The sequence below is a fragment of the Chitinimonas sp. genome (assembly GCF_036568685.1).
Lineage (GTDB): Bacteria > Pseudomonadota > Gammaproteobacteria > Burkholderiales > Chitinimonadaceae > Chitinimonas.
Genome location: NZ_DATCSC010000011.1, coordinates 1 through 46,154, shown reverse-complemented (window position 1 = coordinate 46,154; position 46,154 = coordinate 1). Strand labels below are relative to the sequence as shown.

The following is a 46,154-nucleotide window of genomic DNA, read 5'->3' as shown; positions in this document are numbered from 1 at the left end:
TTGATGAAGCGCCGCGCCATCCGCGCCAAGTACCTGGCGGCGCAGCAGGCAGAGGCCGAAGTCACGCCACCTACCGAGCAAGCCTGAACCCTGCCGATCGTCATGTCGGCTTGCCGGCCAAAACGTTACGTTATAACATTTGATCCATGGCACACACCCATACCCACGCCCACGACTATGCCGGTGACCTCGAGCACGACCTTGCCGCTGCTGCGCAATGGTGCGCCGCCCGCGGTGAAAAGCTGACCGAGCAGCGCCGCGAGGTACTGGCCCTGCTGTTGCAAGCACCGGGGTCGATGAAGGCCTACGACCTGCTGGCCGAGATCCAGAAGCAAAAGCCGACCGCCGCACCGCCCACGGTGTACCGGGCACTGGACTTTCTGGTGGCGGCGGGCCTCGCCCACAAGCTTGATTCCAAGAACGCCTTCGTGGCCTGCCGCGACTTTGAGCACCCGCACCACGGTGTGATGCTGATCTGCGATAGCTGCCACTCGGTCAAGGAGCTCAGCGATGAACGCCTGGAGGCCCGCCTGGCGGAAGATGCTGCCCAGTTCGGCTTCAGCGTGGCTGCGCAGGATATTGAGGTCAAGGGCTTGTGCCAGGACTGCCGCAGCACCGATCAGCAGGGCAAGGCATGAAGCTCGAGCTGCGACTGATCGCCCTCTCCGCCCTGCAGCGCATCCTGCTGGTACTGCCGCTGCTGGCCCTCCTGTGGGCCGCCGTCTGGTGGGCGATGGGAGATGCGGCATGAGCCATGCGCACCATCACGCTCATGATCAACACGGCCACCATGGCCACAGCCACGTCCCAGCCACGGACGCGGCCATACGGCTCGACAATCTGACCCTGACCTACCACCGCCATCCGGTGGTGCACCATGTCAGCGGCCACTTCCTGGCTGGCGAGGCGACCGCCATCGTCGGCCCCAACGGCGCCGGCAAGAGCACGCTGCTCAAGGCCCTGGTCGGACTGCTCAAGCCCAACCATGGTCAGCTCGATCTGGGCGGCCTCAAGCCACGCGATATTGCCTACCTGCCGCAGCAGGCAGCCATCACCCGCGACTTTCCGCTCTCGGTGCAGGACGCCGTGCTGCTGGGTGCCTGGCGCGGTGCGGGCTGGTTCGGCCGCATCAGCCGGGGCCTGCGCCAGCAGGCGCAGGACGCGCTGGCCCGGGTGGGCCTGGCCGGCCTGGGCGAGCGGCCACTGGATGAGCTCTCCGCCGGCCAGTTCCAGCGCGTGCTGTTCGCGCGCCTGCTGCTGCAGGACGCCCGCGTGATCCTCCTGGACGAACCCTTTACCGCGCTGGACGCCAAGACCACCGCCGACCTGCTGGCCGTGGTCGCCGGCTGGCGTGCCGAGGGCCGCACCGTGATCGCGGTGCTGCACGACTACGAACAGGTACGCAGCCACTTCCCGCAGACCTTGCTGCTGGCCAAGGAGTGTATCGCCTGGGGGCCGACCACCGAGGTGCTGACCCCTGCCCGGCTGGCGCGCGCCAACGGCGTGGCAGTGAGCTGGGACGATGACGCCCCGGTCTGCCACCGCGACAGCTTGCCACCACCGGCCGATACGCCGCACGACCACGCCCTGCACGATCACTGATTAGGCTGTATGACTCCCTACGAACTGCTCTGGCAACCCTTTGCCGACTTCGCCTTCATGCGCCACGCCCTGGTGGGCTGCCTGGCGCTGGCGCTCGGTTGCGCGCCTATTGGCCTCTTCCTGGTGCTGCGCCGCATGAGCCTGGTGGGCGACGCCATGAGCCACGCCATCCTGCCCGGCGCCGCCATCGCGTTTATCGTCTATGGCCTCTCGCTCACCGCCATGAGCATAGGCGGGCTGATCGCCGGCCTGGTGGTGGTCCTGGCCGCCGGCCTCGTCACCCGCGCGACCAGGCTCAAGGAAGATGCGAGCTTTGCCGCCTTTTACCTGGTCTCGCTCGCCAGTGGCGTGCTGCTGGTTTCCAAGTGGGGCAGCAACGTCGACCTGATGCACATTCTCTTTGGCACCGTGCTGGCGGTGGACGACACGGCCCTGGCATTCCTGGCCATGGTCGCCAGCGCCACCCTCCTGGTCCTCGCCGGCATCTACCGCGCCCTGGTGGTGGAGAGCTTCGACCCCGAATTCCTGCAGAGCATGGGCGGGCGCGGCGCCTGGGCACACTTCGCCTTTTTGATCCTGGTGGTGCTCAACCTGGTGGCGGGCTTCCAGGCACTGGGTACCTTGATGGCGGTGGGGCTGATGATGCTGCCGGCCGCCAGCGCCCGGCTGTGGGCCAAAGAGCTGCCGGCGCTCCTGGGCATTGCCCTCCTGATCGCCCTGCTGGCCGCCTATGTTGGTCTCTTGCTGTCCTATCACGCCGATCTGCCGTCCGGCCCCTGCATCATCCTGACTGCCGGCATCGCCTATTTCATCTCGCTGGCCGCCGGTACGCGCGGCGGCATGCTGCGCAGCTGGCTGGGCCGCGCCCATCTGGAAGCCTGAGCATGCTGCAGTCGACCTACCCCGCACCGTTCCACCCTCTTACCTTTGGTCGACCCGCATGAAACTCCCGCTCTGGCTCACTGGTTCCCTGGCCTGTTTAGCCCTGGCCGCTCCGGCGGCCGACAAACTGCCCGTGGTCGCTTCCTTCAGCATATTGGGCGACCTGGTCAGCCAGGTGGGTGGCGACAAGGTCGAGGTCCGTACCCTGGTGGGACCGGATGGCGACGCCCATGTCTACCAACCCAGCCCGCGCGATGGCAAGACGCTGGCAGGCGCCCGCCTGCTGGTGACCAATGGCTTGGGCTTCGAGGGCTGGATGGAGCGGCTGATCACCGCCAGCCGCTACCGCGGTGCCCGTGTTGTCGCCAGCGACAAGATCCAGGCCGAGCAGATGGCCGAGGACGAAGGGCATGAGCATGGCCATGGTCACGATCACGGCAAGCTCGACCCGCACGCCTGGCAGGACCCAGCGCGGGTACAGCAGTATGTAGCCAATATCGCCGACGGTCTGGCGGCAGCCGACCCGGCCAATGCCACCTACTACCGCCAGCGGGCAGTGCAGTACCGGCAGACCTTGCAGCAGCTCGACAGCTGGGCGCAACAACAGTTCGCCAGCGTACCTTCAGCAAAGCGGCGGGTGATCACCTCGCACGATGCCTTTGGCTACTTGGGCCGGCACTTCGGCATTACCTTCCTGGCACCGCAGGGGATGAACACCGAGGCGGAAGCTTCGGCCAAGGCGGTCGGCCAGTTGATCCAGCAGGCCAAGCGCGAGGGCATACGCGCCATCTTTGTCGAGAACATCAGCAACCCCAGGCTGCTGGAGCAGATCAGCCGCGAGACCGGCGCCAAGCCTGGCGGCCGGCTTTACTCGGATGCGCTGTCGCGCCCCGACGGCCCGGCCGCGAGCTACGAGGCGATGATGCGTTACAACATAGCCACCCTGGTCGCCGGCATGAAACAGAACTGAGCCAGACTGCATGCCCAGCGCACCAGCCGAATTTCAGCTGCTTTTAAGTTCTGGCTGGCATGTTGGCGCGGCTTCAGACACCTCCATCTTTCTCTGCACCCACCTTGTGAGTCCACAACGTGTTCCAACTCGATAGCGTGCGCCACCGCTACCCCGGCGGCGCTGAACTCGCCTTCCCCGATTGGTCGCTGGCCCAGGGTGGCCGCGCCGTGCTGGTCGGCCCTTCCGGCAGCGGCAAGACCACCCTGCTTTCGTTGTTGGGTGGCCTCTTGCGCCCCAGTGCCGGCAAGGTCAGCCTGGCGGGCCAGGACCTCGGCGCACTGCCGCCCGGCAAGCTCGACGCCTTCCGCGGCCGCCAGGTCGGCTTTGTGCCACAACGCCCGCACCTGATCGCCAGCCTGACCGTCGCCGACAATCTGCGCCTGGCCCAATACCTTGCCCATCTGCCGCAGGACAGCCAGCGCATCGAGGCGGTGCTGCACGAGCTGGGCCTGGCTGGCCTGGGCAACCGCAAACCGCACCAGCTCTCGCAAGGGCAGGCCCAACGCGTGGCCATAGGCCGGGCCGTGGTCAACCGGCCCGCCCTTTTGCTGGCCGATGAACCCACCGCCAGCCTGGATGATGATGCCGCCGAAGCGGTAGTTAGCCTGCTGCAAAAAGTGGCCGACGAAGCCGGCGCCTGCCTGCTGGTGGCCAGCCACGACAGCCGCGTCAAGGACCGTTTCGAGACGCGCTTCGCGCTTGGTGTGAGCAAGGAGCAGGCCGCATGAATATCGTCCGCCTCTCTCTCAAGCAGCTCGCCGCGCGGCCGCTGCATACCGCGCTCAATGCCATCCTGCTGGCCTTGGGCATTGCCACCATTGCCATGCTGATGCTGTTCAACGCCCAGATGCAGGACAAGCTCATGCGCACCGCCGAGGGCATAGACCTGGTGGTCGGCGCCAAAGGCAGCCCGCTACAGCTGATCCTCTCTACCGTCTATCACGCCGACATCCCTCCCGGGAACATCCCCAAGCGCGAGGCCGACAAGCTCGCCAAGCACCCCTTGGTGGAGAGCACCGTACCGCTGGCACTGGGTGACAACCTCCTGGGTTACCGCATCGTCGGCACAACCCCGGCCTATATCGACCTCTATGGCGGCAAGCTCGCCAGTGGCAAGCTCTGGTCGGTGTCGATGGAAGCCGTGCTGGGTGCCAATGTGGCCAAGAAGAGCCAGCTCCAGCTGGGCCAGGAGTTCGCCAGCTCACACGGCCTCGCCGCTGGCGGCCATCTGCACGACGACAACAAGTACCAGGTGGTTGGCATTCTGGCCCCCACCGGCACCATCATTGATGACCTGGTATTGACCGATCTGCAAAGCGTCTGGGACCTGCACGAAGGCCAGGAGAGCACCAACCCGGTCTACCAGCAGGCCAACCCACTGGCACCGGCAAAACCGGCCGATGATGAGGAGGATGGCAAGCCGCGCGAGATCACCGCCCTCCTGATCAAGTACAAGACGCCGCTGGCGGTACTGGCCCTGCCGCGACAGATCAATGCCAACACCAATATGCAGGCTGCTTCGCCGGCATTGGAATCGGCCCGCCTCCTGCACATCGTCGGCTTTGGGCTCGATGCCTTCCGCGCCTTTGCGTTGATCCTGATCGTCTCAGCCGGGCTGTCGCTGTTCGTAGCGCTCTACACCACCCTCAAGGAGCGCCGCTATGACCTGGCGGTCATGCGCCTTCTGGGCAGCACCCGCCTGCGACTCTTCAGCGCGGTCCTGCTGGAAGGGGTGCTGCTGGCCGTGGGCAGCGCGGCGCTGGGCCTCTTGGCCGGCCATCTGGTGACCGAATGGGCAGGCCGCAGCGGGCTGACCCCCGGCCTGACCCTGACCGGCCACTACTGGGTGCCCGAAGAAGGCTGGCTGGCGCTGCTGGCGCTAGGCGTGGGCATTCTCGCGTCGCTCCTGCCGGCCATCCAGGCCTACCGCACCGATATCGGCACGGTGCTGTCTGAACGTTAATCGCCGACCCCCTCTGCTACCCACACTAGGAGTACGAGCATGCGCCTGACCCTGAGCCTGATTGCCCTGAGCCTGACCGGTGCCGTAATGGCCCACGATGAGACCCCCTGTACCGAGGAGCCGACCAGCAAGTGGCAGCCCTTTTCGGCCGCCATCAAGAAGGCCGAGGACGCAGGCCATAGCGTGAAGAACGCCGAGGTCCACCACAAGTGCTACGAGGTACGCGGGGTAGCCAAGGACGGCAAGCGCTTCGAGTGGATCCTCAACCCGATCACGCTCGAGCCGCGCCCCGAGGCCAAGAAGTAAATTCGGGTTACGAACCACCCTGGCCCGTGTCAGTCGAATACAATCTACACATCAACGAATTTGCCGGGAGCTGCGCCATGTTGCTACGTCTTTTCCCCGCCGCCCTGCTGAGCCTGGGCCTCGCCGCCCAGGCAGCCGACCCCATGAGCCTGCCCGCCGGCCCCGCGCCGGTCGGTGGCGCCGCCTTTGGCGTGACGCCAGCTGCCGGCCCCGCCGTGGCAGACCGTGCCGGCTTTATCTCCTGGAAGACGTTGGCGTTGGTGGAGGCCGTGCCACAGGGCCAGAGCTTCACCCCCAAGTTCGACAAGAGCATCGTCTCGCTGGACAAGAAGGTGGTGAAGCTGCAGGGCTTTATGTTGCCGCTGGGCATGGGCGAGGCCCAAAACCACTTTATCCTGACCTCTACCCCGCCCACCTGTGCCTTCTGCCTGCCTGGCGGGCCGGACCAGGTGATCGAGGTGAAGACCAGCAAGCCAATCAAGTTCGGCTATGAGGCGGTGGCGCTGACCGGCAAGTTCGAGCTGCTGAAGAACGACCCCATGGGCCTCTACTACCGTGTCAGCGATGCCAAGCAGCTCGACTGAGCGTGGCCGGTAGCAGGTATGAGAAAGGCGACCCGCGGGTCGCCTTTTTCTTTACGTCCTTTACGGCTCAGTCCGCCAGCCAGATCAGCGTGGCCATGCGACCGGTGGTACGGTCGCGCCGGTAGGAATAGAAGCGCTCGGCATCGGAGGCAGTGCAGAGACCGCCACCGTAGACCTGCAGCACACCGGCCGCCGCCAAGCGCTGGCGCGCCAGCAGATAGAGGTCCCCCCACCACTTCCCCTCCGCCTTGCCGGGCCGGAAAGCTGCCTCGGCCGCTGCGTCGTGTGCCATAAAGGCAGCGCGGACCTCGTCACCTACCTCGAAAGCCCCTGGACCAATAGCTGGCCCCAGCCAGGCCAGCAGTCGACCGGGCTCCCCCAGCTGCGCAATGGTTGCTTCCAACACACCATCGTTGAGACCGCGCCAGCCGGCGTGGGCGGCACCCACTGCGCTACCGTCGTCACGGGCGAACAGTACCGGCAGGCAGTCCGCCGTCATCACGGTACACACGACCCCTGCCTGGCGGCTGACGGCCGCATCGGCGCGCTGCACGGAAGGCCCCGCCGGGCCGACCTCGGCCACGTCTATGCCATGTACCTGCTCCAGCCAGGCCGGCTCGGCCGGCAGCGCTGCCCGCAGCAAGCCGCGGTTGGCGGCCACCGTCTCTGGCGCGTCGCCCACGTGCTGGCCCAGGTTCAGGCCCGCATAGGGGCCGTTACTGAGCCCGCCCAGCCGGGTGGTCGCCAGGGCGCGCACCCGCCCAGGGACCGGCCAATCTGGGCGTATGGCCTGTGCCAGCCAGTCACTCATGGTTTTTCCTCTCGCAGTTGTTGCAGCAAGGTCGCCATATCGGCCGGCAGCGGGCTGGTCCACTCCATGGTCTGGCCGCTTTCGGGGTGGACCAGGGCCAGCCGGGCGGCGTGCAGGGCCTGCCGGTTGAAACGGGTCAGGGCCTCGGCCAGGGCGGCCGAGATGGCATATTGCTTGCCGCGATAGACTGGGTCAGCCGCCAGGGCGTGCCCCAAATGGTCCATATGGACGCGGATCTGGTGGGTACGGCCGGTTTCCAGCCGGCACTCGACCAGGGTATGGCGGGCAAAGCGTTCCAATACCGAGTAATGGGTGATGGCCGGCTTGCCACCTGGCACCACCGCCATCTTCAGGCGGTTGCGCGGGTCGCGTCCTATGGGGGCATCCACGGTACCGTCGCCGGCCAGCACGCCCTGGGCGATGGCCAGGTAGTGGCGTTTTACGCTGCGGGCCTGCAGCTGGCGCACCAGCTCGGTTTGCGCCTTGAGGGTACGGGCGACCACCATCAGACCGCTGGTGTCCTTGTCCAGTCGGTGTACGATGCCGGCGCGCGGTACGCCGGCCAAGGCCGGATAGCGGTGCAACAGACCATTGAGCAGGGTGCCCGACCAATTACCGGCGGCTGGGTGAACTACCAGGCCGGCCGGCTTGTCGATGACGACGATGGATTCATCCTCGTACACCACGGGGAATTCCACCGGTTCGGGTTGGAAGGCGCTTTCCTGCGGGTCTGGTGCCACCTCGACGGTCACGGCCTCACCGCCCCAGAGCTTGGTCTTGGGGGTGGCGGTCTTGCCCTCGAGCAGCACCGCACCGTCGTCTATCCAGCGGGCCAGCCGGCTGCGGGAATAATCAGGCAGCAGTTTTGCCAATACCGCATCAAGGCGGCCACCGGCCAACTCTTTCGGCACAGTTATGCGTAGCGTTTCGGCCGAATCGTTATAATCGTCGGCTTCGATATCGGAGTGTTCCATGAAGCGCATTCTACCTTTCCTCGCCGCAGCCTTACTGCTCGGTGCCTGCAGTTCCCTGGGCCAGAAACCCGACGAGGATGCCAAGGCCACTGCCGAACAGATGTATACCGAGGCCAAGCAGGAACTCGACAGCGGCAACTACACCCGCTCGGTCAAGCTCTTTGAGGCACTGCAAAGCCGTTATCCCTATGGCCGCTATGCTCAGCAGGCCGACCTTGAGATCGCCTACGCCAACTTCAAGGACCAGGAGCCGGCGCTGGCGCTGGCAGCGATCGACCGCTTCCTGAAGCAGCACCCGACCCACCAGAACGTGGACTACGCGCTCTATCTGCGCGGGCTGGTGAACTTCATTGAAGACCGTACCCTGTTCTCGGCCATTGCAAAGCAGAATATGGCCGAGCGCGACCCCAAGGCCGCCAAGGAATCGTTCGAAGCCTTCCGCGACTTGGTGACCCGCTTCCCCGACAGCCGCTATGCCCCGGATGCGCGTGACCGCATGGCCTTCCTGGTGGTGGCGCTGGCCGACCATGACCTCCTGGTGGCCAGCTACTACTACAAGCGCGGTGCCTACCTTGCGGCGGCAAACCGCGCCAAGACCGTACTGGAGAGTTATGGTCATACTGACCGGGTTGAAACCGCGCTGGTGATCCTTGCGGCCTCTTACGACAAGCTGGGCCAGACCGAGCTGCGTGACGATGCCAAGCGCGTGCTGACCAAGACCTATCCGGACAGCAAACTGACCGAGGCCGACGTTTTCCCCGAGGCCCCGTGGTGGAAACTCTGGTAATTGCATAAAAGGGGGTTTACAAGCGGAAAGAACCTCCTTAATATGCGCGTCTCTTCGCCGCAGCAACATCGCAGCGAGAGGCCAAGTGGGGGTATAGCTCAGCTGGGAGAGCGCTTGCATGGCATGCAAGAGGTCATCGGTTCGATCCCGTTTACCTCCACCACAGAATTAAGATTGATCGGTCCTCTACCGATTGATCGGCAGTTGAAGTCCCCATCGTCTAGAGGCCTAGGACACCACCCTTTCACGGTGACTACCGGGGTTCGAATCCCCGTGGGGACGCCAGTATCACCTGGATGATCAACCAGATTCATCCGGGCGATGGCAGAAAATGCCGTCATTGCAGTTTTTGGGGGTATAGCTCAGCTGGGAGAGCGCTTGCATGGCATGCAAGAGGTCATCGGTTCGATCCCGTTTACCTCCACCAAAAGACGATTGATCGGTCCTCTACCGGTTGATCAGCAGTTGAAGTCCCCATCGTCTAGAGGCCTAGGACACCACCCTTTCACGGTGACTACCGGGGTTCGAATCCCCGTGGGGACGCCAGTAAGAAACAAAAAAGGACACAGCAATGTGTCCTTTTTTGTTTTCCCGCCCCGGCCCGCGGCCAGCATTGCGCTATCCCCATCCGGACAGACCCGGGGCACCCCAAGCGCACACCGAAGAAATCGCCCCGCCCTGTCTGATCCGGTCGCTGCGTGGCCCATCACGCCTCCTGCAACGCGGCCCGTCATTCACCCGCGACGTCACCTTGCAACTGTGCCCATAGGCGCTGCGCGACCGGGCCATGCGCCACGTTCCGGCGACGGATGGCGTAGTGCGGCAAGCTGGTGCCGCGAAGCTGCGGACTTTCCAGCGATTCCAGGCGGCCTGCCGCCAGGTCGTCCGCAATCAAGTGCCTTGGCATATGGCCCCAGGCGAGACCCTGAACAATCAACTCCCGCTTCATGAGCTGGTCCGGCACGCTGCAGCTGCGTGCTCCTTCGATCAGGTAGTAGTTGCCGCCGCCGCGCTCGTGGCTGGTATCCCGGATAACGCATTGCATGTAGGGGCGCATGTCTTCCGGCGCCAACGGACGCGCAGGGCGATTGCTCACGAAGCCAGGCGCGGCGACCGGAACCAACTCCACCGGTAAGCGGGCGATCGTCTCAAACTCCGGCGAGGGGCGGTCCAAGTGGTGGAAGATCAAGTCGCATTCGCCCTTGCGTAGGCGCTCCCAAGGCCCGCCGATCGCCTCGAACAACAGGATGAGCCGGGTCGTGCCACAGGTCGCGAAAAATCGTCGCAGTGCGCCCAGCGTTTCGGGCAACGGACACAGGTCGCCAATGACCACACGCAGCTCGGGCTCGTCGCCGGCAGCAAGCTGCGCGGCGCTGCGCCGCAGATCGTCATATTGCCGCAGGAACTGAACGGCTCGCTCCCGAAAGGCGGCGCCGGCCGGCGTCAGCGCTACACGGTAGCCAGCACGGTCCAACAGCGCCATGCCTACCTGATCTTCCAGCGCGCTGACGGCTGCATGCACGGCCGGATGGGTACGGTTGAGGCGGGCCGCGGCAGCCGCGAAACTGCCCGCGTCGACCAGGGCCTCGAAACATTGCAGCTGCAGCAAGGTAGGTTCATTCATTGTTTATAAATACATCAATCTTTGTAGAAACTAAGTAATTTAAACTTACTTTCCACATAGATAGCATGGAATCTCCAACCCTGGGAGATTCGCATGAAAGCAGTCGTACGCAAGCAATATGGCGGTCCGGAGCAATTGTCGGTGATGGAGGTGCCCACACCCCGCGCTGGGCCGGGTACCGTGCTGATACAAGTAAGGGCCTTCGGCTTGAACCGTGCCGAGCTGTATATGCGGCGCGGAGATTGGGGCGACGTCGCCGTCATCAGCGGCATAGAGTGCGTAGGGACGGTCGTGGAGGACGGTTCGGGGCGTTTGTGCAGCGGGCAGACCGTCGTCGCCATGATGGGTGGAATGGGCCGTAGCTTCGCCGGCAGCTATGCCGAGTACACCGCAGTGCCGGCCAGCAATGTGCTGCCGATCGAGACCTCACTCGACTGGGACAGGTTGGCTGCATTGCCCGAAGCCTATGCGGTGGCCTGGACTTGCCTGCATCGCAATCTCGCGATTGAGCCGGGCCAACGCCTGGTGGTACGTGGCGGCTCTGCCAGTTTGGGCCAGGCTGCGATCGACATCGCGGCACAGCTAGGGGCCGAGGTGATCGCAACTACGCGCCGGCCTGATCGCGCAGACAGCCTGCGCCAGCTTGGCGCCCACCAGGTGTTGCCCGCCATCGGCGAGCTGGCTGGCGCAGAGGGCTGGCCAGGCAAGGCCGATGCTGTCCTGGACCTGATCGGCAACACCACCCTGCTCGATTCGATGCGCGCCACCCGTCGCGGTGGCCGCGTATGCCTCGCCGGCTTTCTGGGCGGCCTGGCACCCTTGGCCGACTTCGACCCGCTCAGCCAGATGCCCAGCGGCGTGCAACTGAGTTTCTTTGGCAGCTTTATGTTCGGCCAGCCGGGCTTCGAATTGGCGGATGTGCCTATGCAGCAGATCGTCGACCTCGCCACCACAGGGCAGTACCAGGGACGGCCAGCGCGGGTGTTCGGATTGTCGGACCTTCCCGAGGCCCATCGATTGATGGAGGCCAACGAGGCGGGCGGAAAGCTGGTCGTCGTCGTGTAACCGTATCACCACCACCTTTCGGTGGCGCCCTAGTTGCCGAGGCAGGGCCGGGACGGCAGTGGTGAAGGCGCCGAGGCCTGGCTTCCCAGGCGGCATAGGATGGTGCAGGATGGACGCAAACGGCTGCCGGACGGACCGCGGAACTGCAACTGGAGTAAGCGGCGAGATTGGCGAACGCCGTGACCTTGCTGCAGTCTTAGCGACTGTCGCTGCCCGACCGAGTTTGCCATGCCCCGCACCAAGCGCTTTTCCCTGCTGTTCGCCTGCCTTGCCAATCTGGCGCTGGCTGCGCCGGTCAGCGCCCCACCCAAGCTTGAGCTGGCGCTGCCGGAGTTGCGCAGCCAGCAGGCCTTCCGTCTTAGCGCCGAGCCGGCCAAACCGACCGTGGTCAACTTCTGGACCAATGGCTGCGCGCCTTGCCTGGGTGAGCTGCGCTATTTCTCGCAACTGGCGCTGGCCCACCCAGAGGTCCGCTTCCTGGGCGTGGCCCTGGACTCCCGCGACGCCGCCCTCAAGCTACTGGACGACAACGCCCTGTCCTTCACCAACCTGCTGGCGCCGGAAGACCCGCGCCCCTTGCTGCGTAGCTTTGGCAACGGCATCGTGGCCATGCCCTTCACCATCATCCTCAACCCTGATCGCAGCCGCTGCTGGGCCAATTTGGGCGAGCTGGACCGGGCCCGCTTCAACCAAGCCTTTGATTATTGCGCACTGGGGCACCGACAGGCGGTGACGCCAGCGCGCGCCCGTAGCTAGAGAAGCGCTCCCCTAGCGCGCCGGCTTGACGAAGCGCAAGGTGAAACGATCGCTCTCACCGATGGCCAGGTACTTGTCCTTGTCCTGATCACCCATGGCCAGGGTGGGGGGCAGGGTCCAGACACCCTTGGGGTGATTCTTGGTGTCCTTGGGGTTGGCATTCACCTCGCTTGTGGCAGCCAGCTGAAAGCCAGCCTCGTTGGCGAGCTGGATCACATAGCTATCGGGCAGGTAGCCGGTCGACTTCTCCAGCGGCGTGCCGCTGATCGCACGGTGATCGACGATGCCAAGCACGCCGCCGGGCTTGAGCACCTCGAAGAAGGCCTTGAAGTAGGCCTTCTCGTTACCGGCGTCTACCCAGTTGTGGACATTGCGAAAGCTCAGCACCACGTCGGCCGAGCCGGCGGCGCCAAAGCTGGGCTTGGCGACGTCGAACTCCACCACCCTGGCTTTGCCATAGTGCTCACTGTCGCCGGCCAGCTTGGCCGCGAGGCCGCTGCGCGCTTTTTCATAGTATTCGCGGTTCTGCCCCTCCAGCCGCTCCGGGCTGACGATGGCAGCGGTATAGCTGCCACTCGTTTTCAGGAGCGGCGCCAGGATCTCGGTATACCAACCGCCACCCGGGGTGATCTCGATCAGGTGTTGGCCGGGCTGAACGCCAAAGAAGGCCAGGGTCTCGGCCGGGTGGCGGTAGACGTCGCGCGCGCGGTTCTTCTCGGAGCGCCAATTGCCGGCCAGGATGGGCGACAGCGACTGGGTCAGCGTGCTCGACGTCGTATCGGCAGCCTGTACCGGCAAGGCCGGTAGTGCCATTGTCACCGTCAGCAACGCAACCGTCATGCCGTGCGCCACCTTGGACCTTGCTGCTTGTCTTGCATACCGCATCTGCCCCTCCTCGCCGGCCTGCGCCAGCCTGTTGGTGTTGGATTGGATAAGCTTGCCCGGCATGGACCGCAGCGGTGACAGGTGGTTCAGCGCGAATCCACCAGTGGCGAAGGCAGCCGGATATTGACCTGAGCACCGCCGCCGGCGGCACGATCCAGGGTCAGCTGACCACCGTGGGCCGCCACGATGTCGGCGACTACGGCAAGGCCGATCCCGTGGCCCGGCACCCGCTCATCCAGCCGAACCCCACGCTGCAGGGCAGCGTCCGGGTTGCTGAAGCCGGGGCCGTCGTCCTCGATACGGACATAGAGCACCCACCCCTCCACCCTGGCACTGATCTGTACCGTACCACGCGCCCATTTTGCGGCGTTATCCAAGAGGTTGCCGAAGACCTCGAAGGCGTCGCCCTCGTCGATACGCCAGGCCAGCGCAGCTCCGCAGTCGATGGGGTAGCTCAGCGCCTTGTCGGCATAGACCTTGGCCAGCGAATCGACGATGCGTCGGAAGATGGGCGCCAAGAGCAGCGGGGGGGCAAAGCGTACCGAGCCGCTGGCCGCGGCGCGACCCAACTGGTGTTGCACGATGCCATCCATGCGGGCCACTTGCTGGGCCACCACGGCCGGTAGCTCGGCTGGCTCGGCGAGCGCACCGCGCAACACGGCCAAGGGGGTCTTGAGGCTATGCGCCAGATCGCCCAGCGCATCCTTGTAGCGGGTCTGGCGGGACTGCTGCTGCTCGATCAGGGTATTGATATTGCCGGTGAGCCCGGCGATTTCGGAAGGGTAGACGCCTTCGATGCGCGGCTGCTCGCCGCGCTCGATGCCCTGGATCTCGCGCGCGACCCGCCTGAGCGGCGCCAGGCCCCAGCCCAGGAGCAGGGTCTGGGTGACCAGCAGCAGGAAGCCCGCGCCACCCAGCCAGCTCCAGAGCGTGCGGCGAAAGCTCGCCAGCTCGGTGAAGAACTCGGTCTCGTCCTCAACCACGGCAAAGGTCAGCGGCATGGCGCGCGGGCCTTCTGCCCACTTCACGCCATAGGCGGCGGCCAGATAACCCTTGCCACCGCTGCGTAGCTCATGAAAGCGCCACTCGCCCGCGCTCAAACGGCGCGGGAAAGGAGGTTGCAGCCCCAAGGTGGAGGGCGATTGCCACTCCTCGCGGCTGCTGGGGTTGGAGATATTGGCGTAAAGGCCGGAGTTGGGCAGCGAGAGGCGCGGCTCCTCCAGCGAGAGCGGCATGATCAGACCACCGCTGGCGTCGAGCTCCGCGCGCGCCAGCAGCAGGTAGACCGTGCTTTGCAGCCGCTCGTAGCGGGCGTCACGCACGCTGTCGGCATAGGCCCGCTGCAGGGCAAGACCGGCACCGGCCAGGAAGGCCAGCAAGACGACGGCCGCACCCAGCATCAGCCGGGTGCGGATAGACCAGCCGGCCAAGCGGATCATGCCCGCTCACCCAGCCATGGCAGTGATTTTGGCTGCCGGCGTGCGCTCATTCCAGTACAAAGCGATAACCGCGGCCACGCAGCGTCTCGATCGGACTGAGGCTGCCGTCCGGGTCCAACTTGCGACGCAGGCGGCCGATCAATACCTCCAGCACATTGCTGTCGCGGTCCTCATCGTGCGGGTAGAGGTAGTCGGACAATTCCTGCTTGCTGACCACCCGGGCACGTTCACGGACCAGATACTCCAGCATGCGGTATTCGAACGTGGTCAGCTCAATCGGCTCATCATGCAGGCGCGCCTGCTGGGCAGAGAAGTCGATGGCCAGGGGACCGACGCTCAGCACGTCGGACGTGGCCTTGAGCGCTCGCCTGAGCAGCGCCTTGATGCGCGCGGCCAGCTCGGGGTATTCGAAGGGCTTGACCAGATAATCGTCTGCACCGGCTTCCAAGCCCTTGACCTTGTCCTGCCAGCTGCCGCGGGCGGTCAGGATCAAGATGGGCAGGGTCCGGCCCTCGGCACGCAGCCGCTCGACCACCTGCAGGCCGCTCAGCTTGGGCAGGCCCAGGTCGACGATGGCCAGGTCAACCGGGTATTCGCTGGCCTGGAACAGGCCATCCTCACCATCGGCCGCCTCATCCACCCGGTAGCCATCGGCCTCCAGTTGCTTCTTCAAGCTCTGGCGCAGGGCGGTCTCATCTTCAATCAGCAGCAGTCGCATGATGTACGGTCGTTTCTCAAGTTCGGTTCAAAGCGGGCGGCCGCTGGCGACGTCGATAAAGATGACCCGGACTTCGCCCTGCGCGGTCACGACCTTGACCCGCCATACCGGCCGGCCTTCGCGCTCCGCCTTCTCGACCGACAGCACCCGCCCATTGCTCGCGCGCTGGGCGATGGCTGCCGCGTCATCGCGGCTGACGTCGGCCCAGGCCGGCATCGCAACGACGATCAGCAGACTGGCCAGCAGAGCGGAGAATTTCAGCATGGTGGGTCCTGTGCGAACGATAGGTTGGGAATAGTACTACGGTACCAGCGGATCGACCGACACCCGTACCGGCATGGTCCTGCCCGGGTTGTCGCGGGTGGTGGTGGTGTACTGCTGGCCACGGTATTCGTAGGTCACACGGTAACCGGTCACGCGGCTCTGCCAGTCCTCGACGGTACGGCAACGCTGCACTTCACGTGGGACGTCTTCGTACTCGACCCGGTTGTCGCGGTTGTCGATACGGTCACCGGTCAAGGCACCGACCACGGCACCCAGGGCGGTCGCCGCTTCACGGCCGTGGCCCTTGCCAACCTGGTTGCCGACGATGGCACCGGCCACGCCGCCAACCACGGCACCACCGTAGCTACGCTCGCCGCCGACACGACGGGTCTCGGTCACCACTTCGCTGGAGCATTCCTTGTGCGGCACGCTGATGCGCTCATATTGCGGTTCCACATTGCGGACGCGGGCGGTGTCTTCAAAGCTGGCAGCCTGCGCGCTGGCAAACCCTGCGGCTATCAGGCTGGAGAGTATGACGAGGCGGTTCATGGCGTACATCCTTTCTGTGAGGGATGGACGCAGTGTGAGGGCGGGGCAGTGAACCGAAGCTGAACATTGACGGCGCTACAAGGCGCCGCACTTTGGGCCTTGCGACCCAGGCCCAGCGCGCCCTGCGGGCTGAGTGCCGACCCACTCAGTCTTGCTAGAACGCTTCAGGCATCTTCTGCAGGATGATGAGGCGACGGTTCTCGATCCGCACATAGCCACCGAACACCAGCTCCTTCATGATCCGCGCCACCATCTCGCGCGAGGAACCGACCCGGTCGGCAATGGCCTGCTGGGTCATCGGTTCTTCGACCTGCAGGTGGCCTTCCTTCTCGACCGCCAGGTCTTCGAACAGCAGCCGGACCCGACTGTAGACATCCTTGAGTGCCAGGTTCTTGACCGCCTCGGTCAGTTGCCGGGTACGGCGTACCAGGCTGACCAGCACCTTGAACTGGATATTGGGGTGGTTGTGCAGGAGCGAAAGAAAGTCTTCCTTCTGGATGACCAGGAAGGCGCTCTGTTCTTCAGTCTCGACCGAGGCCGTACGCGGCTCGTCGTCCAACAGCGCCAGCTCGCCCACGTATTCACCCGGCCCCAGCACGGCCAGCACGTATTCCTTGCCGTTGGAATCGCTGACAAAGACCTTGAGACGGCCTTGCATCAACAGGAACATGGAGCTACCAGGATCCCCTTCATTGATGATGATGGTGCCCTTGGGATAGGTCTTGGCCGTGGCCGAAGCCTCGATATGGGACAGCTCCTCGTCGGAGAGGCCGTGGAACAGGGGGATTTGCTTCAGGGTCGCAATCATGGACATACCCGGCGGTTAGGAAGGCGCCTTCTCGGCACCGGCGGCAGGCTTGGCGGCATCCTTCTTGCCGGATTCGGCCTGGGCATCGGCATGCGTATCGGCTTCGGTTCCGCCACCGATCTCGACCGTGGCCACTTCGGATTTGCGGCTGGGCATATCCGGCGGCGGCGCCACGATTTCCAGCTTGTTCTTGGCCATGTATTCGTTCATTTCCTTCCAGCCGGCAAAGATGTCGGCCTTGGAAACACGGGGATTGCGCTGAAAACAATCCTCCAGCGCCCGGCCGGAATGACGGCAGGATGCCCCGATGGCGCGGCCATTGAGCTTGCTCTGGTTGGCCAGCTCGGACAGACGATCACAACCGGTCAGACCGAGCAGCAGCATGGCAAACAAAAATATCCGTGTTGTCATCGTGTTCGGACGCTTTATTCAAGTTGTTTAAGAATTGTAAGCCAGTTTTTGGCAATACTCACATCCAGCTGGCGGCACCGCGGTCTGGCCCCTGTTCCCTACCGCTGCCAAGCAACCGGCGAAGTACCCCTGACTTATCGGCAAGCTCCGCTTCAACTTTATGGCTGCCACGCGCTATTTCGCCAAGCACTGATTCAGGCCCAAGGTTGTGGCTTGGCGACCACAAGCGGCCCATCTACGCGCCAGAAATGACGAGCGTGCGCTTGACTGGGGGATTGCGTATAAAATGCGCAATTATTCGAACACTCGATCGCCCACCCAAGAAAAGCACCATGACCACACAAGAAGAGAAGACACGTCGAGCCGAACTGATTGCCGCCGCCAGCCGCCTGTTCAAGGAACAAGGCTACGAGCGCACCACCGTGCGCGACCTGGCCCAGGCCGTGGGCATGCAATCGGGCAGCCTGTTCTACCATTTCCGTACCAAGGAAGAGATGCTGGTGGCCGTCATGGCGGCAGGCATCGGCGACCTGACCGACCGCGCCGAAGAGGCGCTGGCCAACGCCAAGACCCCGCTCGACCGGCTCAAGACCCTGTGCCGCGTTCACCTCGACACCCTGCTCGGCGACGACAAGGGCGCTCTCTCGGTGCTGCTCTACGAATGGCCCAGCCTGTCGGACAAGGCGCGTGCCGAGCTGATCAAGCTGCGCGATGCCTATGAGCGCGACTGGCAACTGGTGCTCGACGAGGCCGCCGCTGCGGGCCTGGTGCACCAGGACACCCGCCTCTTGCGCAAGCTGTTGCTGGGCGGGCTGCATTGGACCATCCAGTGGTACAAGCCGGACGGCAACAGCAGCCCTTCGGAACTGGCCGACCGCATGCTTGAGCTGATCCTGAAGAAGTAAGCGCAGGACAACAAAAAACCCGCCTCTCGACGGGTTTTTTGTTGTCCGCCCCGGCCAGGTTCAGCGCGACGGGTAGGCTACGGCCTGCAAGCCCCCGCCGCCACCCTGCCAGCTCCATTGCGACTTCCAGGCACCGAGCACCATATTGGGGTACTCCGGCTGGCCCAGGCTGCCGTTGTAGCGGCCCAGAGCACGGTAGAGGTCACCCTTTTCGATATCGACATAGTGACGCAGGATGGTGCAGCCGAAACGCAGATTGGTATACATGTCGAACAGGTTGTGCTCGCTGCTACCGATGCTGCGCTGCCAGAAAGGCATGACCTGCATCAGACCGCGGGCACCGACCGAGGAGATGGCGTACTTTCGAAAGCCACTCTCCACCTGGATCAAGCCAAGCACCATCTGCGGGTCGAGCCCCGCGCGGGTCGCTTCGTAATGGATCGCCGTCAGCAGCTTCTCGCGCATGAAGTCGTCGGGAATCTTCTTCTTCAGGCGGGAGGACATTTCGCGTAGCCAGGCATCGCCTTCGGCCGGATTGGCGAACACCAACCGGGGCGCGACGCTGTCATTGATCGAACGCTGCATGGCCGTCGCCACCGAGAGCGACAAAGCCTCTTCCTTCTGCGCGCCGGCAAGCACCGGCAACGCAGCGGAAAACAGCATGGAAACAATGACTAAGCGACGCATAACCCCAACTCTAGGCCTCAAGCGGCCAGCTTGCCAGACAGGTAGGCACTGACCGCATCCTGGGCCACGAGTTCCGTCGTGCCATCGCGGCGCGACACGTACTCGACCTTGCCCTCGGCCAGCGACTTGTCGCCGATGGTGATCCGATGCGGCACACCGATCAGTTCCATATCGGCAAACATCACACCGGGTCGCTCGTTGCGGTCATCCAGCAGCACGTCCACACCCTTGCCACGCAGTTCGGCATAGAGCGCATCGGCTGCAGCCTTGACCGCCTCGGAGCGCTGGTAGCCCACCGGAACGATGGCCACGGTGAAGGGTGCCATGGCGGCGGTGAACTTGATGCCGCGCTCGTCGAAGTTCTGCTCGATGGCAGCACCGACGATGCGACTGACGCCAATACCATAGCAGCCCATTTCCATGGGCTTGAGCTGGCCTTCGCTGTCGAGGTAGTTGCAACCCAGCGCAGCCGAGTACTTGGTACGCAGCTGGAAGATATGGCCCACTTCGATACCGCGGCAGATCTCCAGCACGCCCTTGCCATCCGGTGAAGGATCGCCCGCCACGACATTGCGGATATCGGCCACCACGTCAGCCTCAGGCAGATCACGGCCCCAGTTGACGCCGGCGGTGTGGAATTTGGGCTTGTTGGCGCCGACCACGAAGTCGCTCATGGCCGCCACGGTACGGTCGGCGATCACGCGCACCTTGCTGCGGTCCACGCCGACCGGGCCCAGGAAGCCAGGGGGGCAGTTGAAGAAGGCGCGGATTTCTTCCTCGCTGGCAAAGCGGAAGTCGGCGAGACCCTCGATCTTGCCCACCTTGACCTCATTGAGGCTGTGGTCGCCACGCAGCAGCAGGATATGCAACTGCTCGCCGGCCATCAGGGCGATCAGCTTGACGGTGCGTTGCAGCGGAATACCCATCAGCTCGGCTACCGCCTCGCAGGTAGTCTGCTTGGGGGTGTCCACATCGCGCAGCGGCTCTACGGCAGCGGCGCGCGGGGCAGCGGGTGCCAGGGCCTCTGCCAGCTCCACATTGGCGGCGAAGTCACTGGTCGGGCAGTAGGCCAGCGCATCCTCGCCGGAATCGGCCAGGACATGGAATTCATGCGAGCCATCGCCACCGATCGCACCGGTATCGGCCGCGACCGCACGGAACTGCAGCCCCAGACGCGTGAACACATTGCTATAGGCGCGATACATGGTGGCGTAAGACTTCTCCAGGCCGGCGAAGTCCACGTCGAAGGAGTAGGCGTCCTTCATGACAAACTCGCGCGCCCGCATCACCCCAAAGCGCGGCCGGATCTCATCGCGGAATTTGGTCTGTACCTGGTAGAAGTTGAGCGGCAGCTGCTTGTAGCTCTTGATCTCGGTGCGGGCGATATCGGTGATGACTTCTTCATGGGTAGGGCCAAAGCAGAAGTCGCGATCATGCCGGTCCTTCATCTTCAACATCTGTGGGCCGAACACCGCCCAGCGGCCGCTCTCCTGCCACAGCTCGGCCGGCTGGATGGCCGGCATCAGGAGCTCCAGGGCACCCGACTGGTTCATTTCGTCGCGGACGATGGCCTCGACCTTGCGCAGCACGCGCAGGCCCAGCGGCATCCAGGTATAGAGGCCGGAACCGAGCTTCTTGATCAGGCCGGCGCGCAGCATCAGCTTGTGGCTGGGCAGCTCGGCCTCGTTGGGGGCTTCTTTGAGCGTGGAGAGAAAGAATTGCGAGGTGCGCATCGGCTGGCTGCTCGGTAATCAGGTCGTCAATATCGCGCGCTAAGCGCGCTGCCACGCCTGCCTACCCTGGCTGGCAGAGCGGCAAGCGGCATGGCGCAAATGCGCCATGTCGATGAAAGCAGACGATTTTACCGTAGCGCAACCGGTGCGGCGAGGGGGCCGTCAGCGGCGCTTGAGCACTTCCTCGATCTTGCCGCTGACCAGCTTGTCCAGCTGTGGCTGCAAAGCACCCAGCGTGCGCTTGAGCACCTCAACATGCAGCGAGGCAATCTGTTTGGCGAGTTCACCCCGCACCAGCTTCTCGATTTCGGGTTTGAGGCTGGTCAGGATGGCCGCCGTCAGCTCGGCCGGATCAGGCGCGGGCAAGGCATCGGCGGCATGGATCTCATCGGCGGCATCAAGCTCGATACTGAGCTCGGGCACTTCCTCCGATACCAGCTTGGCCACCGGCGCCGCCGGTGCCAAGGGTTTGAACGGCGCGGCCGGGACTGCCGGGGCCGCAGCTGTCGCAACCAATGGCGCAGGGTTGGCCTGCGGTGTGGCAGATATCGCTGGTGCCAGGGCTTGCGGGGGCGGTGCAACGGGACGTACCACCGACGCTGGCGCGATGGACGGGGGGGCCGCGCTGGTCGGCGCCGCTTTGGCTGGTGCCGTGGCCGGCTCGTCAGGCAGCGAGAAATCGAAATTGAGCGCCAGCTCCGGCATCAAGGGACCACTCACCGGCGATGGGGCCGGCGCGGGGGCCGGCTTGGCGATCGCAGGCTTGTCAGCGGGGATGACCAGCTCAGGAAAATCCAACACCGGCGGAGCCGGGTTCAGGGTTGCGGCCGGTCGTGGTGTGGCCGCCGGGGGCGGCACGATGGGACGGGAGTCGGGCAGGACGGGCGCCTCGTCGACCACTGGCAGGCTGGTGACCTCGGTCGGCGGGCCGTCCGGGCTATGACGCCATTGCGGGGCCGGTGCAGCAGGGGTATCCGCCGGATATTCAGCCCGGATCTCATCCGGTGTGAACATCAGGTCGTCACCCACCACGGAGGCCACCTGGGTCAAGACCGGGATCTCGCCGAACGCATCGGCAGGGTCAAGATCGGTCAGCACCGGCACATTGGGATCGACGCCGCTGCCACGATGCCGGGCAATCAACGCATCCATCTTGCCGAGCACTGCCGGCGGTTCGGTATCAGGGTCCGGCGGGGGATAGGACTCAGCCATGTCTCAACCTTTAACCAGTGTGGCCATGTCGGTGAAGTCCACCTCGTAGCCGGCCTGCTTGTAGAGCTGCAAGCGTGTCCGCGCCTCCTGGCGCAGGGCCATGTCGTCGCGCGGCACGATTTCGACGATGCGTTCTATCCCCATGTCGGTACGGACAATATGGGAAGTCCAGTTAAACACCACGTCCCGCGGCAACAGCACCTCGAGGCGGTGGTCGATCAGCGCCGGTGTCTGGGCAGCCAGCGCGTGGCTGCCCAGGCAATGCGGCACAAAACCGGTGGGTGGGAACTCCCACAGCAGCCGGTCCAGCATCTGGCTGGCCGTCTCGGAATCCGTCACCACACCGGTGGCGAGCTTGCGCTTCACCGCCTTGCCCACGAGCTGGCATAGCGCCTGCTCGCGGTTGGCCACGTTGAAGTAGAAGCTCGCCTGTGGCACGGGCCTTACTTCTTCTTAGCAGCCGTTTTCGCGGCCGGCTTGGCGACAGCAGGCTTGGCGGCCGGCTTCACCGCGGGCTTGGCCACTGCAGCGGGCTTGGCGGCGGCTTTTGCGGCAGGCTTGGCGGCCGGTTTAGCAGCCGGCTTGGCCGTCTTCGCAGCTACGGCAGCCTTGGCCGCAGGTGCCGCCTTGCTGGCAGCAGCAGCCTTGGCCGGTGCAGCCTTGGCAGTCGGTGCGGCCTTGGCGGCGGACTTGGTCTTGCCGGCAGCAGCGGCGCGGGTACGCAGGAACTGGGTCAGGAGCGGCACCGGGCGACCGGTAGCACCCTTGGCAGCGCCCGACTTCCAGGCAGTACCGGCGATATCGAGGTGAGCCCAGTCGTACTTCTCGGCAAAGCGCGACAGGAAGCAGGCTGCAGTCACCGAACCACCGCCCGGACCGCCGATATTGGCGAGGTCGGCGAAGTTGGATTTCAGCTGTTCGTGGTATTCCTCGCCCATCGGCATCTGCCAGGCGCGGTCACCGGCCTGATCGCCAGCGACTTGCAGTTCGCGGGCCAGCGCGTCCTTGTTGGCATACAGGCCGCTGGTGTGGTTGCCCAGGGCGACCACGCAAGCACCGGTCAGGGTGGCTACGTCGATCACCACGGCCGGGTCAAAACGCTCGGCGTAGGTCAGCGCGTCGCACAGGATCAGACGACCTTCAGCATCGGTATTGAGGATCTCGACGGTCAGACCATTCATGGTGGTGACCACGTCGCCCGGCTTGCTGGCGTTGCCGGCCGGCATGTTCTCGCAGCTGGCGACCACGGCGTAGACATTGAGGGGCAGCTTGGCAGCGCCGACGCCATGCATGGTGGCCAACACCGAACCGGCACCCATCATGTCGTACTTCATCTCGTCCATATTGGCACCCGGCTTGAGGCTGATACCGCCCGAATCGAAGGTGATGCCCTTGCCCACCAGCACGATGGGCTTATCACCCTTGGCACCGCCTTCATGCTTGAGGACGATCAGCTTCATGGGCTCGACCGAGCCCTTGGCAACCGACACGAAGGACAGCATGCCGAGCTTCTCGATCTCGGCGCGGTCCAGCACTTCGACCTTCATGCCGAACTGCTTGGCGATGTCCTTGGCGGTGTTGGCAAGGTGGGTCGGGGTGCAGAAGTTGGGGGGCAGGTTGCCCAGGCTCTTGGCCACGGTCAACGAGGAGCCCAGTGCGGCACCGGCGGCTACGCCGGCGCTGGCGGCGGCCTCGTCGGCCTTGCCGACCAGCACGGTCACCTTCTTGAGGACGGCCTTGGTGTCCTTCTTGGACTTGGTGGCATCGTACTTGTAGCTGGCATCGTGCGCCGCGACGGCGATCTCTTCGGCAGCCCAAGCGGCAGCCTTGCCGTCGAAGGCAACAGCCAGTTCACCACCGGCAGCCACGCCGGCCTTGACGGCGGCACGGGCGGCATCACGGAATTCCTTGTCGCTGCTGCCCACGCTGACCAGCAACACGCGCTCGGCGGCAACACCGTTCACCTTGTGCAGCAGTACGCTGCTGCCGGCCTTGGCGTCGAGATCGCCCAGCTTGACGACTGCGGCGAGATGGCCGCCGGCAGCCTTGTCCACCGCTTGCGCCGCAGCGCCCAGTTTTCCGTTGCTGACCGACAGTGCCAGCACAGCTGCTTTGTGTTTTTCAGGGCTTGCGGCCTTGGCGATGATTTCCACGGTGGACTCCTGTAAGATCGCGGCTTGGCCGCCACCCGAAATGGGATAGCGCGCCCCGCTGGGTTTCTGATACGCACCGCGGCTTGTGGCCGCAGCGAGAATCGGGGAAATTCCCCCGATTTTCCGAACTCAACCGGCAAAAGTCAAAGCACAACCTGTGTCCGCCCCGAATTCACGCCCTTCCCCGTTGCGTTTGATCATGCCGTCCGAGCGATTGTTCGAGCGCGCCATGCTGCGCGAATTCGCCAGCATGGGGGCCGGTGTGTTCATCGTTCTGCTCAGCATCATGGTCGTCACCAGCGGTGCCAAACTGCTGAGTTGGGCTGCCAGCGGCACGGTCAGCGCCGATGCCGTCGGTGCGCTGCTGGGCTTCACCTTGCTGGGTATCGTGCCCTGGATCGTCTCCATGACGGTGTTCATCACCGTGCTGTGGTCATTGACCCGTGCCTGGCGCGATCACGAAATGGCGATCTGGTTTTCTGCCGGCCAACCGCTGACCGCCTGGATACGCCCAACACTGACCTTTGCCGTGCCGCTCGCCCTCGTGGTGGCCATGTTGAGCATGGGGCTTAGCCCCTGGGCCAAACAGAAGAGCCGTGAATACCGCGAGCAGATGGCCAGCCGCGACGATCTCTCCGCTCTCTCCCCTGGCCTCTTCAAGGAATCCACCCTGGCCGACAGGGTGACCTTTATCGAGAATTTCGCCGGCAAGAGTGGCGCAGCGCGCAACATCTTCGTGCAATCGACCGAAAAGGATGGCTCGCAGACCGTCACCGTCTCGGCCGAAGGCTACCTACTGAGCATGCCGGATGGCGAGCGCACCCTGGTGCTACAGAATGGCCGCCGCTATGAGGGCACCCAGGGCCAGGTCAACTACCGCATCGTCCAGTTCACCGAGGCCCGCATCCGTGTGCAGGAGCCTGACCGTCACGAGGTACGCACCTCCAGCGAGGCAGCCCCTACGCTGGACCTGATCGGCAGCCAGGACCTTGACGACAAGGGCGAACTGGCCAGGCGTATTGCCAGCCCGGTGACCACCCTGTTACTGGCCCTGCTGGCCATACCGCTGGCCTACGTCAACCCGCGGGTCGGTCGCGGCTTCAACCTGATCGTCGCCATCCTGCTGTTCTCCATCTACCTCAACCTGGTCAGCATCGGCCAGAGCTGGATCTCCTCCGGCAAGCTGCCCAGCATTGTTGGTATCTGGCCGGTGCACCTGGTCATGACCGTCGTGGTATGGGCCCTGTTCCGCTTGCGAGCCAAGCCGCGCACATGAAAGCCATCACCCGCTACCTGATCGCCGATATCGTCCGCAGCAGCGTGTTCGTGCTGGCGGGCCTGCTCGGCCTGTTCCTGTTCTTCGACCTGATCGGCGAGTTGCGCGATGTCGGCCACGGCAGCTATACCTTTGCCAAATTGCTGGGCTACGTGCTGTTGCTGGTGCCGGGCCACGCCTACGATCTGATGCCGATCGCGGTGCTGATCGGCGGCATGATCGGCCTCTCCATGCTGAACCAGCATTCCGAACTGACTGTGATGCGGGTAGGTGGATTGTCACTGGTCCGGCTGATCGGCATCCTCGCGGTGGCCGGCCTGCTGTTCGCCCTGGCGACCATGGCCATCGGCGAGTACGTGGCCCCCTACGCCGAACGCTCGGCCACCCAGCTGCAGCTGGCGGCCAAGGGCCAGGTACTGACACAGGACTCCCGCTCTGGCTTCTGGCAGCGTGAGGAAGGCAGCTTTGTGAACGTGCGCGAGGTCCTGCCCGACCAGACGTTGCGCCATGTCAACGTCTACCGCTTCGACCGTGCCCAGCACATGTCCAGCTACGGTTACGCCCTGCGCGGCCAGTGGCTGCCCACCGAAGGCGCCTGGAAGCTGACCGACATCACCCTGACCCATTTCGACCAGGACCAGGTCCGGATGGAGAGGCTGCCCGAGTACGTGTGGCGTTCCTCGCTGACGCCCAGCACGCTGTCCGTGCTGCTGATCCGGCCCGAGCAGATGTCCATCCTGACCCTGCTCGACTATATCGAGCACTTGCGGCGCAACCAGCAAAAGACCAGCCGTTACGAGATCGCGCTGTGGACCAAGCTGGTCTACCCGCTGGCCAGCCTGGCCATGCTGGTAATCGCCCTGCCCTTCGCCCAAACCCAGCGGCGCGCCGGCGGGGTGGGCATGAAGCTCTTTATCGGCATCATGATGGGGTTGGGCTTTTACTTCGTGAACAAGCTGATCAGCACCTGGGGCCTGCTCTATGACTGGCCGCCCGTGCTGGCAGCCTCCATCCCGACGCTGAGCTTCCTGTTGTTCGCTCTCGCCCTGCTCTACCGCCAGGAACGACGTTAACACCGCCAACCTGACACCCAGACCTGGGCCAGGAATAAAGCAGAACGCCCGGCAAGCCCGGGCGTTTTGCCTTGTGTGGGCCAAGAGCATCGTTCAGCCGATGAAGTAGGCCAGCGCGAAGAGGCCGATCATCAGCACACTGAGGGTAAGCTTGGCGACGGTCCCCACCAGCATGCCCAGCCAGGTTGCCAGCCCGACCTTGCCGGCTCGTAACGTTTCGCCACGGGCGATCAACTCCCCCGCCGCAGCGCCGACAAAGGGGCCGAATATCAGACCGGGTATACCCAGAAAGATGCCCAGCACCGCCCCCAGGGTGGCACCGATGACGGCCTGGCGGCTGGCGCCCAGCTTTTTCGCCCCCCAGGCACCGGCGATGAAGTCGATCACGGCCATGATGATGGTCAGGGCCAGCAGCACCGCCAACCAGCCCCAGCCCACGCGCTGGAAACCATCGAGCCAGGCACCGAGCAGAAAGCCGCCAAACAGCAGCGGTGCCGCCGGGATCAGTGGCAGCAGATTGCCGGCGAGGCCCGCCAGCAACATCACGAATACCAGCAACCAGCCCAGCCATGCCGCGTAGTCCATACCACCCTCTCCGCCTGGGCGACAGCGCCCAGGGGCGAGCATAGCCGGCAGCGATGCCAGCGGCCAGACCGGGGCAAGGAAGGGAAGTTGGAAATGCAAAGGCGACCCTGCCTGCTGGTCGCCTTGGTTTGCCGGTTTACCTTCCGGCTGCAGCGTTAACACACGCTACATGAAGGACGGGTCAATGCAACGTACCCGTTAGAAATGCGTAGTCGCCAGCACGGCGGCCAAAGGAACCACGCTGATCACTGCCGATCAGCGCCAGGTTGGAAATTCGCCAGTCGCGTTCCTGCGGATGTATGGGGTGACGACGTTGAACGGCGCGACGTTCCGGGCCTTGGTAGCTAAGCGTGTCAATCAATCTCAATGACTGTTCGCGCATCCGGCCTCCTTTCCTTGGCGCAGCGCTGACATCCGCTGCTTGAGACCTGACTCTAGTCCTGTAGGGTTTTTTTTGCGCGCCCGTTCGTCGCGGAAGAAGCACCTAGTTGAAAACAACGAGCGACACGTGGCACCCAAGTTCAGAGGTGCGCCCGGGAACCCGGACGCTTACCCATTGCGAGACCTGATGCAACGGTGCTCACCTGATTTAGCCCCAGCCCCTCCGCCCCGCCCGCCGGCGGGGAACCTCGCTGACGCTCGTCAGCGCGCCGTAGAGGCTTTACCTAACACCCGTTGCTTTTCGTACTAACCGCCCCAGCCGAAGCGGCGCAGGTCGATGCGGCCGTTGTCGGCGAATTGCACGCCTTCGGCTTCCAGTAGCACACGCTGCAGGTCGTCCGAGCCATCGAGGCCGCGCGGGCTGATGCGGCCTTCGCCATTGACGACCCGCCACCAGGGTACGCTGGCCGCGTCGTCAGGGACCTGCTTGAGTGCCACACCCACGTGGCGGGCATGGCGTGGCAGTCCCGCCGCCTTGGCGACCGCGCCGTAACTCATCACCCAGCCCTCGGGTATGGTACGGATCACGGCGTAGAAGGCGGCGTGCTGGGCGTTCATCTGGCCGGTACGCCCGCCACTGCCTGGTAGTGCAGCACGGTCGGGAAAGGGTCGTAGAAGTGGTGCAGCAACGCCTTCCACTGCTGGTACTGCGGCGATAGGCGAAAACCCTGTTCATGGTCAGCCAGGCTCCGCCAGCGCACCAGCAGGGCGTAGTGGCCAACGCGCTCCAGGCAACGCTGCAGCTCGTGCTCAACGTAGCCCGGCATGCTGGCGATGATGCGCTGTGCTTCCAGAAAGGCGGCCTCAAAGGCCGCCTCCTGGCCGGGTCGCACCTGTAGGGGTGCGATCTCCAGTATCAACTCAGCCCCGCTCGATCTGGCTGACATCGCGCACCGCACCGGTGTCGGCACTGGTGGTCATGGCGGCGTAGGCACGCAAGGCCGGGCTGACATGACGTTGCCGATCGACGGGCTTCCAGGCATCTTTGCCACGCGCCTCCATGGCGGCGCGGCGACGCGCCAGCTCGCTCTCGGCAATCGCAAGATGAATACGACGGTTGGGGATGTCGATCTCAACGGTATCGCCCTCCTCCACCAGGCCGATAGCACCACCCTCGGCCGCCTCAGGCGAGGCATGGCCAATCGAAAGGCCCGACGTACCACCGGAAAAACGCCCGTCGGTCAGCAGCGCGCAAGCCTTGCCCAGGCCCTTGGACTTCAGATAGCTGGTCGGGTAGAGCATCTCCTGCATGCCGGGCCCGCCCTTGGGGCCTTCGTAGCGGATCAGCACCAGGTCGCCCGCCACGATGCGGTCGGCCAGGATGGCCTCTACCGCTGAATCCTGGCTCTCGAAGATACGGGCCCGGCCAGTGAAGGTCAGGATGCTCTCGTCCACGCCGGCCGTCTTCACGATACAGCCACGCTCGGCGATATTGCCGTACAGCACGGCCAAGCCGCCGTCCTGCGAATAGGCATTCTCCTTGGAGCGGATGCAACCGTTGGTACGGTCCATGTCGAGATCGGGGTAGCGCATGGACTGGCTGAAGGCGATGGTGGTGGGTACACCACCCGGCGCGGCACGGAAGAAGCGGTGCGCCTCGGAGTCGGCCGGCTGGCGCATCACATCCCAGGCGGCCAACGCAGCCCCCATGTTGGGCGCATGTACGGTCAGCGCATCGCCATGGATCAAGCCGGCACGGTCCAGCTCAGCCAGGATGCCGATCACGCCACCGGCGCGGTGCACATCCTCCATATGGTACTTCTGGGTGGCCGGTGCCACCTTGGCCAGGCACGGTACCCGGCGCGAGACGCGGTCGATGTCGGCCATCTTGAAGTCCACACCGGCCTCGCTGGCGGCCGCCAAAAGGTGCAGCACGGTATTGGTCGAGCCGCCCATGGCCACATCCAGGCTCATGGCGTTCTCAAAGGCCTTGAAGGTGGCAATGCTGCGCGGCAGCACCGAGGCGTCGTCGCCTTCGTAAAAACGCTTGGCCAGCTCAACGATCAAGCGGCCGGCCTTGAGGAACAGCTCCTTTCGGTCCGCATGGGTAGCCAGGGTGGAGCCGTTGCCCGGCAAGCTCAGGCCCAGGGCCTCGGTCAGACAGTTCATGGAATTGGCGGTGAACATGCCCGAACAGGAACCGCAGGTCGGGCAGGCGCTGCGCTCGACCGCGGCCACCTCGGCATCGCTGACCTTGTCGTTGGCGGCCTCCACCATGGCGTCCACAAGGTCGAGCTTGCGGGTCTCGCCATGCCAGTTGACCTTGCCGGCCTCCATGGGCCCGCCAGATACGAACACCACCGGGATATTGAGCCGCAGTGCGGCCATCAACATGCCGGGGGTGATCTTGTCACAGTTGGAGATACACACCAGCGCATCGGCACAGTGGGCGTTGACCATGTACTCGACCGAGTCGGCGATCAGCTCACGGCTGGGCAGCGAATAGAGCATGCCGCCATGGCCCATGGCGATGCCGTCGTCCACGGCAATGGTGTTGAATTCCTTGGCCACGCCACCGGCACGCTCCACCTCGCGGGCCACCAACTGGCCAAGGTTCTGCAGGTGCACGTGGCCAGGCACGAATTGGGTGAAACTGTTGGCGATGGCAATGATGGGCTTGTCGAAGTCGCCATCCTTCATGCCGGTGGCGCGCCAGAGTGCGCGAGCACCGGCCATGTTGCGGCCGTGGGTGGTGGTACGGGAACGGTAAGCGGGCATGGGGTGAATCCTTGGCGTGCCAGTGCGCGCCGAAATAGTGGTCGGATTGACGGCCCGGTGATGCGGGAAGGAAACGGGGTCGCGGGAAGCGGCGGTTGGCCTGCCTTGCACGACCCGCGCCGGGATGGAGGCGCTACGTTTCGCGGGTCTGTAGGAGAACGATTGTAGCCTGACTTTGCCGCCACGACGACAGCCTGCCAGCGGCTGTATGGACCTACGGCAATCCTTGCCCATAGGGACGACGTACGGTCTACACTCCCGCCCATGCACAGCAACCTACTCCGCGGCGCTGCCGCTCATGGCCACCACAAGGTCACCTTCGTCGAATTGTTCTTTGACCTGGTTTTCGCCTTCGCCATCACTCAGCTTTCACACAGCCTGATCAATCACTTCAGCCTGGCAGGAGCGGCCCATACCCTGATGCTGTTGCTTGCAGTCTGGTGGGTCTGGGTTTTTACCTCCTGGGTGACCAACTGGCTGGATCCCGAAAAACTGCCGGTCCGTATCGCCCTGCTGGCTCTGATGCAGGCAGGACTGTTGCTCTCCGCCTCGATACCCGATGCCTTTGAAGGGCGAGGACTGATGTTTGCGCTTGCCTATGTCTTCATGCAGGTGGGCCGTAACGCCTTTGCACTGGGCTCACTGGGCGACCAGCACCCGGCCCTGCACCGCAACTTTCTGCGCATACAGGTCTGGCTCACGACCGGCGGTACGCTCTGGATTGCCGGCGGCCTGCTTGACGGCCAGGCCAGACTCGTTTGCTGGCTGCTGGCCTTGCTGGTCGAGTATGCCTCGCCGGCCATGGGTTTCTGGACGCCGGGCATGGGCCGCTCCAGTACCCGCGACTGGAATGTTGAAGGCGGCCACATGGCCGAACGTTGCGCGGCGTTCATCCTGATCGCCCTGGGTGAATCCATCGTCGTGACCGGCGCCACCTTCAGCGCCAGTACCTGGACTCCCGTCGGTGTCACCGCTTTTGTGATTTCCTTTGTAGGCAGCCTGGCGATGTGGTGGCTGTATTTCGACGTCAGCGCCGAGCGAGGCAGCGAGCGCATCGCCCACGATCAGGACCCCGGTCGGTTGGCGCGCCTGGCCTATACCTACATCCACCTGCCCATCGTGGCAGGCATCATCGTCGCCGCCGTGGCCGACGAGTTCGTACTGACTCATCCGCTTGGCCATAGCGAACCCAAGGTCATACTGACCGTGCTGGGCGGCCCCGTGCTTTATCTGCTGGGCTGCGCACTGTTCAAAGCCGCCATCGCAGGTCGACGGCGTCCGCCCATCTCCACGCTGCTGGGCGTCACCACCCTGTTATTGCTAGCCTGGCCCGCCCCGTCCTTGAGCCCGGTGCTGTTGTCCGGACTCGCCACCCTGGTCCTGGTCGCGGTAGCGGCCTGGGACCGCCACAGCATGGCCCGCTGCCTGCCCCAGACGGTCACGGCGGATTGACGCCGGCCGGCTATAATGCCGGCCTCCCTGCCTCTTACCTGAGCTGACAGATGCTGATCCACCCGCACTTCGACCCGGTCGCCATCCACCTGGGGCCCCTCTCCATACGCTGGTACGGGCTGATGTATTTGATCGCCTTCGTGCTCTTCCTGGCCCTGGGTAACTACCGCATCCGCAAACACCCCGAGAGCGGCTGGACCAAGACCCAGCTCGACGATCTGCTGTTCTACGGCGTACTGGGCGTGATACTCGGCGGCCGGCTGGGCTATGTGCTGTTCTACAAGCCCAGCTTCTACTTCAACAACCCGATCGATATCTTCAAGATCTGGGAAGGCGGCATGGCCTTCCATGGCGGCTTCCTGGGCGTGCTGGTGGCCATGTGGCTGTATGGCAGGAAGACCGGTCGTACCTTCTTCCAGATCAGCGATTTTGTCGCCCCGCTGGTACCGCTGGGCCTGGCCGCGGGCCGGCTCGGCAATTTCATCAATGGCGAATTGTGGGGCCGTATCACCCGTCCCGATGTCCCCTGGGCCATGCTGTTCCGTGGTGCAGATGTGAACGCCGAGGACCAGCTGGCGGCGCAGACCAACCCCGAGTACTACACCTGGCTGCAGACCTATGGCGGCCTGCCGCGCCATCCTTCCCAGCTCTACCAGTTCGTCCTGGAAGGGCTGATGCTGTTCGTGGTGCTGTGGCTGTACTCGCGTAAACCGCGCCAGACCGGCCAGGTGTCTGCCATATTCCTGATCGGCTACGGCCTGTGCCGCTTTATTGCCGAATTCGCGCGTGAGCCCGACAACTTCCTGGGCCTCTTGCAGTTCGGTCTCAGCATGGGCCAGTGGCTGAGCCTGCCCATGATCCTGGCCGGCGCCTACCTGCTGATGGTCAGCTCCCGCCGCCGCTAACCACCCAGGGCATTGCCGTGGCTATTGAATACCGCGACAACTGTGAGGGACTAAGCCGCGAGGTATTGGAGGCACTGTTCCAGGCCACCGAGCTCGGTGGCCGCCTGGGCGACAAGATACTGCGCGCCTTCCTGCAGAGCAGCCATGTCTGCCTGGCCTATGATGGCGAGCGCCTGGTGGGGGTGAGCCGTGCGCTCTGCGACGGCGAATACCATGGCCTGATCTACGACGTGGCGGTACATCCGGACTACCAGCGGCAGGGCATAGGCCGGCAGATGTTGACGCTTTTGCTGGCCGCCATGCCAGTCTGGCGGGTGATGCTGGTGGCGGACGAAGGGGTGCAACCCTTCTACCGGCAAGCGGGCTTCGAGCCCTATCCGGACGTGTTGGCCAAGCTGACTCAGGATTACCTCTACAACTGATCATCCAAAACAAACGGCGCCCAGGGGCGCCGTTTTGCATGGATCACTCCACCCACCTAGAGGCGGAAGTGGGCCACGCTCTCCTGTAGCTCACGGGCGACTTCTTCCAGCCTGCGGGCTGCTTCAGCCCCCTGCTCGGCGCTGTCGGTGGTGTTGCTGGCCATCTGCACGATACGCTCGACGTTCTGGGCGATGTCCTGGCTGGCGGCCGACTGCTCCTTGAGTGCCAGCGAGATCTCGTTCGCCACATTGACCAGTTCGCGGCTGCCCTGCTGGATCTCGCCCATCACGCCATCGGCACTGCGCACACCGGCCACGCCAGCCTCAACCTGGCCGACCGAGGCATCCATGCCGCTCACGGCCTCGGCGGCCGAGCTTTGGATGCCGGCGATCATGCCGCCGATCTGGGCAGTCGCAGCCGTGGTCCGCTCTGCCAGCTTTCGCACCTCATCGGCCACCACAGCAAAACCGCGCCCCTCCTCACCAGCCCTGGCGGCCTCGATGGCGGCGTTCAACGCCAGCAAATTGGTCTGGTCGGCGATCTCGCGGATGACCGCGACGATGGAGGAAATCTGGGCTGTTTCCTGGCCCAGGGCGTTGATGGTATTAGCCGACTGCTGGATGGTACCGGCCACCCGGTCGATCTCCACGCCCACACTGCGGATGGTGGCGCTACCGCGTTCGGCATGCTGGCCAGCCTGCTCGGTCAACGCGTGCGCCGTACCGGCATTGGCCGCCAGATGGTTGACGCTGACACTCATCTCTTCGATCGCCGCGGCCATGGCGGCGGCCGAATCGCTCTGCACCCGGGCACTTTCGGAAATACGGCCGGTGCCGGCACTGACCGCGCCTGCTTCCTGATTGACCCGCTCGGCCAGCTCACGCAGCGCGCCCACATTGGCGGCCATGCCGGTACGCACGGCCTCTACATTGGCCAGGAGGCTGTCGCGGTCACCGGCACGCAACGGTACCACCCGACCCAAGTTACCACCGGCCAGGTCGCGCATCAGGCTGCGGGCCAGATCCGGCTCGCCACCGATCTGCCGCATGACCGACCGGACCAGCCATGCGCCCAAGGCAGCTGCGATCAGCAGGGTCACAACGGAAACCACGATCACCAGGTTGCGGATATGGCTGCTGGCGGTGGCCGCAGCCGTCTTGGCCGCCGCGACCTGGCCAGCGGTATCCTTGCTCCAGCCATCGAGCAAGGTCTGCATGGGCTCCCAGGCGAGCATGCTTTCAAACTGGATGATCTTGTCGCGGGCAGCGTCGAGATCGCCACCGACCACCAGGTCGCGCGCCTCGAACTGATACTGTTGCTGCTGCTTGCGCAGCTCGACAAACTTGGCCAACCGCTTCTTGTCTTCTTCATCGTCAGACAGCAGTTTGGTGGCAGTGGCAACGGCTGCGTCGATACGGGCCGGCGCGGCATTGAGGTCGGCCAGGGCCTTGTCATTGGTCGGGTCGGTGTAAAGGCTGCGCAGCGAGACGCTACTGCCCTGGGCCAGCATGTAGAGCCGCGAGATGATCTGCATCTCGGCCTGGTCGCGCTCGACAAAGTGGTCCAAATGACGCTGATTGTTCTGAAAGCCCACTACCGCGATCACGGCAGTCAGCACAAACAAGCTGCAGACAGCGCCGATCACGGCGCTCATGCGATGAGATAGCTTCACGATGGTTTCCTAATCAGTACTGCCTGCAAAGCCCTTGTAGGGTTGGCGCCCATGTCAATATAGCGCCCCGCAACACAAAGCCCGGCCTGCTTGCCGGGCGTGAATATATTTCCCCAATTGTCGCAAGCGTCCTTCCGAGTGAAATATTAGGGTTTTCTATTATAGAGGCCTGCTAGGCAATTGATTTTTATACCAAAAGCATTTTCAGGCCGCCCATCGCAAATTGGCAGCACCGGTCAGGCTTAATCAGGCAACCAGTTGGGTGCCAAAAGGCACAGCGCCAGCAAGCGGGCCAGCACTTCACCGCGGAAGAAATCGCGGCGGGCATCCTCCGCATCGATGATGCCTACCAGCCTGCCATCCTCGGCATAGAGCGGCAGACATGCCTCGCTCTGCACCTCCGCATCGCAGGTGTAATAAGCGCCGCCCTCGGCCACGTAGCTGTCGACGTTGTCGATGATGCGGCCACGGCCGGACAGGCCCACGGCGCTATTGTTGGAATACTCGGCAAAGGCTTCGGTCAGGGGGAATTCCGCCCTGCTGGGCTTGCCGGCATAGGCCAGCTTCACCAATGCCCGTCCGTCGGCTACCTTGCGGGCCTGATAGACCCCCAACCAACCGCAACCGCTCTCGACCACGATCTGGTCGATCAGCCGCTTGAGCACGGCCAGGCGGTGGCTGGTCTCGACGGTCTCGCCCCCCAGGGTAGGCGCCAGGTCATAGGGTTCGGCCTGCAACTGGTCTGGCAGGGAACAGGCGCCGTTCTCGCCCAGCTCGGGTACCTTGTAGCGGTAGAGGTTGTCGAGCACGGTCGGCACACGGGTGGTCTCGGCCAGTTCGGCGTAGGCAGCGAGGTGGGGCTGCACCAGGGCTTCGGGCAAAAGGTCCGGCAGGCCCGAGCGGGCAAGGTAGTCGGCAGGCGTCATGGTGCGTCTTTCAGGTGGATGGCAGGCTGGCTATATGAGGGCAAACGCATGTGCCGACAAGGGCTCAATGCTTGAGTTGCAGGGCCTGGACCAGCGGCCAGACGTTGTCGAGCAGGCGCGGCTGGGCGGTCGCGACAGGATGTAGCTGGTCGCCCTGAAACAGCTCGGGCTTGTCGGCGATGCCCTCGAACAGGAAAGGCGGCGGGGGCAGCTTGTATTGCCGCGCCAAGTCGCCGAACATGGCATCGAACTTTGTCGTGTAGGCAGGACCAAAGTTGGGCGGCATACGGACGGCGATCAGCCCGACCCGGGCGCCGGCCTTGCGACCGAGCTCGATCATGGTGATCAGATTCTGCCGTGCGGTCTCGACCGGCAGACCGCGCAGGCCATCATTGGCGCCCAGCTCCAGCAGCAAGAGCTCGGGTTGATGCTGCTTGAGCGCCGCCGGCAGGCGGGTCAGACCACCGGCCGTGGTCTCGCCGGACATGCTGGCGTTGACCACCCGCCAGTCCTGGCCGAGCTTTTGCTGCAAGAGGGTAGGCCAGGCCTGCTGGATGCGTATGCCGTAGCCAGCCGAGAGGCTGTCGCCGAACACCAGGACGGTCCGGGGCTCCTTGGCCCAGGCCATAGACGCCAGACAACTGAACAACAGACCCAAGAACAGAACAATGCGCGCCACGCTCGATTTCCCCAATGATGAAACGCTGACCCTCAGCCCCGCCATTCTGGCGGCCCGTGGCCTGAGCAAGCAAGTCGGCTTCGACCATGAGACGCTGACCATACTCGACGAGGTCAGTTTCGCCCTGCCCGAGGGCAGTACGCTGGCCATCGTCGGCGCCTCGGGCTCGGGCAAGTCTACCTTGCTGGGCTTGCTGGCCGGCCTCGACAGCCCTTCCAAGGGCAGCGTCGAGTTGGCCGGACAGGCGCTCGATACCTTGGACGAGGATGGCAGGGCTCGCTTGCGGGCACGCCAGGTCGGTTTTGTGTTCCAGTCCTTCCAGCTCTTGCCGGCGCTGACCGCGCTCGACAATGTGGCGCTGCCCTTGGAGCTCTCCGGCCAGGGTGACGCCCAGCGTACCGCCCAGGCCTTGCTGGAGCGGGTAGGCCTGGGTCACCGGTTGCAACACCGGCCCAAGGAGCTCTCCGGTGGCGAGCAGCAGCGCGTGGCGCTGGCACGCGCCTTCGTCACCCGACCCAAACTGCTGTTTGCCGACGAGCCGACCGGTAACCTCGATACCCAGACCGGTGAGCGGGTCATCGACCTCCTTTTCAGCCTGAATGCCGAATCCGGCACCACCCTGGTCCTGGTCACCCATGACGAGCGACTGGCAGCGCGCTGCGGCTGTCGCCTGCGACTGGCCGCCGGCAAGGTGGTGGAGCGTCAGGGGCTGTGAACAAGCTGCCAAGCGCCAGCTGGCGCAGCCTGCTGACCGATCTTTTGCTCGGTGCCGGCTGGGGTGCACTGCTGGCCAGCCTGGCCAAGGGTGTCCATATCGGCTGGCAGAGCCGCGACGCGGGCTGGGGGTGGCTGTCTGTGCCTTTGGGGCTGGTCAGCGGTCCCGTCTACCTGATCATGGATCTCTATATGCTGCTGGTGCCAGGCGAGCACGCCTGGCTGGTGCTCGACTGGGCCGTGATGGGGGCACTGATCGGGGCAGCATTAGGTCTCTTGCCTGGTGAAGGGCTTGCAGCACTGGACCAGCGTATAGACAAGGACAAGCAATGAAACTCTGGAACCTGGCCTGGCGCTGGCTCAAGCGTGACCTGGCCGCGGGCGAATTGACCGTGATGGCAGTCGCGCTGGTGGTGGCGATAGCCGCCATGAGCAGCGTGGGCTTCTTTACCGACCGGGTAACGCAGGCGCTGCAAAGCGAAGCCGATAGGCTGCTGGCCGCCGACCTGGTGCTGAATACCGACCAGCCGCTGCCACCGGCCTTTGCGGCCGAAGCCGACCGGCGCGGTCTGGCTCGCGGCGCCACCATCACCTTCCCCAGCATGGCGCAGACGGCCGCCCGCGCCCAGCTGACCACGGTCAAGGCAGTCTCCAGCAGCTACCCGCTACGCGGCGAGGTCAAGCTCCTGCAAGGTACCAGCGAGGTCAAGGCCAAGGGGGCACCGGCACCCGGTACCGCCTGGGCCGATCAGCGTCTGTTCGACGCACTCAATCTCGCTCCCGGCGCCAAGCTGCAACTGGGCGAGAAGACCTTTGTATTGGCCGCTGTGCTGGCACGCGAGCCCGATGGGGCCATGGACCTCTACAACTTCGTGCCGCGGCTGCTGTTCAATGAGGCCGACCTAGCCGCCACCAAGCTCATCCAACCTGGCAGCCGGGTACGCTATCGCCTCCTGCTGGCCGGCACACCTGAGCAGGTCAATGCCATGCGCAACTGGCTCAAGCCGCAGCTCAAGCGTGGTCAGCGGCTGGAAAACGTGCAGGAGGCGAGACCGGAGATCAAGACCTCGCTGAACCGTGCCGACCGCTTCCTGCGCCTGTCGGCATTGATCAGCGTCTTTCTGGCAGCGGCGGCCATTGCCTTGGCCGCGCGTCGCTATGTGGAACGGCACCTCGACTCGGTGGCTCTGCTACGTACATTGGGCTTGACCCAGCGCGACATCGTGGGCCTGTTCCTGCGCCAGTACAGCCTCCTGGCGCTGATCGCCATCAGCGGTGGCGTGGCATTGGGCTGGCTGGCCCAGTTCGGCCTCGCCCATGTGCTGGCCGGCTTCTTCGATACCGCCTTGCCGCCAGCCGGCCCCCTGCCCGCCTTGGCTGGTGGCGCGGTCGGCCTGACCCTGCTGCTGGGCTTCTGCCTGCCGCCACTGCTGCGCCTGCGGGGCGTCTCGCCCCTGCGGGTGATACGGCGCGATGCGACACCACCCGGCAACGCCCCGTTAGCCAGCCTGCTGGGCCTGGCGGCACTGGCCGGGCTGATTGCCTGGCAGGCTGGCGAAGCAAAGTTGGCTGCACTGGCCTTGGCCGGGCTGGCCGGTACCGTGGGTCTGGCCGCCCTGGCGGCTTGGGGCCTGGTATGGCTGACGCCCAAGTTGCCGCTGCCCGCCAATGTGGGCTGGCGTTTTGGCCTGGCCAACGTCGCCCGGCGGCGCGGCCTGAGCGTGGCGCAGATCGTCGCCCTGGCGCTGGGGCTGATGGCACTGATGCTGCTCACCGTGGTGCGCGGCGACCTCTTGGCCGCCTGGGACAAGTCGGTACCCAAGGATGCGCCCAACCGCTTCATTATCAATATCCAGCCCGAGCAGCGCGCGGCCATTGCCGCCAACTTCCGTAGCGCGGGCCTGACCGAGCCCGGCTTCTCGCCCATGATACGGGCCCGTTTGATCAATATCGCCGGCCAGCCGGTACAACCTGACCGCTATGGCGACGAGCAGGCCAAGCGGCTCTCGGAACGAGAGTTCAACCTCTCCTGGGGCAACAGCCTGCGCAAGGACAACCGCATCACCGCGGGCCAGCCGCTGCAGGAGGACCAGCCCGGCTGGTCGGTGGAGGAAGGTATCGCCCGCACCTTGGGCATCAAGCTCGGCGACACCTTGAGCTTCGATATCGCCGGCACGGTCTATACCGCGCCGGTACGCAATCTGCGCAAGGTCGACTGGGACTCTTTCCAGGTCAACTTCTTCGTCGTTGGCAGCCGCGCCTTGCTGGCTGAGCAGCCGGCCAGCTATGTCAGCAGCTTCTACCTGCCGGACGCGCGCCATGCGTTCGGCAGCGCGCTGTCGCGCAGCTTCCCCAACCTGACGGTGATCGACGTCTCGGTCATCCTGCGTGAGGTACGTAGCGTGCTGGACCGGGTACTGGCCGCGGTAGAGGTGGTGTTCGCCTTCAGCCTGGCCGCCGGCATTGCCGTGCTTTATGCCGCCACCCTGGCCACCCATGACGAGCGCAAGCGCGAGGCCGCCATCCTGCGCACGCTGGGAGCGGCCGGCGCAGTGGTCAAGCAGGCCGCCAGCGCCGAACTTTTGCTGGTGGGCGGCCTGGCGGGCCTGTTGGCGGCCGGCGCGGCCTTGGGCATAGGGGCGGCGGCAGCCATCCAGCTCTTCGAGCTGCCGGCCCGCATCAGCTGGTGGCTGCTGCCGACTGGCCTGCTGCTCGGTGCCCTGGCCGCGCGCCTGGCGGCGACGCCCCTGCTGAACCGGGTCTTGAAAACGCCGCCACTCAGGGCGTTGCGCTGACCCGTCCTACCAGGTAACCCGGCCGCCGCTGTCCAGGGTCAATAGCCAGATGGCGTTGGCCTCGACATCGGCGCAGTGCTGGAACAAGGCCTCGCCGGCCTGCGGGTCGGCGGTGTCCAGCAGCCTGAGCCAACGCCCCGGTCGCAGGGTGAATGTCGTCGCCTGTGCTTCGGCATTGACCAGCAGCAAGAGACGCTCGCGAGTACCCTCCGGCCCCAGCTCGACGATCAGGCTGAAGCGTTCCCGGCCATCCCACTCGGCCGGCGTCATGGGCTTGCCTTCCGCGTTGCGCCAATCCACGTCACGCTGCTCATAGCCGCCATGCGCGTCGGCGCTGAACCAGCGCCCATGGCGCAGGCCGGGGTAGCGCCGCCGCAGCGCGATCAAGCGGGCAGTGTAGGCCGCCAGTTCCTCATCCTTGCCCTCCCAATCGAGCCAGCTGATCGGGCCGTCCTGGCAATAGGCGTTGTTGTTGCCCTGCTGGCTGTGGCCCAGCTCGTCGCCAGCCAGCAGCATGGGTGTGCCCTGGCTGAACAGCAGCGTAGCCAGGAGGGCTCGCTTGAGCCGGCCACGCAAGGCGTTGATGGTGGCATCCTCGGTCGGCCCCTCGACGCCACCGTTCCAGCTGTGGTTATGGCTGCTGCCGTCGTAGTTATGCTCGCCATTGGCTTCGTTATGCTTATGGCTATAGCTCACCAGATCATGCAGATTGAAGCCGTCATGGGCGGTCAGGAAGTTGACGCTGGCCCAGGGCAGGCGGCCGCGCCGTTCGAACAGATCGCTGCTGGCGGTCAAGCGGCGGGCGAACTCGCCCCGGGCCGGCCCATGGTGCAGCCAGAAGCTGCGCATGCTGTCGCGGTAGCGGTCGTTCCACTCCGCCCAGCCCGGAGGAAAGCCCCCCACCCGGTAGCCATCCGGACCGATATCCCAAGGCTCGGCTATCAGCTTCAGCCGGTTCAGCACGGGATCGGCCTGTACCGCGGCCAGGAAGGCCGACCAGCTCTCGAAGCTGCCGGGCATATTGCGCGCCAGGATGGGGGCGAGATCGAAGCGAAAGCCATCGACATGGCAGCACTCCGCCCAGTAGCGCAGGCTATCCAGCACCAGTTGCAGGCAGCGCGGCTCGGCCACGTTGAGGGTATTGCCACAGCCGGTCCAGTTCTCGTCGCGGCCATCCGGCGCCAGCCGGTAGTAGCTGCGGTTGTCTAGGCCGCGCAGATTGAAGGTCGGACCACCTATGCCACCCTCGGCACTGTGGTTGTAGACCACATCCAACAGCACCTCGATGCCGGCAGCGTGCAGTGACCGTACCATTTGCTTGAATTCGGCCACCGGGTCGTCGCTGCTGGCATAGCGCGGCTCGACCGCCATCAAGGCCAGCGGGTTGTAGCCCCAGTAGTTGACCATGTCACGCGCCAGGAGTTGGCCTTCGTCGCCGCAAGCCGCCACGGGCAAGAGCTCCACCGTGGTCACGCCCAGCTGCTTGAGCCACGCAACACTGGCCGGGTGGCCCAGGCCGGCATAGCTGCCGCGCAGGGTCTCCGGTACCGCCGGATTGAGCTGGCTGAAGCCCTTGACGTGCAGCTCGTAGATCACCGTGTCGCGCCAATGCACACCAGGTCGACGATCCCCTTGCCAATCGAAGTCGCGGCCATCGCCCACCACCGCCTTGACCGCATGCATGGCGTTGTCGCGTGGGTCTGGCCGGCAGGGGTCGCCCGGCAGATGATCGCAATAGTCGCCCTGCCCGCCATAGCGGCCATGCAGGCGGCGGGCATAGGGGTCCAGCAGCAGCTTGGCCGGGTTATAGCGGTGGCCACGGCCGGGCAGCCATAGGCCGTGGGCGCGGTAGCCGTAGATCAAACCCGGCTCTGCACCTGCCAGGTAACCATGCCAGACGCCAGCATGCTGACCGGGCAGCGGCAACCTGGCCAGCTCGTTCTGGCCGCTGGCGTCGAACAGGCACAGTTCCAGCCTATCGGCATTGAGGGCATAGACCGCGAAGTTCACCCCCTGGCCATCCCAGCTGCTACCGAGCTGGAAAGGGTTGCCAGGCCTCAGCCCCAGCGCGAGCGCCATCTCAGTCCACCTCCAGGACAAAGAGCTGGGTCGCCAGCGGCGCCAGCCGCAGGCTCAGGGAGCAAGGCTTGCCATGGCAGGGCGCTGCGATGCTGGCAGCATCGCCATTGCCCACGTCGCTGCCGCCGTAGTGGCGCGAATCGGTATTGATGGCCTCGCGCCAACGGCCGGCGAAGGGCACGCCGATCCGGTAGTCCTCTCGTACCTGCGGGGTGAAGTTGCACACTGCCAGCACCACCCCGCCCGTTCCATCGTGGCGCAGAAAGCTCAGCACCGAGTTGTCGGCATCTTCCCAGCAGGCCCAATCGAAGCCGGTCGGCTCGCAATCGAGCCTATGCAGCGCCGGCGTGGCCACATAGAGCCGGTTCAGGTCACCCACCAACCGCTGTATGCCAGCGTGACGAGGATCGTCCAAGAGGTGCCAGTCCAGGCTCTGGTCATGGTCCCACTCCCGCCATTGGGCGAACTCGCCACCCATAAAGAGCAGCTTCTTGCCAGGGTGGGCCCACATAAAGCCGAAATAGGCTCGCAGATTGGCAAAACGCTGCCAGTCGTCACCAGGCATCTTGGTCAGCAACGAACCCTTGCCATGAACCACCTCGTCGTGCGAAAGCGGCAACACGTAGTTTTCGCCAAAGGCGTAGGTCAACCCGAAACTCAGCTGGCCATGGTGGTGGCGACGGTGGACTGGGTCACGCCGGATATAGTCCAGCGTGTCGTGCATCCAGCCCATATTCCACTTGTAGTGAAAGCCCAGGCCACCGTGCTCGGGCGGTCGGCTGACCTGCGGGAAGGCGGTCGATTCCTCGGCCAGGGTGACTGCGCCGGGCCGCTCCACACCCAGCCAGTGGTTGGTCTGGCGCAGAAAGCCAATCGCTTCCAGGTTCTCCCGACCACCGTGCACATTGGGCACCCAGTCGCCATCCTCCCGGCTGTAATCACGGTAGAGCATGGACGCCACAGCGTCGACCCGCAGCCCATCCACACCGTACTGCTCCAGCCAGAACAGGGCGTTGGCGCTAAGGAAGTTGGCTACTTCGCGCCGGCCATAGTTGTAGATCAGGGTGTTCCAATCGCGGTGGAAACCCTCGCGCGGGTCGGCATGCTCGTAGAGGTGGGTGCCATCAAACCGGGCCAGGCCGTGGGCATCCTCGGGGAAGTGCCCCGGCACCCAGTCGAGCAGCAAACCGAGGCCCGCAGCGTGGATGGCCTCGACCAGGTAACGGAAATCCTCGGGCGTACCAAAGCGCGCCGTCGGCGCATAGAGCCCCACGGGCTGGTAGCCCCAGGAGCCATCGAAGGGGTGCTCGCTGACCGGCAGCAACTCGATATGGGTGAAGCCCAGCCCCACCACATAGGGCACCAGAATGTCGGCCAGCTCGCGGTAGCTCAGCCATGCGCCACCGTCCTTGCGCCGCCAGGAACCCAGATGGACCTCGTAGATGCTGACCGGGCGATCGCGGCCACTGTCCAGGGGCCGGCTGGGCAAGGGCGGCGGCAGGGTGTGGACCAGCGAAGCGGTAGCCGGCCTGAGCTCGGCGGCAAAACCGAAGGGGTCGGCCTTGTGCACTATCAGGCCATCCCAGTCCAGCACCTGGAATTTATAGGCATCGCCAGGGCCTACGCCGGGCAGGAACAGCTCCCATACCCCGCATTCGCGCCGCAGACGCATGGGGTGGGCGCTGCCGTTCCAGAAATTGAAATCCCCCACCAGCGAGACACGCTTGGCATTGGGCGCCCATACCGAGAAGCGGGTGCCGTGCACCCCTTCCACTTCCTGTACGTGCGCCCCCAGCACCTGCCAGAGCCGACGGTGCGAGCCCTCGCCCAGGTGCCAGATATCGACCTCACCCAACAGCGGCGGGAATTGGTAGGGGTCGTCCAGCTGCAGGGTCACCCCCTGCCAGCGCACCTCCAGACGGTAGCGCCGATCCGTGGCGTCCGCCGGCAGCGCGACCGCGAAGAAACCACGCGGATCCAGACAGGCCAGCTTGACCAGGGGCTTGCCGTCCTGGCGCAACGCAGTGACCGTTTGCGCCTCGGGCAACCAGACACGCAGCTGGGCCAGTCCCTCCGGCCCGTGCACACCCAGTACGGCAAAAGCATCGCCATGCTCGCCGCGGCATATCGCCTCGATTTCCCAATGATCGAGCGTGCTGCCCGCCATGCCTGCTCCCTCGCTTGATTTCTCTCATGTTAGAGCCTGTTCATACTATTTTCTCATCGGCGCCAGACTGGCAAGCACAAAGCAGCACGCCCCGACAAAACGGGGCGTGTGCAAAAGGCGATGATGGCGTCACCGCGGTGAATTCTGGTGCCCGGTACCTTGGGCTCGCCCGGGCGGGAGCCACACCTGCACGACACTACGGCAGGAACGTGCGCGCAGTCTGCCCCGGCATTGTTGCAACGGCTTTGCGTAGTCATAACACCAGGCTTACAAGGCTCAACTTCCCGCTGGCGCTGCCGATAACCGGTAGGTGAAGCGCTCGCTTCGCAAGGGTAGCCGCCGTCTGGGCAGCACCGAGCCCGGGGGCTCGACTGCATGGGCGACGGTGTCGACTACTGGTGTCGCAGACGCGACAGCTGCAGTGGCAGGACCAGCCCGCATGCCCAGGCGGGGAATGGCTGCCGCGCCCCGCTTAGGCAGCAAGAACGGGTGAAGAAAAACGGGGGGCCGGTTGCCGGCCCCCTGTCCTCCGGCTCATAACGCTTAGGCCTAGATCTTGAAACGGCCTACCAGCTCACCCAGGCTGCGCGACAAGCGCTCCAGCTCCATCACTGCATCCGCCACCTCGGCCACCGCCTGGCTGTTGCTCTGTGCCATGGCACTGATGCGCTCGACGTTTTGGGCGATATCGGTGCTGGCCGCAGCCTGCTCGCGGGTCGAGTCGGCGATCACGCCCACATCGCCCACCAGGCGCTCGGTCTCGCCACGCACCGCGCCGATGGCCTCGCTGGCCTTGTGCGAGATGGCGACGCCGCTACCTATGCGATCACGGGTCTGTTGCATGCCGTCACCGGCCCCCTCGATCTCACGCTGGATCTCCAGCACGATCTGGCCGATCTCCACCGTAGCCTCGGCGGTGCGCGCAGCCAGCTTGCGTACTTCGTCCGCCACCACCGCAAAGCCGCGGCCCTGCTCGCCGGCCCGGGCCGCTTCGATGGCAGCGTTGAGCGCCAGGAGGTTGGTCTGGTCGGCAATATCCTTGATCACATTGACGATGGTATCGACCTTGGCCGACTGCTGGCCCAGCCGGCTCATGCTGCCCGCGAGGGCATCCACACTATGGTTGACCTGATCGATCTCGGCCGCCACCTCGTCCACCAGCGCCTGGCCTCGCGCCGTCGCCTGACCGGTCTCACGCGCGCTGCGCTCGAAGTCCCGTGCCGTCTCGGCAATATGCTGGATGCTGACTGTCACCTGCTCCACGCTGGCTGCCGTGGCGGTCGCTGCCTCGGCCTGCTGGTTCGAGGCCTGCTCCACCGTATCGGCACTACCGGACAGGCACTGGGCCGCCTGGCCGACCGAGGCACTCTGCTCGCGCACCTGCACGAACATCTCGCGCAGCTTGCCCATGAAGTGATTGAACGATTCGCTGGTACGGCCTATCTCGTCACGGCTGTCGACCTGCAGGCGGCGGGTCAGGTCGCCCTCACCAGAGGCCAGTGCCTCCATGGCTGCGGCCAGCCGCCCCAGCGGCCGGGTCAGCGCCGTCAGCAAGCCACCCAGTACCAGCAGGATCAAGACTGCGGCGACCGCCCCCACCAGAATGGCCTGACGGCGCGCCTTGACCGCATCGGCCACGATCACCGTCTTGGGAATGACCACGCCCAGCGACCAGTACTGCCCGCTATCGCCGATCTGGATCGGGCGCCAGACCTGCAATTCGCCCCCGCTCTCGAATTCAAAGGGCTTGCCGGCCTGCACATTGGCCAGGAAGTCGGTTGGGTAGCGGTCCTTCTCGATGGCCTTGCCCAGGAGCTTGTCGTCCTGCTGCACCACGTAAAGCCCGCTATTGGAGACTAGGGTCAGGTGGCCCACGTCGAAGGGTTTGTATTGGCTGAAGCTGGCCTGCAGATTACCCAGCGGCATGTCCACCGCGGCCACGCCCTGGAATTTGCCGGCCATATCCTTGATCGCTACTACCAGGGAAGACATCAGCACCATCTTGCCCTGTACCTCATAGGGGTAGGGCTCGGTCACCGTGTCCTTCTGCCTTTGCTTGGGGGTGTAATAGAAATCACCCCAGCCCGGCTTTTCATATTCGGGCTGGTAGCCGGCCGGA

The 46,154-nt window shown here is 64.6% G+C and carries 46 protein-coding genes and 4 tRNA genes; 24 read left to right on the top strand and 26 right to left on the bottom strand.

From position 1 onward, the window contains the following. Positions 1 to 146: 146 nt before the first annotated feature. The 8 genes from VIM95_RS02075 to VIM95_RS02040 all read left to right on the top strand — a co-directional run bounded on the left by VIM95_RS02075 (position 147) and on the right by VIM95_RS02040 (position 6,349). Positions 147 to 638, top strand: a complete 492-nt coding sequence (locus VIM95_RS02075; protein ID WP_331982430.1) for a Fur family transcriptional regulator — start codon at positions 147 to 149, stop codon at positions 636 to 638. 109 nt (positions 639 to 747) lie between these two features. Further along, complete coding sequence (locus VIM95_RS02070; RefSeq protein WP_331982427.1) at positions 748 to 1,602, top strand: ABC transporter ATP-binding protein; 855 nt, start codon at positions 748 to 750, stop codon at positions 1,600 to 1,602. 9 nt (positions 1,603 to 1,611) lie between these two features. Next, positions 1,612 to 2,484 carry a metal ABC transporter permease gene (locus VIM95_RS02065; RefSeq protein ID WP_331982424.1) on the top strand — a complete coding sequence of 291 codons (873 nt, stop codon included), beginning with the start codon at positions 1,612 to 1,614 and terminating at the stop codon, positions 2,482 to 2,484. 58 nt (positions 2,485 to 2,542) lie between these two features. Beyond that, positions 2,543 to 3,454 (top strand): metal ABC transporter substrate-binding protein, encoded by a 912-nt coding sequence (locus VIM95_RS02060; protein WP_331982421.1) that lies wholly within the window; start codon positions 2,543 to 2,545, stop codon positions 3,452 to 3,454. 119 nt (positions 3,455 to 3,573) lie between these two features. Continuing rightward, on the top strand, positions 3,574 to 4,224 hold the full coding sequence (locus VIM95_RS02055) for an ABC transporter ATP-binding protein (protein WP_331982418.1): 651 nt from the start codon (positions 3,574 to 3,576) through the stop codon (positions 4,222 to 4,224). After that, positions 4,221 to 5,459, top strand: a complete 1,239-nt coding sequence (locus VIM95_RS02050; protein ID WP_331982415.1) for an ABC transporter permease — start codon at positions 4,221 to 4,223, stop codon at positions 5,457 to 5,459. Before VIM95_RS02055 ends, VIM95_RS02050 begins: the two co-directional genes overlap by 4 nt. A 39-nt stretch (positions 5,460 to 5,498) precedes the next feature. Then, entirely contained in the window at positions 5,499 to 5,765 is a 267-nt protein-coding gene (locus VIM95_RS02045; RefSeq protein WP_331982412.1) for a PepSY domain-containing protein, read from the top strand. Positions 5,766 to 5,842: 77 nt separating this feature from the next. Continuing rightward, positions 5,843 to 6,349 carry a DUF3299 domain-containing protein gene (locus VIM95_RS02040; RefSeq protein WP_331982409.1) on the top strand — a complete coding sequence of 169 codons (507 nt, stop codon included), beginning with the start codon at positions 5,843 to 5,845 and terminating at the stop codon, positions 6,347 to 6,349. A 67-nt stretch (positions 6,350 to 6,416) separates the two neighbouring features. On the opposite strand, the gene pgeF is transcribed toward VIM95_RS02040, so the two are convergent. Continuing rightward, positions 6,417 to 7,160, bottom strand: coding sequence for a peptidoglycan editing factor PgeF (gene pgeF / locus VIM95_RS02035; RefSeq protein WP_331982407.1), 744 nt, complete (start codon positions 7,158 to 7,160; stop codon positions 6,417 to 6,419). Next, a complete protein-coding gene (rluD, locus tag VIM95_RS02030) occupies positions 7,157 to 8,134 on the bottom strand; it encodes a 23S rRNA pseudouridine(1911/1915/1917) synthase RluD (protein ID WP_331982404.1) in 978 nt (325 codons plus the stop codon). Before rluD ends, pgeF begins: the two co-directional genes overlap by 4 nt. Between rluD and VIM95_RS02025 the strand changes: the two genes are divergently transcribed. The 5 genes from VIM95_RS02025 to VIM95_RS02005 all read left to right on the top strand — a co-directional run bounded on the left by VIM95_RS02025 (position 8,133) and on the right by VIM95_RS02005 (position 9,467). Beyond that, positions 8,133 to 8,921, top strand: coding sequence for an outer membrane protein assembly factor BamD (locus tag VIM95_RS02025; RefSeq protein WP_331982401.1), 789 nt, complete (start codon positions 8,133 to 8,135; stop codon positions 8,919 to 8,921). The genes rluD and VIM95_RS02025 overlap by 2 nt on opposite strands. 87 nt (positions 8,922 to 9,008) lie before the next feature. Further along, positions 9,009 to 9,084: transfer RNA gene (locus tag VIM95_RS02020), tRNA-Ala, on the top strand. A gap of 46 nt (positions 9,085 to 9,130) precedes the next feature. Beyond that, a tRNA-Glu gene (locus tag VIM95_RS02015) sits at positions 9,131 to 9,206 on the top strand. Between the two features lie 66 nt (positions 9,207 to 9,272). Next, positions 9,273 to 9,348, top strand: a tRNA-Ala gene (locus VIM95_RS02010). 43 nt (positions 9,349 to 9,391) lie between these two features. Beyond that, positions 9,392 to 9,467, top strand: a tRNA-Glu gene (locus tag VIM95_RS02005). Between the two features lie 184 nt (positions 9,468 to 9,651). On the opposite strand, the gene VIM95_RS02000 is transcribed toward VIM95_RS02005, so the two are convergent. After that, positions 9,652 to 10,530, bottom strand: coding sequence for a LysR family transcriptional regulator (locus VIM95_RS02000; RefSeq protein WP_331982398.1), 879 nt, complete (start codon positions 10,528 to 10,530; stop codon positions 9,652 to 9,654). A 108-nt stretch (positions 10,531 to 10,638) separates the two neighbouring features. On the opposite strand from VIM95_RS02000, the gene VIM95_RS01995 reads away from it, so the two are divergent. Both VIM95_RS01995 and VIM95_RS01990 read left to right on the top strand, forming a co-directional pair. Next, on the top strand, positions 10,639 to 11,610 hold the full coding sequence (locus tag VIM95_RS01995; RefSeq protein ID WP_331982395.1) for a zinc-binding dehydrogenase: 972 nt from the start codon (positions 10,639 to 10,641) through the stop codon (positions 11,608 to 11,610). Positions 11,611 to 11,838: 228 nt separating this feature from the next. Beyond that, positions 11,839 to 12,366 carry a TlpA disulfide reductase family protein gene (locus tag VIM95_RS01990; protein WP_331982392.1) on the top strand — a complete coding sequence of 176 codons (528 nt, stop codon included), beginning with the start codon at positions 11,839 to 11,841 and terminating at the stop codon, positions 12,364 to 12,366. A gap of 12 nt (positions 12,367 to 12,378) precedes the next feature. On the opposite strand, the gene VIM95_RS01985 is transcribed toward VIM95_RS01990, so the two are convergent. The 7 genes from VIM95_RS01985 to VIM95_RS01955 form a co-directional block, all read right to left on the bottom strand. Then, positions 12,379 to 13,206, bottom strand: a complete 828-nt coding sequence (locus VIM95_RS01985; protein ID WP_331982389.1) for a class I SAM-dependent methyltransferase — start codon at positions 13,204 to 13,206, stop codon at positions 12,379 to 12,381. 131 nt (positions 13,207 to 13,337) lie between these two features. Next, positions 13,338 to 14,690: an ATP-binding protein gene (locus tag VIM95_RS01980; RefSeq protein WP_331982386.1), complete on the bottom strand. Its 1,353-nt coding sequence runs from the start codon at positions 14,688 to 14,690 to the stop codon at positions 13,338 to 13,340. A 46-nt stretch (positions 14,691 to 14,736) separates the two neighbouring features. Then, positions 14,737 to 15,408: a response regulator transcription factor gene (locus VIM95_RS01975; protein ID WP_331982383.1), complete on the bottom strand. Its 672-nt coding sequence runs from the start codon at positions 15,406 to 15,408 to the stop codon at positions 14,737 to 14,739. Positions 15,409 to 15,435: 27 nt separating this feature from the next. After that, a complete protein-coding gene (locus VIM95_RS01970) occupies positions 15,436 to 15,672 on the bottom strand; it encodes a PepSY domain-containing protein (RefSeq protein WP_331982380.1) in 237 nt (78 codons plus the stop codon). A gap of 36 nt (positions 15,673 to 15,708) precedes the next feature. Next, positions 15,709 to 16,221, bottom strand: coding sequence for a glycine zipper 2TM domain-containing protein (locus tag VIM95_RS01965; RefSeq protein WP_331982377.1), 513 nt, complete (start codon positions 16,219 to 16,221; stop codon positions 15,709 to 15,711). A gap of 154 nt (positions 16,222 to 16,375) precedes the next feature. Beyond that, positions 16,376 to 17,029: a Crp/Fnr family transcriptional regulator gene (locus VIM95_RS01960; protein WP_331982374.1), complete on the bottom strand. Its 654-nt coding sequence runs from the start codon at positions 17,027 to 17,029 to the stop codon at positions 16,376 to 16,378. 15 nt (positions 17,030 to 17,044) lie between these two features. Beyond that, positions 17,045 to 17,413, bottom strand: a complete 369-nt coding sequence (locus VIM95_RS01955; protein WP_331982370.1) for a hypothetical protein — start codon at positions 17,411 to 17,413, stop codon at positions 17,045 to 17,047. A gap of 359 nt (positions 17,414 to 17,772) precedes the next feature. Between VIM95_RS01955 and VIM95_RS01950 the strand changes: the two genes are divergently transcribed. Further along, on the top strand, positions 17,773 to 18,345 hold the full coding sequence (locus tag VIM95_RS01950) for a TetR/AcrR family transcriptional regulator (RefSeq protein ID WP_331982367.1): 573 nt from the start codon (positions 17,773 to 17,775) through the stop codon (positions 18,343 to 18,345). A 60-nt stretch (positions 18,346 to 18,405) separates the two neighbouring features. On the opposite strand, the gene VIM95_RS01945 is transcribed toward VIM95_RS01950, so the two are convergent. From VIM95_RS01945 to VIM95_RS01925, 5 genes are all read right to left on the bottom strand, one after another. Continuing rightward, entirely contained in the window at positions 18,406 to 19,032 is a 627-nt protein-coding gene (locus VIM95_RS01945; protein ID WP_331982364.1) for a lytic transglycosylase domain-containing protein, read from the bottom strand. A 17-nt stretch (positions 19,033 to 19,049) separates the two neighbouring features. After that, entirely contained in the window at positions 19,050 to 20,765 is a 1,716-nt protein-coding gene (locus VIM95_RS01940) for a proline--tRNA ligase (protein WP_331982361.1), read from the bottom strand. A gap of 162 nt (positions 20,766 to 20,927) precedes the next feature. Then, the gene (locus tag VIM95_RS01935) at positions 20,928 to 21,977 is read right to left on the bottom strand and encodes a hypothetical protein (protein WP_331982358.1); all 1,050 of its coding nucleotides are present in this window, start codon (positions 21,975 to 21,977) and stop codon (positions 20,928 to 20,930) included. Positions 21,978 to 21,980: 3 nt separating this feature from the next. Next, the gene (locus VIM95_RS01930) at positions 21,981 to 22,415 is read right to left on the bottom strand and encodes a DNA polymerase III subunit chi (protein WP_331982355.1); all 435 of its coding nucleotides are present in this window, start codon (positions 22,413 to 22,415) and stop codon (positions 21,981 to 21,983) included. A 5-nt stretch (positions 22,416 to 22,420) separates the two neighbouring features. After that, complete coding sequence (locus VIM95_RS01925; RefSeq protein ID WP_331982352.1) at positions 22,421 to 24,130, bottom strand: leucyl aminopeptidase; 1,710 nt, start codon at positions 24,128 to 24,130, stop codon at positions 22,421 to 22,423. Between the two features lie 199 nt (positions 24,131 to 24,329). Here VIM95_RS01925 and lptF point away from each other — a divergent pair, with 199 nt between their 5' ends. Both lptF and lptG read left to right on the top strand, forming a co-directional pair. Then, on the top strand, positions 24,330 to 25,406 hold the full coding sequence (gene lptF / locus VIM95_RS01920; protein ID WP_331982349.1) for an LPS export ABC transporter permease LptF: 1,077 nt from the start codon (positions 24,330 to 24,332) through the stop codon (positions 25,404 to 25,406). Next, a complete protein-coding gene (gene lptG / locus VIM95_RS01915; protein WP_331982346.1) occupies positions 25,403 to 26,479 on the top strand; it encodes an LPS export ABC transporter permease LptG in 1,077 nt (358 codons plus the stop codon). Before lptF ends, lptG begins: the two co-directional genes overlap by 4 nt. A 93-nt stretch (positions 26,480 to 26,572) precedes the next feature. Here the strand turns inward: lptG and VIM95_RS01910 are convergent, their stop codons facing one another. The 5 genes from VIM95_RS01910 to ilvD form a co-directional block, all read right to left on the bottom strand. Further along, complete coding sequence (locus tag VIM95_RS01910; RefSeq protein WP_331982343.1) at positions 26,573 to 27,064, bottom strand: DUF456 domain-containing protein; 492 nt, start codon at positions 27,062 to 27,064, stop codon at positions 26,573 to 26,575. Between the two features lie 181 nt (positions 27,065 to 27,245). Then, positions 27,246 to 27,446: a hypothetical protein gene (locus tag VIM95_RS01905; protein ID WP_331982340.1), complete on the bottom strand. Its 201-nt coding sequence runs from the start codon at positions 27,444 to 27,446 to the stop codon at positions 27,246 to 27,248. A 305-nt stretch (positions 27,447 to 27,751) separates the two neighbouring features. Beyond that, positions 27,752 to 28,063 (bottom strand): MGMT family protein, encoded by a 312-nt coding sequence (locus tag VIM95_RS01900; protein ID WP_331982337.1) that lies wholly within the window; start codon positions 28,061 to 28,063, stop codon positions 27,752 to 27,754. Next, positions 28,060 to 28,392: an antibiotic biosynthesis monooxygenase gene (locus VIM95_RS01895; protein WP_331982334.1), complete on the bottom strand. Its 333-nt coding sequence runs from the start codon at positions 28,390 to 28,392 to the stop codon at positions 28,060 to 28,062. The genes VIM95_RS01900 and VIM95_RS01895 overlap by 4 nt, the downstream gene beginning before the upstream one ends. Beyond that, complete coding sequence (gene ilvD / locus VIM95_RS01890) at positions 28,367 to 30,223, bottom strand: dihydroxy-acid dehydratase (RefSeq protein ID WP_331982331.1); 1,857 nt, start codon at positions 30,221 to 30,223, stop codon at positions 28,367 to 28,369. The genes VIM95_RS01895 and ilvD overlap by 26 nt, the downstream gene beginning before the upstream one ends. A 264-nt stretch (positions 30,224 to 30,487) precedes the next feature. On the opposite strand from ilvD, the gene VIM95_RS01885 reads away from it, so the two are divergent. From VIM95_RS01885 to VIM95_RS01875, 3 genes are read left to right on the top strand one after another with little or no spacing between them, the layout of a single operon-like run. Further along, complete coding sequence (locus VIM95_RS01885) at positions 30,488 to 31,675, top strand: low temperature requirement protein A (RefSeq protein WP_331982328.1); 1,188 nt, start codon at positions 30,488 to 30,490, stop codon at positions 31,673 to 31,675. 50 nt (positions 31,676 to 31,725) lie between these two features. After that, positions 31,726 to 32,580, top strand: a complete 855-nt coding sequence (lgt, locus tag VIM95_RS01880; protein WP_331982325.1) for a prolipoprotein diacylglyceryl transferase — start codon at positions 31,726 to 31,728, stop codon at positions 32,578 to 32,580. A gap of 17 nt (positions 32,581 to 32,597) precedes the next feature. After that, positions 32,598 to 33,002 carry a GNAT family N-acetyltransferase gene (locus tag VIM95_RS01875; protein WP_331982322.1) on the top strand — a complete coding sequence of 135 codons (405 nt, stop codon included), beginning with the start codon at positions 32,598 to 32,600 and terminating at the stop codon, positions 33,000 to 33,002. Between the two features lie 56 nt (positions 33,003 to 33,058). Here the strand turns inward: VIM95_RS01875 and VIM95_RS01870 are convergent, their stop codons facing one another. The 3 genes from VIM95_RS01870 to VIM95_RS01860 all read right to left on the bottom strand — a co-directional run bounded on the left by VIM95_RS01870 (position 33,059) and on the right by VIM95_RS01860 (position 36,280). Next, positions 33,059 to 34,675, bottom strand: coding sequence for a methyl-accepting chemotaxis protein (locus VIM95_RS01870; RefSeq protein WP_331982319.1), 1,617 nt, complete (start codon positions 34,673 to 34,675; stop codon positions 33,059 to 33,061). A gap of 242 nt (positions 34,676 to 34,917) precedes the next feature. Then, positions 34,918 to 35,601 carry a hypothetical protein gene (locus VIM95_RS01865; protein WP_331982316.1) on the bottom strand — a complete coding sequence of 228 codons (684 nt, stop codon included), beginning with the start codon at positions 35,599 to 35,601 and terminating at the stop codon, positions 34,918 to 34,920. 64 nt (positions 35,602 to 35,665) lie between these two features. Beyond that, complete coding sequence (locus VIM95_RS01860) at positions 35,666 to 36,280, bottom strand: arylesterase (RefSeq protein WP_331982313.1); 615 nt, start codon at positions 36,278 to 36,280, stop codon at positions 35,666 to 35,668. On the opposite strand from VIM95_RS01860, the gene VIM95_RS01855 reads away from it, so the two are divergent. The 3 genes from VIM95_RS01855 to VIM95_RS01845 are packed head-to-tail and all read left to right on the top strand — an operon-like array spanning position 36,270 to position 39,789. Beyond that, complete coding sequence (locus tag VIM95_RS01855) at positions 36,270 to 36,995, top strand: ABC transporter ATP-binding protein (protein WP_331982310.1); 726 nt, start codon at positions 36,270 to 36,272, stop codon at positions 36,993 to 36,995. The two genes, VIM95_RS01860 and VIM95_RS01855, sit on opposite strands and share 11 nt — an antisense overlap. After that, a complete protein-coding gene (locus tag VIM95_RS01850; RefSeq protein WP_331982307.1) occupies positions 36,992 to 37,327 on the top strand; it encodes a hypothetical protein in 336 nt (111 codons plus the stop codon). The genes VIM95_RS01855 and VIM95_RS01850 overlap by 4 nt, the downstream gene beginning before the upstream one ends. Continuing rightward, positions 37,324 to 39,789, top strand: a complete 2,466-nt coding sequence (locus VIM95_RS01845; RefSeq protein ID WP_331982304.1) for an ABC transporter permease — start codon at positions 37,324 to 37,326, stop codon at positions 39,787 to 39,789. The genes VIM95_RS01850 and VIM95_RS01845 overlap by 4 nt, the downstream gene beginning before the upstream one ends. A 6-nt stretch (positions 39,790 to 39,795) precedes the next feature. Here VIM95_RS01845 and glgX read toward each other — a convergent pair whose 3' ends face one another. From glgX to VIM95_RS01830, 3 genes are all read right to left on the bottom strand, one after another. Further along, the gene (gene glgX / locus VIM95_RS01840) at positions 39,796 to 41,868 is read right to left on the bottom strand and encodes a glycogen debranching protein GlgX (RefSeq protein ID WP_331982301.1); all 2,073 of its coding nucleotides are present in this window, start codon (positions 41,866 to 41,868) and stop codon (positions 39,796 to 39,798) included. Position 41,869: 1 nt separating this feature from the next. Further along, the gene (gene glgB / locus VIM95_RS01835; protein ID WP_331982298.1) at positions 41,870 to 44,035 is read right to left on the bottom strand and encodes a 1,4-alpha-glucan branching protein GlgB; all 2,166 of its coding nucleotides are present in this window, start codon (positions 44,033 to 44,035) and stop codon (positions 41,870 to 41,872) included. A 549-nt stretch (positions 44,036 to 44,584) separates the two neighbouring features. Beyond that, on the bottom strand, positions 44,585 to 46,154 hold a 1,570-nt coding region (locus VIM95_RS01830; protein WP_331982295.1), incomplete at its 5' end, for a methyl-accepting chemotaxis protein.

Coding starts and splice junctions, on each gene's coding strand:
- VIM95_RS01900 (WP_331982337.1), bottom strand. CDS start 28,063: ATGAACGCCCAGCACGCCGCCTTCTACGCCGTGATCCGTACCATACCC.
- VIM95_RS01980 (WP_331982386.1), bottom strand. CDS start 14,690: ATGATCCGCTTGGCCGGCTGGTCTATCCGCACCCGGCTGATGCTGGGT.
- glgX (WP_331982301.1), bottom strand. CDS start 41,868: ATGGCGCTCGCGCTGGGGCTGAGGCCTGGCAACCCTTTCCAGCTCGGT.
- VIM95_RS01955 (WP_331982370.1), bottom strand. CDS start 17,413: ATGCTGCTGCTCGGTCTGACCGGTTGTGATCGTCTGTCCGAGCTGGCC.
- VIM95_RS01855 (WP_331982310.1), top strand. CDS start 36,270: ATGCGCGCCACGCTCGATTTCCCCAATGATGAAACGCTGACCCTCAGC.
- VIM95_RS02065 (WP_331982424.1), top strand. CDS start 1,612: ATGACTCCCTACGAACTGCTCTGGCAACCCTTTGCCGACTTCGCCTTC.
- VIM95_RS02025 (WP_331982401.1), top strand. CDS start 8,133: ATGAAGCGCATTCTACCTTTCCTCGCCGCAGCCTTACTGCTCGGTGCC.
- VIM95_RS02050 (WP_331982415.1), top strand. CDS start 4,221: ATGAATATCGTCCGCCTCTCTCTCAAGCAGCTCGCCGCGCGGCCGCTG.
- VIM95_RS01910 (WP_331982343.1), bottom strand. CDS start 27,064: ATGGACTACGCGGCATGGCTGGGCTGGTTGCTGGTATTCGTGATGTTG.
- VIM95_RS02060 (WP_331982421.1), top strand. CDS start 2,543: ATGAAACTCCCGCTCTGGCTCACTGGTTCCCTGGCCTGTTTAGCCCTG.
- VIM95_RS02075 (WP_331982430.1), top strand. CDS start 147: ATGGCACACACCCATACCCACGCCCACGACTATGCCGGTGACCTCGAG.
- VIM95_RS01845 (WP_331982304.1), top strand. CDS start 37,324: ATGAAACTCTGGAACCTGGCCTGGCGCTGGCTCAAGCGTGACCTGGCC.
- VIM95_RS01990 (WP_331982392.1), top strand. CDS start 11,839: ATGCCCCGCACCAAGCGCTTTTCCCTGCTGTTCGCCTGCCTTGCCAAT.
- VIM95_RS01970 (WP_331982380.1), bottom strand. CDS start 15,672: ATGCTGAAATTCTCCGCTCTGCTGGCCAGTCTGCTGATCGTCGTTGCG.
- VIM95_RS01865 (WP_331982316.1), bottom strand. CDS start 35,601: ATGACGCCTGCCGACTACCTTGCCCGCTCGGGCCTGCCGGACCTTTTG.
- VIM95_RS01905 (WP_331982340.1), bottom strand. CDS start 27,446: ATGCGCGAACAGTCATTGAGATTGATTGACACGCTTAGCTACCAAGGC.
- VIM95_RS01885 (WP_331982328.1), top strand. CDS start 30,488: ATGCACAGCAACCTACTCCGCGGCGCTGCCGCTCATGGCCACCACAAG.
- VIM95_RS02070 (WP_331982427.1), top strand. CDS start 748: ATGAGCCATGCGCACCATCACGCTCATGATCAACACGGCCACCATGGC.
- lgt (WP_331982325.1), top strand. CDS start 31,726: ATGCTGATCCACCCGCACTTCGACCCGGTCGCCATCCACCTGGGGCCC.
- lptF (WP_331982349.1), top strand. CDS start 24,330: ATGCCGTCCGAGCGATTGTTCGAGCGCGCCATGCTGCGCGAATTCGCC.
- pgeF (WP_331982407.1), bottom strand. CDS start 7,160: ATGAGTGACTGGCTGGCACAGGCCATACGCCCAGATTGGCCGGTCCCT.
- VIM95_RS01940 (WP_331982361.1), bottom strand. CDS start 20,765: ATGCGCACCTCGCAATTCTTTCTCTCCACGCTCAAAGAAGCCCCCAAC.
- VIM95_RS02045 (WP_331982412.1), top strand. CDS start 5,499: ATGCGCCTGACCCTGAGCCTGATTGCCCTGAGCCTGACCGGTGCCGTA.
- VIM95_RS01975 (WP_331982383.1), bottom strand. CDS start 15,408: ATGCGACTGCTGCTGATTGAAGATGAGACCGCCCTGCGCCAGAGCTTG.
- VIM95_RS01995 (WP_331982395.1), top strand. CDS start 10,639: ATGAAAGCAGTCGTACGCAAGCAATATGGCGGTCCGGAGCAATTGTCG.
- VIM95_RS01965 (WP_331982377.1), bottom strand. CDS start 16,221: ATGAACCGCCTCGTCATACTCTCCAGCCTGATAGCCGCAGGGTTTGCC.
- VIM95_RS01945 (WP_331982364.1), bottom strand. CDS start 19,032: ATGCGTCGCTTAGTCATTGTTTCCATGCTGTTTTCCGCTGCGTTGCCG.
- VIM95_RS02040 (WP_331982409.1), top strand. CDS start 5,843: ATGTTGCTACGTCTTTTCCCCGCCGCCCTGCTGAGCCTGGGCCTCGCC.
- rluD (WP_331982404.1), bottom strand. CDS start 8,134: ATGGAACACTCCGATATCGAAGCCGACGATTATAACGATTCGGCCGAA.
- lptG (WP_331982346.1), top strand. CDS start 25,403: ATGAAAGCCATCACCCGCTACCTGATCGCCGATATCGTCCGCAGCAGC.
- glgB (WP_331982298.1), bottom strand. CDS start 44,035: ATGGCGGGCAGCACGCTCGATCATTGGGAAATCGAGGCGATATGCCGC.
- VIM95_RS01935 (WP_331982358.1), bottom strand. CDS start 21,977: ATGGCTGAGTCCTATCCCCCGCCGGACCCTGATACCGAACCGCCGGCA.
- VIM95_RS01895 (WP_331982334.1), bottom strand. CDS start 28,392: ATGTCAGCCAGATCGAGCGGGGCTGAGTTGATACTGGAGATCGCACCC.
- VIM95_RS01960 (WP_331982374.1), bottom strand. CDS start 17,029: ATGATTGCGACCCTGAAGCAAATCCCCCTGTTCCACGGCCTCTCCGAC.
- VIM95_RS01985 (WP_331982389.1), bottom strand. CDS start 13,206: ATGACGGTTGCGTTGCTGACGGTGACAATGGCACTACCGGCCTTGCCG.
- VIM95_RS01950 (WP_331982367.1), top strand. CDS start 17,773: ATGACCACACAAGAAGAGAAGACACGTCGAGCCGAACTGATTGCCGCC.
- ilvD (WP_331982331.1), bottom strand. CDS start 30,223: ATGCCCGCTTACCGTTCCCGTACCACCACCCACGGCCGCAACATGGCC.